The 48,011-nt window shown below is 39.4% G+C and carries 52 protein-coding genes and 1 tRNA gene (1 of these 53 cut by a window edge); 34 read left to right on the forward strand and 19 right to left on the reverse strand.

Going from position 1 to position 48,011, the window contains the following annotated elements; all coding sequences use genetic code 11:
- The 4 genes from NCCP133_RS05475 to NCCP133_RS05490 all read right to left on the reverse strand — a co-directional run.
- Positions 1-34, reverse strand: partial view of a ClpXP adapter SpxH family protein gene (locus tag NCCP133_RS05475; protein WP_264803922.1) — the beginning only. The gene continues 842 nt to the left of window position 1, outside the view; 34 of the gene's 876 nt are visible here — the first part of the coding sequence; the start codon lies at positions 32-34; its stop codon lies off the left edge, out of view.
- Positions 31-435 (reverse strand): globin domain-containing protein, encoded by a 405-nt coding sequence (locus tag NCCP133_RS05480; RefSeq protein ID WP_264803923.1) that lies wholly within the window; start codon positions 433-435, stop codon positions 31-33. The genes NCCP133_RS05475 and NCCP133_RS05480 overlap by 4 nt, the downstream gene beginning before the upstream one ends.
- A gap of 273 nt (positions 436-708) precedes the next feature.
- A complete protein-coding gene (locus NCCP133_RS05485; protein ID WP_264803924.1) occupies positions 709-1,353 on the reverse strand; it encodes a lytic transglycosylase domain-containing protein in 645 nt (214 codons plus the stop codon).
- Positions 1,354-1,384: 31 nt separating this feature from the next.
- Positions 1,385-1,975, reverse strand: a complete 591-nt coding sequence (locus tag NCCP133_RS05490; RefSeq protein ID WP_264803925.1) for a CYTH domain-containing protein — start codon at positions 1,973-1,975, stop codon at positions 1,385-1,387.
- A 647-nt stretch (positions 1,976-2,622) separates the two neighbouring features.
- On the opposite strand from NCCP133_RS05490, the gene NCCP133_RS05495 reads away from it, so the two are divergent.
- From NCCP133_RS05495 to NCCP133_RS05510, 4 genes are all read left to right on the forward strand, one after another.
- Positions 2,623-2,988 (forward strand): hypothetical protein, encoded by a 366-nt coding sequence (locus NCCP133_RS05495; RefSeq protein ID WP_264803926.1) that lies wholly within the window; start codon positions 2,623-2,625, stop codon positions 2,986-2,988.
- Between the two features lie 283 nt (positions 2,989-3,271).
- Entirely contained in the window at positions 3,272-3,910 is a 639-nt protein-coding gene (locus tag NCCP133_RS05500) for a GTP pyrophosphokinase (protein WP_309298036.1), read from the forward strand.
- Positions 3,911-4,032: 122 nt separating this feature from the next.
- Positions 4,033-4,827 (forward strand): NAD kinase, encoded by a 795-nt coding sequence (locus tag NCCP133_RS05505; RefSeq protein WP_264803927.1) that lies wholly within the window; start codon positions 4,033-4,035, stop codon positions 4,825-4,827.
- Between the two features lie 105 nt (positions 4,828-4,932).
- Entirely contained in the window at positions 4,933-5,817 is an 885-nt protein-coding gene (locus NCCP133_RS05510) for an RluA family pseudouridine synthase (RefSeq protein WP_264803928.1), read from the forward strand.
- 178 nt (positions 5,818-5,995) lie between these two features.
- Here the strand turns inward: NCCP133_RS05510 and prpE are convergent, their stop codons facing one another.
- Entirely contained in the window at positions 5,996-6,730 is a 735-nt protein-coding gene (gene prpE / locus NCCP133_RS05515; protein WP_264803929.1) for a bis(5'-nucleosyl)-tetraphosphatase PrpE, read from the reverse strand.
- 446 nt (positions 6,731-7,176) lie between these two features.
- On the opposite strand from prpE, the gene mgtE reads away from it, so the two are divergent.
- The 4 genes from mgtE to NCCP133_RS05535 all read left to right on the forward strand — a co-directional run bounded on the left by mgtE (position 7,177) and on the right by NCCP133_RS05535 (position 12,276).
- Positions 7,177-8,556, forward strand: a complete 1,380-nt coding sequence (gene mgtE, locus NCCP133_RS05520) for a magnesium transporter (protein WP_264803930.1) — start codon at positions 7,177-7,179, stop codon at positions 8,554-8,556.
- Positions 8,557-8,569: 13 nt separating this feature from the next.
- Complete coding sequence (locus tag NCCP133_RS05525) at positions 8,570-10,429, forward strand: monovalent cation:proton antiporter family protein (RefSeq protein ID WP_264803931.1); 1,860 nt, start codon at positions 8,570-8,572, stop codon at positions 10,427-10,429.
- 306 nt (positions 10,430-10,735) lie between these two features.
- Entirely contained in the window at positions 10,736-11,506 is a 771-nt protein-coding gene (fabI, locus tag NCCP133_RS05530; RefSeq protein ID WP_264803932.1) for an enoyl-ACP reductase FabI, read from the forward strand.
- Positions 11,507-11,724: 218 nt separating this feature from the next.
- The gene (locus tag NCCP133_RS05535) at positions 11,725-12,276 is read left to right on the forward strand and encodes a spore coat CotO family protein (RefSeq protein WP_264803933.1); all 552 of its coding nucleotides are present in this window, start codon (positions 11,725-11,727) and stop codon (positions 12,274-12,276) included.
- Positions 12,277-12,439: 163 nt separating this feature from the next.
- On the opposite strand, the gene NCCP133_RS05540 is transcribed toward NCCP133_RS05535, so the two are convergent.
- Positions 12,440-12,943 carry a CotY/CotZ family spore coat protein gene (locus NCCP133_RS05540; RefSeq protein WP_264803934.1) on the reverse strand — a complete coding sequence of 168 codons (504 nt, stop codon included), beginning with the start codon at positions 12,941-12,943 and terminating at the stop codon, positions 12,440-12,442.
- A gap of 132 nt (positions 12,944-13,075) precedes the next feature.
- Here NCCP133_RS05540 and NCCP133_RS05545 point away from each other — a divergent pair, with 132 nt between their 5' ends.
- The 8 genes from NCCP133_RS05545 (at position 13,076) to NCCP133_RS05580 (ending at position 17,785) form a co-directional block, all read left to right on the forward strand.
- Positions 13,076-13,432 (forward strand): DUF1360 domain-containing protein, encoded by a 357-nt coding sequence (locus NCCP133_RS05545; RefSeq protein WP_264803935.1) that lies wholly within the window; start codon positions 13,076-13,078, stop codon positions 13,430-13,432.
- A gap of 331 nt (positions 13,433-13,763) precedes the next feature.
- The gene (locus NCCP133_RS05550; RefSeq protein ID WP_442874238.1) at positions 13,764-14,237 is read left to right on the forward strand and encodes a sporulation protein; all 474 of its coding nucleotides are present in this window, start codon (positions 13,764-13,766) and stop codon (positions 14,235-14,237) included.
- Between the two features lie 15 nt (positions 14,238-14,252).
- Positions 14,253-14,729 carry a stage V sporulation protein AC gene (gene spoVAC, locus NCCP133_RS05555; RefSeq protein WP_264803936.1) on the forward strand — a complete coding sequence of 159 codons (477 nt, stop codon included), beginning with the start codon at positions 14,253-14,255 and terminating at the stop codon, positions 14,727-14,729.
- Positions 14,729-15,742, forward strand: coding sequence for a stage V sporulation protein AD (gene spoVAD / locus NCCP133_RS05560; protein WP_264803937.1), 1,014 nt, complete (start codon positions 14,729-14,731; stop codon positions 15,740-15,742). Before spoVAC ends, spoVAD begins: the two co-directional genes overlap by 1 nt.
- Positions 15,743-15,754: 12 nt before the next feature.
- Positions 15,755-16,111 (forward strand): stage V sporulation protein AE, encoded by a 357-nt coding sequence (spoVAE, locus tag NCCP133_RS05565; RefSeq protein WP_264803938.1) that lies wholly within the window; start codon positions 15,755-15,757, stop codon positions 16,109-16,111.
- A gap of 224 nt (positions 16,112-16,335) precedes the next feature.
- Complete coding sequence (locus NCCP133_RS05570) at positions 16,336-17,205, forward strand: DUF421 domain-containing protein (RefSeq protein WP_264803939.1); 870 nt, start codon at positions 16,336-16,338, stop codon at positions 17,203-17,205.
- Between the two features lie 80 nt (positions 17,206-17,285).
- Positions 17,286-17,402: a YjcZ family sporulation protein gene (locus tag NCCP133_RS05575; RefSeq protein WP_264803983.1), complete on the forward strand. Its 117-nt coding sequence runs from the start codon at positions 17,286-17,288 to the stop codon at positions 17,400-17,402.
- A 128-nt stretch (positions 17,403-17,530) separates the two neighbouring features.
- Complete coding sequence (locus tag NCCP133_RS05580; protein WP_264803940.1) at positions 17,531-17,785, forward strand: stage VI sporulation protein F; 255 nt, start codon at positions 17,531-17,533, stop codon at positions 17,783-17,785.
- Positions 17,786-18,006: 221 nt separating this feature from the next.
- On the opposite strand, the gene NCCP133_RS05585 is transcribed toward NCCP133_RS05580, so the two are convergent.
- Entirely contained in the window at positions 18,007-20,313 is a 2,307-nt protein-coding gene (locus tag NCCP133_RS05585; protein WP_264803941.1) for a UvrD-helicase domain-containing protein, read from the reverse strand.
- A 195-nt stretch (positions 20,314-20,508) separates the two neighbouring features.
- Between NCCP133_RS05585 and NCCP133_RS05590 the strand changes: the two genes are divergently transcribed.
- Positions 20,509-20,793 carry a hypothetical protein gene (locus NCCP133_RS05590; RefSeq protein ID WP_264803942.1) on the forward strand — a complete coding sequence of 95 codons (285 nt, stop codon included), beginning with the start codon at positions 20,509-20,511 and terminating at the stop codon, positions 20,791-20,793.
- 99 nt (positions 20,794-20,892) lie between these two features.
- Here NCCP133_RS05590 and NCCP133_RS05595 read toward each other — a convergent pair whose 3' ends face one another.
- The 4 genes from NCCP133_RS05595 to NCCP133_RS05610 form a co-directional block, all read right to left on the reverse strand.
- A complete protein-coding gene (locus tag NCCP133_RS05595; protein WP_264803943.1) occupies positions 20,893-21,567 on the reverse strand; it encodes a DUF421 domain-containing protein in 675 nt (224 codons plus the stop codon).
- Between the two features lie 178 nt (positions 21,568-21,745).
- The gene (locus NCCP133_RS05600) at positions 21,746-22,168 is read right to left on the reverse strand and encodes a GNAT family N-acetyltransferase (RefSeq protein WP_264803944.1); all 423 of its coding nucleotides are present in this window, start codon (positions 22,166-22,168) and stop codon (positions 21,746-21,748) included.
- Positions 22,169-22,174: 6 nt separating this feature from the next.
- Positions 22,175-22,693 (reverse strand): YjcG family protein, encoded by a 519-nt coding sequence (locus NCCP133_RS05605; protein WP_264803945.1) that lies wholly within the window; start codon positions 22,691-22,693, stop codon positions 22,175-22,177.
- A 221-nt stretch (positions 22,694-22,914) separates the two neighbouring features.
- Entirely contained in the window at positions 22,915-23,637 is a 723-nt protein-coding gene (locus tag NCCP133_RS05610; protein ID WP_264803946.1) for an alpha/beta hydrolase, read from the reverse strand.
- 308 nt (positions 23,638-23,945) lie between these two features.
- Here NCCP133_RS05610 and NCCP133_RS05615 point away from each other — a divergent pair, with 308 nt between their 5' ends.
- The 3 genes from NCCP133_RS05615 to NCCP133_RS05625 all read left to right on the forward strand — a co-directional run bounded on the left by NCCP133_RS05615 (position 23,946) and on the right by NCCP133_RS05625 (position 27,576).
- Positions 23,946-24,950 (forward strand): TAXI family TRAP transporter solute-binding subunit, encoded by a 1,005-nt coding sequence (locus tag NCCP133_RS05615; protein ID WP_264803947.1) that lies wholly within the window; start codon positions 23,946-23,948, stop codon positions 24,948-24,950.
- Positions 24,951-25,097: 147 nt separating this feature from the next.
- A complete protein-coding gene (locus NCCP133_RS05620; RefSeq protein WP_264803948.1) occupies positions 25,098-25,628 on the forward strand; it encodes a DUF1850 domain-containing protein in 531 nt (176 codons plus the stop codon).
- Between the two features lie 7 nt (positions 25,629-25,635).
- Positions 25,636-27,576 carry a TRAP transporter permease gene (locus tag NCCP133_RS05625; protein ID WP_442874241.1) on the forward strand — a complete coding sequence of 647 codons (1,941 nt, stop codon included), beginning with the start codon at positions 25,636-25,638 and terminating at the stop codon, positions 27,574-27,576.
- 181 nt (positions 27,577-27,757) lie between these two features.
- Here NCCP133_RS05625 and NCCP133_RS05630 read toward each other — a convergent pair whose 3' ends face one another.
- From NCCP133_RS05630 to NCCP133_RS05640, 3 genes are all read right to left on the reverse strand, one after another.
- Positions 27,758-27,988 (reverse strand): WYL domain-containing protein, encoded by a 231-nt coding sequence (locus tag NCCP133_RS05630; RefSeq protein WP_264803950.1) that lies wholly within the window; start codon positions 27,986-27,988, stop codon positions 27,758-27,760.
- Between the two features lie 108 nt (positions 27,989-28,096).
- Positions 28,097-28,711 (reverse strand): YczE/YyaS/YitT family protein, encoded by a 615-nt coding sequence (locus NCCP133_RS05635; RefSeq protein ID WP_264803951.1) that lies wholly within the window; start codon positions 28,709-28,711, stop codon positions 28,097-28,099.
- Between the two features lie 128 nt (positions 28,712-28,839).
- On the reverse strand, positions 28,840-29,604 hold the full coding sequence (locus NCCP133_RS05640; RefSeq protein ID WP_264803952.1) for a SurA N-terminal domain-containing protein: 765 nt from the start codon (positions 29,602-29,604) through the stop codon (positions 28,840-28,842).
- 230 nt (positions 29,605-29,834) lie between these two features.
- On the opposite strand from NCCP133_RS05640, the gene NCCP133_RS05645 reads away from it, so the two are divergent.
- Together NCCP133_RS05645 and NCCP133_RS05650 are read left to right on the forward strand one after the other, a co-directional pair.
- Positions 29,835-29,907, forward strand: a tRNA-Val gene (locus NCCP133_RS05645).
- Positions 29,908-30,367: 460 nt separating this feature from the next.
- The gene (locus tag NCCP133_RS05650) at positions 30,368-31,345 is read left to right on the forward strand and encodes a proline dehydrogenase family protein (protein WP_264803953.1); all 978 of its coding nucleotides are present in this window, start codon (positions 30,368-30,370) and stop codon (positions 31,343-31,345) included.
- A gap of 352 nt (positions 31,346-31,697) precedes the next feature.
- On the opposite strand, the gene NCCP133_RS05655 is transcribed toward NCCP133_RS05650, so the two are convergent.
- Positions 31,698-32,180, reverse strand: coding sequence for a hypothetical protein (locus NCCP133_RS05655; RefSeq protein ID WP_264803954.1), 483 nt, complete (start codon positions 32,178-32,180; stop codon positions 31,698-31,700).
- Positions 32,181-32,489: 309 nt separating this feature from the next.
- On the opposite strand from NCCP133_RS05655, the gene NCCP133_RS05660 reads away from it, so the two are divergent.
- The 5 genes from NCCP133_RS05660 to NCCP133_RS05680 all read left to right on the forward strand — a co-directional run bounded on the left by NCCP133_RS05660 (position 32,490) and on the right by NCCP133_RS05680 (position 37,931).
- Entirely contained in the window at positions 32,490-33,350 is an 861-nt protein-coding gene (locus tag NCCP133_RS05660; protein WP_264803955.1) for a MurR/RpiR family transcriptional regulator, read from the forward strand.
- A gap of 51 nt (positions 33,351-33,401) precedes the next feature.
- Positions 33,402-34,790, forward strand: a complete 1,389-nt coding sequence (locus tag NCCP133_RS05665) for a YjiH family protein (RefSeq protein ID WP_264803956.1) — start codon at positions 33,402-33,404, stop codon at positions 34,788-34,790.
- Between the two features lie 49 nt (positions 34,791-34,839).
- Complete coding sequence (locus tag NCCP133_RS05670; protein WP_264803957.1) at positions 34,840-35,649, forward strand: GNAT family N-acetyltransferase; 810 nt, start codon at positions 34,840-34,842, stop codon at positions 35,647-35,649.
- A gap of 23 nt (positions 35,650-35,672) precedes the next feature.
- On the forward strand, positions 35,673-36,785 hold the full coding sequence (gene menC, locus NCCP133_RS05675) for an o-succinylbenzoate synthase (RefSeq protein WP_264803984.1): 1,113 nt from the start codon (positions 35,673-35,675) through the stop codon (positions 36,783-36,785).
- 249 nt (positions 36,786-37,034) lie between these two features.
- Positions 37,035-37,931, forward strand: a complete 897-nt coding sequence (locus NCCP133_RS05680; RefSeq protein WP_264803958.1) for a COX15/CtaA family protein — start codon at positions 37,035-37,037, stop codon at positions 37,929-37,931.
- Between the two features lie 556 nt (positions 37,932-38,487).
- Here the strand turns inward: NCCP133_RS05680 and NCCP133_RS05685 are convergent.
- On the reverse strand, positions 38,488-38,613 hold the full coding sequence (locus tag NCCP133_RS05685) for a hypothetical protein (protein ID WP_264803959.1): 126 nt from the start codon (positions 38,611-38,613) through the stop codon (positions 38,488-38,490).
- A 342-nt stretch (positions 38,614-38,955) separates the two neighbouring features.
- Entirely contained in the window at positions 38,956-39,150 is a 195-nt protein-coding gene (locus NCCP133_RS05690) for an alpha/beta-type small acid-soluble spore protein (RefSeq protein ID WP_264803960.1), read from the reverse strand.
- A gap of 271 nt (positions 39,151-39,421) precedes the next feature.
- Between NCCP133_RS05690 and NCCP133_RS05695 the strand changes: the two genes are divergently transcribed.
- From NCCP133_RS05695 to NCCP133_RS05725, 7 genes are all read left to right on the forward strand, one after another.
- On the forward strand, positions 39,422-40,690 hold the full coding sequence (locus NCCP133_RS05695) for an ammonium transporter (protein ID WP_264803961.1): 1,269 nt from the start codon (positions 39,422-39,424) through the stop codon (positions 40,688-40,690).
- 38 nt (positions 40,691-40,728) lie between these two features.
- A complete protein-coding gene (locus tag NCCP133_RS05700; RefSeq protein WP_264803962.1) occupies positions 40,729-41,712 on the forward strand; it encodes a DUF294 nucleotidyltransferase-like domain-containing protein in 984 nt (327 codons plus the stop codon).
- Complete coding sequence (locus tag NCCP133_RS05705) at positions 41,712-42,443, forward strand: exonuclease domain-containing protein (RefSeq protein ID WP_264803963.1); 732 nt, start codon at positions 41,712-41,714, stop codon at positions 42,441-42,443. Before NCCP133_RS05700 ends, NCCP133_RS05705 begins: the two co-directional genes overlap by 1 nt.
- Positions 42,444-42,611: 168 nt before the next feature.
- Positions 42,612-43,241, forward strand: a complete 630-nt coding sequence (locus tag NCCP133_RS05710) for a TetR/AcrR family transcriptional regulator (protein ID WP_264803964.1) — start codon at positions 42,612-42,614, stop codon at positions 43,239-43,241.
- Positions 43,242-43,525: 284 nt separating this feature from the next.
- The gene (locus NCCP133_RS05715) at positions 43,526-44,410 is read left to right on the forward strand and encodes an ABC transporter ATP-binding protein (protein WP_264803965.1); all 885 of its coding nucleotides are present in this window, start codon (positions 43,526-43,528) and stop codon (positions 44,408-44,410) included.
- Between the two features lie 6 nt (positions 44,411-44,416).
- Positions 44,417-45,211 carry an ABC transporter permease gene (locus NCCP133_RS05720; protein ID WP_264803966.1) on the forward strand — a complete coding sequence of 265 codons (795 nt, stop codon included), beginning with the start codon at positions 44,417-44,419 and terminating at the stop codon, positions 45,209-45,211.
- A gap of 21 nt (positions 45,212-45,232) precedes the next feature.
- Positions 45,233-46,030: an ABC transporter permease gene (locus NCCP133_RS05725; RefSeq protein WP_264803967.1), complete on the forward strand. Its 798-nt coding sequence runs from the start codon at positions 45,233-45,235 to the stop codon at positions 46,028-46,030.
- Between the two features lie 41 nt (positions 46,031-46,071).
- On the opposite strand, the gene NCCP133_RS05730 is transcribed toward NCCP133_RS05725, so the two are convergent.
- Complete coding sequence (locus tag NCCP133_RS05730; RefSeq protein ID WP_264803968.1) at positions 46,072-46,407, reverse strand: hypothetical protein; 336 nt, start codon at positions 46,405-46,407, stop codon at positions 46,072-46,074.
- Positions 46,408-46,522: 115 nt separating this feature from the next.
- Complete coding sequence (locus tag NCCP133_RS05735; protein ID WP_264803969.1) at positions 46,523-47,707, reverse strand: PucR family transcriptional regulator; 1,185 nt, start codon at positions 47,705-47,707, stop codon at positions 46,523-46,525.
- Positions 47,708-48,011 lie beyond the last annotated feature (304 nt).

Genomic DNA, 48,011 nt, shown 5'->3' on the forward strand with positions numbered 1-48,011 from the left:
AAAGTTTAGTTTTAAATGTTTTCCGCTTATTCAAGATCCTTCACCTTTCAAATCATTTTCCGGTGTATTAATCATATGCTGTGCGGTAAGAACAAGCCGGGAAAAAAAATCCTCCCGCAAAGGATCATCAAGTCCGATTTCATCCATTGCACTGTTCATGCAGGATAGCCACGCCCTGGCCCGGGTTTCAGTTATAGGAAAAGGTATATGCCTGGCCCTAAGCATTGGATGGCCATGCTCAGAAGTATATAGTGGCGGTCCCCCTAAATATTGGGTCATGAACTGCTTTTGTTTTCTGGCTGTCTCAGTCAGGTCATCTGGAAAAATAGGAACGAGATCCGGGTGTTGTCCAACGCGCCGGTAAAAAGCGTCTATAAGCTTATGCAGCTTTTCCTCGCCAATAGCGTCGAAGGGAGTGTGCATTTTCTCGGCCATATTTAAAACTCCTTTTATGAGTTAGTTCGTTTAAAAGTAGAAATCTTCCTATTTAATATAGGATATTAACATCTCTTTATATTCTATCAATGAGGGATTTATATCTCAAACAAATAGCTTATAGCGTTCCAGCAAGCCCTTCTGAAATTATCATGAACATTTTCTTTTAGTATGAGTTAACAGCTTTCCATCAATCCGGATGTTAAGCAAAACATCGGTCTTTAACAGGAAAAAACCGCCTGTGAAAATGCAGGCGGCTTGGCTATATTATTTTTAGGCAATAAAAGATGACGTTACTTTTCTTATGTAGTTCAATGTTTCTTTAAAAGGCGGAACACCACCATATTTATCTACATTTCCAGGTCCAGCATTATAGGCGGCAAGTGCTAACTCAATATTATCACCATACCGGTCCATCATTTGTCTCAGGTATTTGGCGCCGCCAAATATGTTTTCAGCGGGATCGAATACATTCTTAACCCCAAGGCTTTTGGCTGTTTCAGGCATAAGCTGCATGAGTCCGGAAGCGCCTGCTGAACTTACGGCGTTGGGATTGAAATTTGATTCTTGTTTAATGACAGACTTAATAAACTGGGCAGGTACATTAAACAGGCCTGAAGCTTTTTGAATTAAGTCATCAAAATTACTTTTCGAATTGTCCGCCATCTTGGTAAGCTTTACTGGTGGCAGGGCTGCAGCATTAAAGTGATTTCTATTCTGCAGATTGAGATATGGCTTTAGTGATGCAACAGTTCCAAGCCCGCCAGTCACATGAAGTTCTTCATTCTGACTGCTTTCAGCCACTAAACCTGTCAAAAGTTCTTGAAACAAAGGGTTTGAGCTAGAACCTTGCTTTGTATTATGAAAGCTTTGGAGTGCCTTCAATTCAAGCATTATTTTTAATTGATTTACACTCATAACAGTGCTCCTTGGCAAAAGGCATGCATTTTTATTTTTCCTTCTCCTGTCTATATTTCTCGTTATAGAGACGTTTAATTTTATTTTCGGTATTTCTTACAGGAATGTTTAGCTGTTCGAGCAAATTAAGAAATGCAGAATGGCCTTCTTCTCTATTGCTTACTTCATATTCCAATTCAAAATCTTCCTTGTTTAAATAGCGGCTGTGATCCAAAACGGCCAGTCCGTTTAAATGTTTTTTTTCAGCGCGCGCTGTGGAGAGTGTGCCGAAATATTGCAGCTTATGTGTGGCTATACTCATTTTCTCTATTAATTTCTGGATCTGTTGACTAGTGATTTTTCCTGTTTTAAGCATTTGTTGAACCTCAGATTGCGTGAGGTATTCATTGGTCTCCAATAGTCCTTCCGGATGGGACTGCTTTAGCGTCAACTCAAATGAACCATTTTTCTCGCGGATCCTTAGTGCACTTCCGCTTGATTTTAATGAAAACTCTGGTGTATCAAAGTAATGGTTTACCTGTTCAGTAAAATCGTGCTCGCCAATTTCAAAGAACTGCATTAATCTCGAAAATTCATCACTTGTAACTATGTTTTTAAATTCAATTTCAATATTTTTAGACAAGCCAAAACACCTCAGTAAATAGTATATATTTTATTATCTCCTTCATTTACCTGGACTGCAATCTTTGAGATGAATTTAAATATTGTGATAAAGTGAAATTTAAATACAGGGGAGGTACTGGGCAGTTAAGCCTTATAATTCTCCTGTGAAAAAGCTAGGAGGGGCTTTTACTGCCCGTTAATCTGCGATAAAGTGAAACTCACCCACAGTGGAAGTGAATTTCTTCCACTGTGGGTGATAGTTGAACCAATCGGGCCTTTACGGGCAGTTAAGCTTTATAATTCTCCTGTGAAAAAGCTAGGAGGGGCTTTTACTGCCCGTTAATCTGCGATAAAGTGAAACTCACCCACAGTGGAAGTGAATTTCTTCCACTGGGATTGATAGTTGAACCAATCGGGCCTTTACGGGCAGTTAAGCTTTATAATTCTCCTGTGAAAAAGCTGGGAGGGGCTTTTACTGCCCGTTAATCTGCGATAAAGTGAAACTCACCCACAGTGGAAGTGAATTTCTTCCACTGGGATTGATAGTTGAACCAATCGGGCCTTTACGGGCAGTTAAGCCTTATAATTCTCCTGTGAAAAAGCTAGGAGGGGCTTTTACTGCCCGTTAATCTGCGATAAAATAGGAATAACTATGGAGGTAGAACAATGAAACAAAAACTAAAAGTTGCAAAAGCAGATATGAAAGAAAATGAATTAATTCTTAGGATAGAGGATGGATCGGTTTTGAATTTGAATGCCATGGGGCAAATATTGGCTGATTCTGACAATCTGTCATTTGTTTACATAGCGGATCATAACGATGAATATATATATATTTCTCTTCCTTATTCTGTGTGGTCTGAATTAAAAAGGGCATATGATCACAAACTTCCTGTTTATGTAGCGGATGCTAAGGGAGAACGTCTTGCATTAGAAGGTTTCCATGAGGAATTAGGAGATTTGATTGAAAATATCAGAGGCAACAGCAATTACGGTGAGGAAATGGTTTCAAAAGTGGAGAGCATATTTTAACAAAAAAGAATAAATTATTAAACTTAAAGAACTGTCTAGCTCCAGGCGCCATCGCCTCTCGAATCTAAGCCAATCCGTCCAAAAGGTTAAAAAATAACCTTTCAGCCGGCTCGTCATGTGCTTGTCGGGGGCGGCAAGGCGCATAGCGCTTTTCTTAGTAAGTATTTGGCTGCTGGAAAACTGGGATGAAAAGGTGAATATATTTTGAAGGAAACGTGTGCCTGAAAAAGTTAGGCACTTTCAGGCACCGCTCTCTTTTACTTCGGATGTGGTGGTGTTGCAGGTGAAGCATTGGGATTTATTTTTGGCGCCTTATAAACAGGCGGTCGAAGAGTTAAAAATAAAGCTAAAAGGCATGAGAAGCCAATTTGATATGGATTCTGCCCATTCCCCGATTGAATTTGTTACAGGGCGGGTAAAGCCTATTGCAAGCATACTGGACAAAGCTAACCAAAAAGGAATCCCTCTCGATAAATTAGAATCTGAGATGCAGGATATTGCCGGTGTCAGAATGATGTGCCAATTCGTTGATGACATTAAAAAAGTTGTTGAGCTATTAAGACAAAGGAACGACTTTGAAATTATAGAAGAAAGAGATTATATCTCTCATAAAAAAGCCAGCGGTTATCGATCTTACCATGTTGTTATTTGTTATCCAGTCCAAACAATAAAAGGGGAGAAAAAAATCCTCGCTGAGATTCAGATTAGGACTCTGGCAATGAATTTCTGGGCAACCGTTGAACATTCTCTGAACTATAAGTATAAGGGCCAGTTCCCTGAAGATATTCAAATGAGACTCCAAAGGGCAGCAGAAGCCGCCTTCAGGCTCGACGAGGAAATGTCCCTAATTCGTGGAGAAATTCAGGATGCCCAGGCGTTTTTTACAAGGAAGAAGGAAAAGCATCAAAAGGAAGAAAACTAATCTGGACGACTAGTTGAAGCTTTGTTAAAAGTCTTTGTTGATTTTTTTTCGCTTGGCTGGCAGGACCGGATATCAACAAGCAATTTTAACAGTGCAATTTTCAAAAGAGGAGCTTGGATAAAATGAAATTTGCCATTACCTCAAAAGGAGATTCCAAATCAAACACTCTCATGCACAAGATGAGAACCTATTTATTGGATTTCGAGCTTACATATGATGAAGAACAGCCTGATATAGTCATTTCAGTGGGCGGGGACGGAACTTTGCTATATGCCTTTCACAGATACAGCAGCCGTCTGGATAAAACAGCATTTGTCGGGATCCATACCGGCCATTTGGGGTTTTATGCAGACTGGGTGCCAGAGGAATTAGAAAAGCTTGTGATCGCCATAGCAAAGACCCCTTATCAAGTAATTGAATACCCGTTATTGGAAGTGATCGTTCGCTACCAGCATGGGGGGAAAGAAACCCGCTATTTGGCACTGAATGAATCAACAGTCAAGGCAGTTGAAGGTACTCTGGTAATGGATGTAGAAATTCGCGGACAGCACTTTGAAAGATTCCGCGGAGATGGCCTCTGTTTATCAACACCGTCTGGCAGTACTGCATACAACAAAGCATTGGGGGGAGCTATCCTTCATCCTTCATTGGCTGCCATTCAGCTTGCTGAAATGGCATCAATCAATAATAAAGTGTTCCGAACAGTCGGTTCTCCCCTCGTCCTGCCTGCCCATCATACCTGTATGCTGAAGCCGGTAAATGAACCTGATTTTCAGCTCACCATCGACCATCTGACTCTTCTTCATAAGGATGTAAAGTCGATTCAATTTAGAGTGGCGGATGAAAAAATACGCTTTGCCAGATTCAGGCCATTTCCATTCTGGAAAAGGGTGCACGATTCATTTGTTGCTGATTAATATGCGTAAATCTGCATAGAATTTTAGGGTCTTTCACCTAATCGCTCTTAAATAAAGCAAAGCTTTTAGCATGAGGTAATACTTATAGAACAGGAGCGCAGCATCATGGCGCATTTTGAATTGCAATGGGAAATTTCCACTCAGCAATCAGGAAGAATCATCAGGGAGTTTCTAAAAGAAAATAATATTTCTAAAATAGCACTAACGGATATTAAATTTGCAGGAGGCTTTATTACTGTCAATGGTGCAGAAGTCAATGTCCGCTATATCTTACAAAAAGGGGATAAGCTTAAAGTTGGTTTCCCTGAGGAAGTTCCAAGCGAGGGAATGAATGGGGAAGATTTACCCCTGGATATCCTTTACGAGGATGATTTTGTCCTTGTTGTGAATAAAACTGCCGGCATGAGCACGATTCCTTCCAGAGAGCATCCGACAGGAAGTTTGGCTAACGGCCTGATCGGTTATTACCAGCGAATAGGCTTAATGTCTACCACACATATAGTGACAAGGCTTGATAGGGATACTTCTGGAATTGTTCTAATTGCCAAACACAGACATGTGCATCATTTATTTTGCCTGCAGCAGCGCTCCCAGGAAATAAAGAGAGTGTATGAAGCGGTAGCAGAGGGGGAAGTTGAACAGGTTAAAGGGACCATCGAGCAGCCAATCGGAAGAAAAGCTGACAGCATAATAGAGCGGGAAGTCAGTGAAAAAGGGCAATATGCCTGTACCCATTTTCAAGTGCTTAGCCGTAAGAATGGACATACACATTTAAAGATGAGTTTGGAGACAGGTAGAACCCATCAAATTAGGGTTCATCTTTCCTGGGTTGGCCACCCTCTAGCAGGGGATGAACTTTATGGAGGAAACAAGGATTTAATTGCCCGCCAGGCGCTTCATTGCGGGAGTCTTTCATTTTATCATCCTTTTTTGCAAAAGAGGCTGTCATTCGAACAGCCTCTTCCAGAAGATATGCAAAGCCTTTTATAGACAAAAGCTGGATTCTTGGCTTTTGTCTATTTATTTTATGGGGGTCATCTTGTGTGTTTTTTCGGGTGATCTGCAGCCTTGTTAACATCTGAATACTGGTGAAATTTGATTCGCTCCTTTCGAGGGACATTGAATGCTTCATTGAATACTGAGTTATTAAGATTTTATACCTTCCATTCTATAAGTTCCGGAACTTATCTTCTAAATAAGGCATGCTTGATGGAACCGATAGAAATTCCATTTCAGGATATCGGAGGGCAGTTAATTTATTGCCAAACACTGCTCCAGTATCGATGTTATAGGTGTTATGCACCTTCCGGACTTCCTTCACCGGGGTATGGCCATATACAATGGCAGCTGTGCCATTGTATTGTTGCGCCCAATCACGCCTGACTGGTGTGCCATCAGAATTCTTTTCGCCGGTTATATCTCCATAAAGGACAAAGGTTTTGACTTTGGAAGAGTGCTTCCCTATATAATCCTCTCTTATTCCCGCATGCGCAATAATAAGTCTTTTATTATCAAGAACATGATATAAAGGAGCTTTCTCATACAGTTCCTTAAATTTTCTCCTGATTTCCGTTTTTTTCTTTATATCTAGTTGATCATATTCAGCAAGCGTTGTCTCCAATCCATGTGTAATTTGAACCTTGTTTCCTAAAAAATAGCGGTATAGTTTATTGCAATGATTGCCGGGAACATAGAAAGCCATATCGTTTGCTGCAAGTTTATAAACCAGGTCAATGACTGCAAGTGATTTAGGTCCACGGTCTGTTAGATCACCTACAAAGGCCAGCTTTCTTCTATGAGGATGGATCGGGAATCCGCTGTCCCATTTATAATTCATTTCTAGCGTGAGATCTTTAAATTCGTCAAAACAGCCGTGGATATCACCAATAATATCAACTTTCATATTTGAAACTCCTTTGCATTATCTATTGTTATGATATCAATATTCAGTTCACTTATCCGATTTTTCGGCTTTTTAGATTGAAGCAGTGCTCAATGTTTTTAAATGTACAGATTGGGAAAATTAAGGTTACCGGACAGGCAATCGATTCATATTTTCTCCTGAAGGATGTTCATAGACGACAAAAATACAAAGATTTGCTAGTATAGTGAAGTACGTTTTCAATATACGGCACTTAAACGTCCTACTAAAAATAATAACATCAGCAGGTATAGGAACAAGTTAGATTGCAAATATATTTCTTCCGAGATATTTTGCTTCAGATTAATGTGATGTATAACTTTTGATGGACTTTTGTCAGCTATAGAAATATTTAAGCGGCTGCCCAATTTTGAAAGCTTGCATTTTAGCGGTTTCCTGCATTACCGCGTTCGAAAGGAGGTAACGATATGGCAGAACTAACAGAAGAAAGATCAGACTCACACATCAACCAAGATCTTTTAATCCAATCTTTACAAAATGATGAAATTGACATTTTCAGGAATGAATTTCTTGATTTGCATCCTTATGATCAAGCTTCATTTTTTAAAGATCTGGATGAAGATTTAAGGACAAAAATCTATCTTTATCTTTCTCCGGAAGAAATGGCTTCGCTTTTTGAAAATCTTGAGATCGATGAAGATGAATATAAAGATGTTCTTGCTGAAATGAACCCTAATTACGCAGCGGATATGCTTTCACAAATGTATGTCGATGATGCAGTGGATGTTCTTAACGAACTAGATAAAGATCAGGTTGTCAGCTATCTGACAATCATGGATGATGAATCGGCCAAGGAAATTAAGGATTTGCTGCATTATGAGGAGTATACTGCAGGAAGTATCATGACAACTGAATTTGTGTCTCTTTCAGCCAATCAGACAGTCCGTTCCGCCATGTATATCTTAAAAAATGAAGCGCCAAGAGCGGAAACCATCTATTATGTATATGTTGTAGATGAGGAGAAGAAGCTCATTGGGGTCATTTCTTTAAGAGATTTGATTGTTAGCGATGATGATACGATGATTTCGGAAATTACAAATGACAGAGTTGTTTCTGTTTCGGTAGGAGAGGACCAGGAAGAGGTAGCGAGAAAGATTAAAGATTATAATTTCCTTGCTGTTCCTGTTGTTGACTTTCAAAATCATCTTCTCGGAATTATTACAGTCGATGACGTCATGGATGTTATGGATGAGGAAGCGTCTGATGACTATTCGAAACTTGCTGCCGTTTCGGATATGGATAATATCGACAGAAACCCTGTGTCGGCTGCACGCAAAAGGCTTCCTTGGCTTATCATATTGCTATTTTTGGGCATGTTAACAGCAAGCTTAATCGGCAGATTTGAAGCCACTTTGGATCAGGTTGCAATTCTGGCTGTTTTCATCCCGCTTATTGCAGGGATGGCTGGAAATACTGGCACACAGGCACTTGCTGTAGCTGTTCGCGGAATAGCTACAGGCGATTTGGAGAAAGAAAATAAAACGAAACTGGTAATTAGAGAAGCAGGTACTGGTTTAATAACCGGTGGTACTTGCGGTCTACTTGTCACATTGGTTGTTTATCTCTGGAAAGGCAATTTTTTTCTCGGCGTTTTAGTCGGTGTTTCCATCTTGTTTACATTAATTGTTGCTACCTTAGCCGGTGCACTTATACCTTTATTTATGCACAGGATGAAAATCGATCCAGCGGTCGCTTCAGGTCCGTTTATTACAACAATTAATGATATTATCAGTATTCTAATTTACTTTGGAATGGCTACTTTATTTATGCGTTATTTGTCAGGTTAAGGGGGCAAAAATTATGGAACATGGAGCATCGGTTACATCACTTGTAATTGTCATTTTGGCTGCTTTTATTACGCCCATACTGCTTCATCGATTGAGGGTTAATTTTATTCCTGTAGTTGTAGCTGAAATTCTGGTTGGACTTGTGATCGGGAAGAGCGGGTTTGATATTGTACATGAAGACATGTGGCTTGAAACACTTTCAACACTGGGCTTTATATTTCTTATGTTTTTAAGTGGATTAGAAATTGACTTTAAAGCCTTTTCATCAAGCAGGAAGAGTGAAAAATTGCCAAATGGTAAGTTGGAGCCCAATTCGTTTATGGTTTCATCTATTGTATTTATTGGGATTTTTCTCGTATCTCTTGGTCTTTCTTATTTATTTGTCTGGGCAGGCTTTATCGATAATGCCTTTTTAATGACCTTAATTATCTCAACCATATCACTTGGGGTTGTCGTACCTACGCTAAAAGAAGCCCATTTGATGAAAACGGGCATTGGCCAAATTATCTTATTGATTGCAGTAATTGCAGACCTTGTTACAATGATCTTGCTTGCAGTTTTTGTATCAATAAATGACGGTGGTGAAGGAAATACTTGGCTCCTTCTTGTTTTATTTGCAGTGGGTATCTTACTGTATTTTATTGGAAGAAGCTTTAAAAACCTAAAATTCCTGGAGGCAATGTCTACGGGCACAGTTCAAATTGGCACAAGAGCTGTGTTTGCACTGATTATTTTCCTCGTAGCACTATCAGAAACTGTAGGAGCTGAAAATATTCTAGGTGCTTTCCTTGCGGGAGTTCTTGTTTCACTTCTGGCACCAAATCAGGAAATGGTCCATAAGCTGGACTCTTTTGGATATGGTTTCTTGATTCCGATTTTCTTTGTGATGGTTGGGGTGGACTTGAATATATGGTCATTGTTCGGAGATCCGAAAATGCTTATGCTAATACCGCTGCTGCTGTTTGCACTTCTGCTTTCGAAACTCCTGCCAATTTATTTTTTAAAAAGATGGTATGATATGAAAACAGTTATTGCTTCCGGATTTCTATTAACATCAACTTTATCTCTTGTAATTGCTGCTGCAACTATTGGGGAACGGATGGGCGTAATCACAGCAGAAATGAGCGGAACACTGATTCTTGTTGCTGTTATTACAAGTGTCTTTACACCAGTGGTTTTTAAAAAGCTATTCCCTCAAGAAGTGGCAGAGGAGAAAAAACTGAAGGTTTCCTTTATTGGTGCCAATCAAATGACAATGCCAATCTATAGTGAGCTTAAGTCCACTTTGTACGACCCTGTTTTATATCATAAAAAACAGGAAAAAGCTGATAAACAAATTGCTGACTCTTTATTTGAAATAATTGAAATAGAAGATTTTGAACTGGGAGCACTCGAAAAAACTGAAGCGTTTAATTCGGATATCGTTGTTATATCTACTGGTGATGAAGAAACGAATGCGACATTATCAATTGGCTTTAAAGAAAAAGGGGTTGAACGGGTTATTTGCCGGATGGAAAGTCCAGATTTGGAAGAAAGCCTTCGAGAGCACGGAATTGAAGTCTTTTCAACTATTCTTTCTTCCAAAACTTTACTTCGGGCACTAATCGAATCACCGAGTGTCGTTAATATTTTACTTGATAAGGAAACAGCCTTATACGAAATCCGACTTTTAAATGAGCAATTTGAAGGAATGATCATAAGGCGGTTCCCGTTTACAGGGGATGTCATATTTGTCCGGATTCTTAGAGGCAAGGACTCCATTGTACCTCACGGGGATACAGAACTGCATATGAATGACCGATTGATTGTCACTGGCTCCAAGGAATATGTTGATGAACTCAAACGAGAACTTGAATTCTGTGAATGGTGTTAAAAGATGCTGTTTTGTGCAATAAGTAAATAAATCTAAATCCTGCTTGATAAAAGCAGGATTTTTTTGCAAAACTAAAAAAGACTATCTAGCTCACAAGGAACGTTCGAGAGCTTCATCAACGCACGACCATAAGCGGCAGCTTTTGGAAGGACGAGGCGTTCTTAGTCTGCGTTCCTTCGTTGGCAAGGTACTTGCGCTTTTCTCATATTTTCAACAGGGCTATAGGCTTTTCTTTTTATAAAATTTAATGTACAATTAGCACTAGGTACTAATAACTTGTTATAAAAATATCAGGAGGCCTATAAAATGACTCTTTCTTTAAAAGGAAAAACATTCGTCGTAATGGGAGTTGCGAATAAAAGAAGTATTGCCTGGGGGATTGCTAAATCTCTTCACGATGCTGGTGCAAGCTTAATTTTTACATACGCGGGTGAAAGACTAGAAAAAAGTGTGCGAGAATTAGCAGAATCGCTTGAAGATGCCAATTCACTTGTACTGCCATGTGATGTGACAAACGATGAAGATATCAGTAAATGCTTCAGTACAATTAAGGAAGAAGCAGAGATCATCCACGGGATTGCCCATTGCATTGCCTTCGCAAATAAAGAGGAACTTCAAGGTGAATATATGAACACAACAAGGGACGGATTCCTTCTTGCACACAATATCAGTTCCTATTCTTTGACCGCTATTGCAAAGGAAGCGAAAGGCCTTATGAAAGATGGCGGAAGCATTGTCACACTCACTTACCTTGGCGGGGAAAAGGTTGTCAAAAATTACAACGTAATGGGAGTGGCTAAAGCTTCTCTTGATGCGAGTGTTAAATACCTGGCAAACGACCTTGGGAAAGACGGCATACGTGTGAATTCCATTTCAGCGGGACCGATTAGGACTCTTTCTGCTAAAGGGATCAGCGAATTTAATACGATCTTAAAAGAAATTGAAGAACGAGCTCCGCTACGGAAAACGACAACGACTGAAGAAGTTGGAGATACTGCTTTATTCTTATTCAGCAGCCTGTCACGCGGCATTACCGGAGAAAACATCCATGTGGATTCCGGTTATCACATTCTTTAATAGAGGCTGTTAGTGCTAAGTTTGTCTTTATTAGAAGGTATCTAAGTTTAAACACAGCAAAATTTTCTAAACTAAAAGAGCGTTCGATGAGAAATGAGCCAAAATGAAAATCCCTACTCAAATTTGAGTGGGCTTTTTGTTGTTTCTGCAGAAACGAAAGCCTATATTCTGCATACATATAATACGACGAAACATTATGATTGCGGAGGTGGGCAAGAATGGCAGAGAAAAAAGAAAAAGAACCCTTATTTTATATACAGCAGCCTAATTTTCAATTTCCAGAATCGAAAATGCAAACTGTTTATTCAAGCAGAAAAGCAGAATTGGAAAGTAAAAAGAAACATCCGGATAGTCTGCAGGAATTAGATGCTGCTGTAGAAAATACGATAAAGAAGCCTGAGGAAAAGGTCGTTGAGGATGTTGCCGAACAGAAGAAAGTGCAGGAAACAATAGAAGAATTTGAAGCGGGCAGGGAAGAGAAAAAAGAAGCGCCTTCATTTGCCTTTACAACAGAAAAAAGAAAACCTTCTTTCCGGCGAGTAAAGAGTTTTAAGGAGATGGACACATCTGAGCGTTTAGATTACTTAATTGATTTTCCAAAGCAGCTTCCTCCAATTCCTTGCATATTTGAAACCGATGAGAAAGCGATAAGAGGTTTTCTGATCTCTAGAGGTGATGAATTTATTGAAATTAAATTGTTTGATGAATCAACTAAACAAATTAGCATCAATTCTATAAAGGAAATAAAAATGATTGGCTTAAGAAGGTAGGAAAAAAAGTGTAAGCGCCTTGCCCACGAAGGAATGCAGACAAAGAACGCCACATCCTCCAAAAAGCTGCAGCTTTCCGTTGTGCGATGATGAAGCAGTCGTAGCATTCCTTGTGGAGCTAGAAAGAAAAAAATAGCCAGCCGAATGGACGGCTGGCTTCCTATTAGTCTTCGCAGATATCAAGGTCTACATCTGCAATACATTGAACTGCGCAGAAGCAGCTTAGGTCGACAGTTACACAGTCATCAGTACTGCGGAAGTAATCAACTTCGCAAACCTTTTTCAAGTCGATGCAGCAATCATCGGCAAGGTTTACTGTTTTGTCTGGGCCAGACTTTCTGTTTACTGGCTCTAGTACACGAAGCACCGCACAGCAGTTATCAAATACTTCTTCTACTCTGAAGAAGATGGATACACAAGCACAGTCATTTCCTGTAAAGAAAGCATGGAATGGTGAACCGTCCGCAGATTTTAATGTGAATACGCGTGTATCCGGACGCTTATGGCGTCTATTGCCTGAAGGAGAGATAGCTCCCAGCGGCTCCAGGAAACAGTTTGAAGGGCATTCGCACACATCTTCTGCATTATCTTGAATATCTTTTATAGCACGAACTACTTCACATACACAGCTTTTGCCTTTGAAGTCGTCTTTTTTTCCACAACCCATTTTTGTTTTCCTCCTTGTTTGTTTCTTGTGGTCTACACTAATAACATATTGCCGGGGAGCCCTATGGGTTACGGACAAACGCCTTGTTTTTCAAAAAAATAGGCTATTTTTTTATAAGTTGGAGGTAAAAAAATGGATATAACACCTATGGAACTGGTCATTCTTTCTCTTGCAAGCTTCCGGCTGACGAGGCTGATTGTATTTGATAAAATTTCTGAATTTATCCGGAGTCCATTCATTGAAGAAGTAGAGGAAAAAAATGAAGAAGGGGAAGCTGAAATATACTTAGTTGTAAAAGAGGGCAGAATCCGAAGTTTCTTTGGGGAGCTATTGAGCTGTTACTGGTGTACGGGGGTATGGAGTGCCGTACTATTATGTTCTCTATATTTTTTACTCAAAGAATGGGCCGTCCCTGTATTGCTGGTTTTAGCGGTAGCTGGTTTTGCTGCAATCATTGAAACAATCGTGCAAAAATGGCTCGATGGATGAAGAAATTACAAGAAATAGATAGGCATTTGATTTAAGCAAGCATTGAGAAACAGCATAAATTATAGAAAGGGATTCTTTCATAAATGGAGGGCCTATCATGATGAAGAACAATAACGAGCAGTCAGCCACTAAGCCCCAGTCCTCAAAAAAGAAAAAGAAAAAAGGCTGTGGATGCGGAAAAAAATCAAAGAAGAGCTAATCTAGAAGCCGGCAATTACCGGCTTTTATTTTTTTATATAATATGGAAATATTAGGATGTTGCTTATTTTTCATAAATCCGAAGCAATCCGAGGACAATATAACTAAAGATTCTACATAGAAAGGGACTATTATGAAGAAAAGACATTTGTGGTTGATGGCATGTATATTGGTTACCGTTTCTGGATGCAGTAGGGATGGTGAGTTGAACGAAAGCGATCTGGCGCTCCTCAAAACAACTAATCCGCCACCTGCTTTAATTGAAAAAAATACGAAGGAAAATTTGGATCTGATTGCAGACATCGAGCATGATATCGAATCCATGGAAGAATTGTACGATGTAGCTGTCGTAAAAGGGAAAGAAAAAACTTTGGTTGCTTACAAAGTAAAGCACATTCAGCGATTTCATATGAAAAAAATCGAAAAGAAAATGACGAAGCTGCTGGAAAAAAAATATCCTGAAGAACACTTCATTGTTTCGAGTGACTACAAAATTTTTATTGAAGCGGTAGAGCTTCAGGAAAAAATGAAAGATCCGGATTTTTCGGATAAAAAAGCAAAAAAGAAACTTGATAAGATTATAAAATTAAAAAAAGAAATGACGTAGAAAGGGGTATGAATCATGAGCAAAAAAAATTCAACTAAGACACCCCAGCAACAGCAATATGAACAGCTTGAGCAAAAGCATGAATTGCAGCGCCCCGTTCTAAAGAACTGTATCAGGGCTTTCTGGGTAGGAGGGCTCATTTGCGTAATCGGACAAGCTATTACGTATTTTTACATCTATTTCTTCAACTTTACGGAACAGACTGCCGGGAACCCTACTGTAGCAACAATGATTTTTCTTTCCATGCTGCTGACAGGCTTTGGGGTCTATGACCGTCTCGGACAGTTTGCTGGAGCAGGAAGTGCGGTCCCTGTAACTGGTTTCGGAAATGCAGTTATTTCGGCAGCAATTGAGCACCGGACTGAAGGCTTTGTGCTCGGGGTAGGCGGCAATATGTTCAAGCTTGCCGGCTCTGTTATCCTTTTTGGCGTGTTTGCTGCATTTGTAGTGGCTTTGATCAAAACGCTTCTAGTGATATGGGGGGTTATTTAATGCTAAAAGGAAAGCAATCCTGGATTTTTCAAAACCGTCCTGTCATTGCTTCTACTGGCGTTTCTGGCGGGCCATTTGAGGCAAATGGCAACCTGGCAGACGACTTTGATGTATTGCATGATGATTTGTGGATGGGCGAAGACTCCTATGAAAAAGCCCATCGTGTCCTTCTTGAAGAAGCAGGGCAAACGGCATTGCAAAAATCCAACTTACAAAAGGAAGACATACAGTTTTATATCGCGGGTGATTTAATCAATCAAATAACTCCTACAAGTTTGACGGCAAGAACTAATCAAATCCCTTACTTTGGGATTTTTGGCGCTTGCTCAACTTCAATGGAAGGTCTTGCATTAGCCTCTTTTATTGTGAACTATCAAGGTGCTGATTATATTTTAACAGGGGCTTCAAGCCATAATGCAGCTGTTGAGAAACAATTCAGGTATCCGACTGAATATGGCGGCCAAAAGCCCCCGACAGCTCAATGGACAGTGACAGGAGCGGGTGCAGCCGTAATAGCCTCGAAAGCTTCGAAGCAAAACATGCCAGTTACAACATCAGCTACGATTGGAAAAGTAATTGATATGGGTCTCACAGACCCTTTTAATATGGGAGGTGCAATGGCTCCTGCAGCTGCTGATACTATTACAGCCCACTTTAAGGATATGCAGCTGGATCCGTCTTATTATGATTTGATTGTAACAGGAGACCTTGGAAGAATTGGCCAGGAAACCACTTTTGAATTGCTTGGGAATAACGGCCTGAATATAGAAAGAGAAAAACTCAAGGATTGCGGCTTAATGATTTATAAGGAAGGCCAGCCTGTACAGTCAGGCGGAAGCGGGGCAGGCTGCTCTGCTGCAGTCTTATACGGCCATTTAATAAATCAGATGAAACAGGGAGAATATAAGCGGATACTAGTGGTGGCTACAGGAGCATTATTGTCTCCGCTTACGTTTCAGCAAAATGAAAGTATTCCTTGTATTGCGCATGCTGTTTCAATCGAAATGAATTAAGGAGGTGTATCTATGCTGCCAATGTTTTTTTGGGCTTTTGTTATTGGAGGGCTTATTTGCGTATTTGGCCAAATCTTGTTCGATATATTTAAATTAACTCCTGGCCATACGTTGAGTCTTTTAGTTGTATTGGGAGCCGTGCTCGATGGGGTTGGGCTTTATGAACCACTGGTAGATTTTGCCGGAGCGGGGGCGACCATACCAATTACCAGCTTCGGCAACTCCCTGGTCCATGGTGCTCTTCAAGAAGCCGATCAGCACGGACTTGTAGGTGTTTTAACAGGGATGTTCGAGGTAACCAGCTCGGGTATATCTGCAGCTATCATTTTCGGTTTTATTGGCGCACTTATATTTAAACCAAAAGGATAAAAAGGAAGTAGGAACGTATGGCTGAAAACAGGAAAAATTTAATGGCGCTTCAAGAAATGGTTAAAGAACTGGAAAGGGCTCTGACCGAAAAGGCAAAAGCTTCAGCTGATGTATAGGCACAGGCTGTGTTTCATCAAGGAGTCGTTGAAGCCAAAGATATAAATGGTTTTTTGTCCAGACGCATAAATAAACTTAAACAATCCTTTCTGTTATAGGGGTACTGTATGAATGGGATAATGGCGACCGTTGTTCGATCAATCTTCATTATAATGGGACTGTTTCTCATCACCAAGTTATTAGGCAAGAAACAGCTCTCCAAACTCTCCTTTTTTGAATATATTGTTGGCATCACTGTAGGCGATATCGCAGGAACACTTTCCATGGATCCGGAGCTTAGCTTAAGGGATGGATTAACTGCTTTTTTGATATGGGCATTCGTGCCGCTCGTTATTAGCCTTTTATCATTAAAAAGCAAGGCATTCCGGGATTTTGTAGAAGGGAAGCCAACAACGTTTATTGAAAAAGGAAAAATACTTGAGGACAATTTAAAGAAAGAAAAATACAGTGCTGATGAGCTGATGGAACAGCTGCGAAAAAAGGATATTTTTCGAGTTGCTGATGTGGAATTCGCATCTCTTGATTCGAATGGAGAATTAAATATTATATTGAAAAGAGCAAAACAGCCGCTAACTGCAGGAGAACTTTTTAACAACTTGCCAGAGGCTGGCGTTCCTCATGCAGTCATAATGGATGGGACCGTTTATTATGATGCGCTGAAAAATGCAGGAGTAAACTGGAAATGGCTGAAGGAGGAATTAGCAAAAAGGCATTTGACGGCAGAACAGGTTTTTTTTGCCCAAATTGATGAACAAGGCCAGATTAAGCTTGATCTATTTAATGACCTTTTGGAAATTCCGGAAATGAATAAGGATGGGCATTTATTAATATTAATGAAGAAAATCCAAGGAGAGCTGGAATGGAATTCATTGACTGCAGAAGAACCTGCCCTAAAAGCAGCTTATAAAGAATACTCCAGCAGAATGCAGAACTTAATTAAAAAAACCAAGCCTTATTTTTCGCTTGACAGTGAATAGCTAGACTTGCCTGCTTGCCTATGCACTTGCTGGTTATATTTCATATGTAGTATGGAATAAATAAAAGCGAGGTGTCAGGTATAGGCTTCGGTTTCTGCGGCTACGGCTATGACGGTGGATACGGCGGAAACACATTTGTTCTCATAGTCGTGCTATTCATCTTGTTGATTTTTATTGGTGCATGTTGTTACAGCTAAGGCCTTTATTTATGCGTACGGCTGGGCCGTGGTTTAGGGTCAGCTTTTCTTAAACCAAACGAATAAATCACCTTTTTCTACCGCCTTCATACTATATAAAGTAGTTAATGAAGGAGCGTGAAAAAGCAATGGATAATAATTTTTTTAAAAACCTTGAAAAGAAAACAGGCGTTAATATGAAAGATGTATTTGATTTGGCCGGTTCTTTGCAAAACGCTAACTTTAAGGACGAGAAAACCGTTCGGAATGTAATAAAAAAAGTTTCTAAAATTGCGAATAAGCCCGTATCCAAAGATATGGAAGATAAAATTGTAAAATCGATTGTGGCTGATGGAAAACAGCTTGATTTTAACACCATTTCTCAGATGATGAATAAAAAGTAAGGTGTATCTTCTGATGTAGAAATCCACCAGGTGCCGTTCAGCTGTGAAGCATCCATATTGCGGGGAACTTTGACGGTGACGCAGGGAGGGGGCCCCATCTAAGTTCTAATATTATAGCTTTAACGGTCAGCGGATTACAAATAAAATTTGAGGTGAACTCAAATTAATGAGGGATAATGACAAAGGGACCTGGCAAATGTGCGGCCAGGTCCAATCTGCTTTTAACGTCTGAGGCTGCGGGAAATAGGGGCAAGGAAACGGGAAGGGGCGGCTTTTCGTCCGCGTTTCCTTTCAGGTACAGATATATATAAGTCTTTTCTTGCCCGTGTAACAGCTACATACATAAGCCTGCGCTCTTCCTCCAAAGGAGCAGAATCACCTGTTCGAAATGCTTCAAGAGCATGGTCATGTGGCAGGCTTCCCTCAACAGCTCCTGCCACATATACCACATTATACTCCAGCCCCTTTGAACGGTGGATTGTACTTAAGGTAATGGCGTTTTTATAGCTTTTACTAAAATGTTTAATTTCTTTGTTCATCGCTTTCATATGCTCTGCATGCTCGATTAGCTCGACTATGGAGTTAAAGTTACGGGCAGCAACCTTCAAGTCTTTTAAATCATCAGACCCTTTTTCCATTTTATTGCCTTCGCTGCCTCGTTTTTTGAGGAAGTTTTGAAAGCCTAATTCCTTTTCAACCTTTTCAATGGCAGTTAAAGGAGTAAGCCCTGTAAGTGATCTGATAACAGGGATGGCTCTCCTTAATTTACTTTCCTGAAAAGCAAAGCCTGTTTTAATGTGGCATAGGCACTCGAGAAGGGAACAATCCTTCAAAATACTCTCCGCTTTAATATCCTGCAAAGCAGATTGTTTAACAAAAAGAGATGGCAATATATCTTTAATGGCATGTTGGTCGTCTTCATTAGCAGAAAGTTTCAAAAATGCAAGCATACTTCTGATTATGAAACGGTCATAGAAAGATTCTGCATCCTGATCAAGCTTGAAAGGGAGGCTGGAATTTGCCAGCCTTTCAAATACAGCCCTGCTTCCAGTATGTGTTCGAAACAAAATAGCAAAGTCACTTGGTTCAAATCCTTTTGCTATTTTGTTCTGGATATCTGTCAAAATCATGGTTGCTTCTTCTTCCTCATCATAAGGAAAAAATAAGAAAGGATAACGTTCACTTGTATACTGGGCATTCATGCTTTTAGTGCGTCTCTGTTTATTCAGAGAAATGATTTGATTGGCTGCAGAAACGATTTCATGCGCAGAGCGATAGTTTTGGTCTAGAGTTATCACTTTTGCATTAGGAAAATCTTCCTCAAAATCTAACAAGTATTGAGGATCACTTCCCCTGAAAGCATAAATGGACTGGTCATCATCCCCCACAGCACAGACATTACTTGTTTTATTGGAGAGCATTTTCATCAGTTCATATTGAACTTTATTAATGTCCTGAAACTCATCAATCAGAAAGTATCGAAATCGGCTCTGATATTGTTCGAGAATAAGAGGGTTTTCCCGGAAAAGGGTGTAGCATTCTGTTAGCATATCGTCAAAATCAAATATACCTTTTCGCCCCTTTGCTAGTTCATACCGTTTATATAATGCCGCTGCCTGCTCTTCCCAGTCGTTTTCAGGTTTAACTTTTTCAGGCATGATCAGTGAGTTTTTCCAATAACTGATTTGCTGAAGAGCAAGGTCAAAAGCAAATTCTCTTTCATCAAGCTTCAAGTCTTTGCATGCTTCCTTAATGATCTGTTCACGCTGCCAATCCCTATTAAGCAGTTTGCCTGAAGCCCATTTCTCTGGAGAGTGAAAGGAAAGAATCCGATAAAACAAACTATGAAATGTACCGGAAACCACCTTTTTAACTTTTCTATGATCCATTCCAGGATAGTAAAGGAGACGGTCCTTCATTTCAGCTGCAGCCTTTGCCGTAAAGGTGACAAGCATGATGGATTTGGGATCGATATTTTTTTCACGCAGCATGAAAGCAGTCCTTGTCGTTAGTACTCGCGTTTTTCCACTCCCAGCTCCTGCAAGGACAAGCAGTGGCCCATCTATATAGGAAACAGCAGCTGCCTGCTGCGTATCCAGAAAAATTCCCGATCGGAAAAGTGCCTGCAGGTATTCATTAGGAAAACTATGGTCTGGTGTATTTTCTTTAATATATATAGGAATATTTTTAACAGGCTGCGCTTTTTTAAAAACTGATTCGGCAATGTTTACTGCTGAAGCAGCAATGGATCGGGAAACTGGGATTTTAAAACCATCCTTTTCTATATATTCCCTTGTCACAGTATGAGCAGGTTCCACATTTAATTTCATCTCCTTGCACGTTCTGCTGCTCTGCTGAATATGATAAAAATGAGGTTCCTTCTCGATTCCTAAATACAAGCGTACAGAAGCTCCGCAATCAGAACAATATAGCTTTCCTTTTTTGCCTTCTTCATATATATGCTGAAAATTTTCTCTATTTAATTGTTCAAGGTTAACTGGTTTATTATGTAAAATTGCTGTTTTCATATCGAATACCCCATTTAAAGCAAACTAATAATGATTGCTGGTTAGTCCAAATAAACAAGACAAACCTAATCATAACAAAACAGAAAAGGTTTCTAAAGTCCTTAAATGTTTGAAATTTAAATAAAAAGGGTACATAAAAAGGAGAGTGTTTTCGTATTTCTTTAATAAGGATATGAATGGAGAGGGGGAGCAGCTGTGGGTTATATCCTTCCTGTAAGGAATTACCAAAATAATCAATATGCAGAAAGGGAAATTGGCAACAAGTATGATCCTTTTTGTTTTGTGCCCGTGAACAGAATAGCTGCATCAGCAAATGGGAAAGAATTCCGTCAAGAACTTCCTCTTGGCACTCAGAAAAATTTAGTGAAAACTACTTCAAATCAGCGTCAAGATTACACCAAGCATATAAATAGATTGAAAGCAGACAAGACCTACGGCGAAATGACTGGTAAGGGCCGCTATTTTAGTGAATGTATATAAGTTAATGCAGAGTTTGTTTTTTTTATGGTTAAGATAGCTTATTATCGCTAAGAATTAATGCGGATTATGGGGAAGAATTGAAGTAATAAAGGGAGAGTCTTAGTACGTTTGCACGTGCAAAGCCTCTCCTTTTTTCCATTCTGCGTATAACACATCTTTCACGTTATGGGCACCATTCGATTTTATTTCATTATTCAGCCTTAACTCATCCCATCCAATGGTTTTGAGGTTATCCCAAATAACTTCTCCATCTAAAATGATCGTAACCGGAAGTTCAACGTTAATAAGAGGTAAGTTTAAATCCTGTAAAGTTGGGGAAGCATACACTGGTTTTTTTAGTGCACTGACAGTCCCATCAGTCTCCAGTATTGCATACTCGCATTCCTGAATGGAGAACACATCTTTAGAACGGAGAAGATGCTGGAGCTGATTTAAATCCAGGTGATTTTTTTTCAGTTCTTTATACACTATTTTTCCTTTTTTAATGACGATAGAAGGTTCACCTTCAAGAAGTTTTCTGGTACTCTTAAACTTTTGGGTGAGCATTTCCGTGACATAAATCAATATGCCCCATACTGCAACGGCAAAGAAAATTTCAATTATTTCTATATCTTCTTCATATATTGCATTTCCCACCAGCTCTCCCAAAACGATCGCAGAAATAAAGTCAAATGGAGTAATCTGTGTGATTTGTGTTTTTCCCAAAATTTTTGCCATTACAAATAAAAATAAGTAGCCAATTACCAGCACATTGACTATATGCAGATATTCCATCCCAACCACCCCTTTAAGCTGCATCTGGAATAGTTTTTGCAGAAACCTGAAAAATTATTGCAGTAAGAAGAGCAGTAGAAAAATAAGAGGATATAAGCCAGTCGAGTTGAATAATGCAGATGATTGGAAAACCTAAGCAAAAAAAGAACTCCTGCCAAACCTGGCAGGAGTTCGTCCGTTAAATTGGTTTTTTCATCGTGCGGTGTGGGATCCCAGCGTCTAAGAATTCTTCCGAAACCACTTCATAGCCCAATTTTCCGTAAAAAGGTATAGCCTGTGTTTGGGCATTTAATTTCAATGCTTTCAAACCTTTTTCTTTTGCATATTCTTCAATTTTCTTCATAATTGCTTTTCCGGAGCCGCCTTTGCGATTCTCTTTCAGGACGCAAATTCTTTCCACTTTCCCCACTCCATCAACAATGCGGAATCGGCCGGCACCTGCAGGTTTTCCAGAGTCATAAAGCACAAAGTGGGAGGCTTCATCTTCGTACTTATCAATTTCTTCTTCTTCAGGGACGTTTTGTTCATGGATAAATACCTGTTTGCGAACGGAAAACGCATCCTGTAATTCTTGTTCGGTAGAGACTATTTTAACTTCCACTTCTGTTTATTCCTTTCCTAATCGAAATGTTTCAAATACAGTCCAAGAGCCATTATCAAGCTGGTAGAGAAGATGGAACCGGTCTACTACTTCTTCATGGTTAACCCGCTGCATTCTTAATGAGCCATAGACATCTGAATGCTCATCATTTGATAGTTTTTGCCCAATTGTAATATGAGGGACAAAATTATATTCTGGTGACTCTCCTGCAGTATTATCATTCAGTTCACGATGCAGTTCTTCCAGCTGGGTGGTAGGCTCTATTTTAAAGTAGATTACATTATTGACCGGCTGGAAAGAGCTGATTTTTGTAGCGTTAATTTGGAAAGGCTGATGTTTCTTGGCAATCCCATGCAGGGTGTGGGTAAGTTCTGAAATTTCGTCTTCAGAAGCATCAAAGCCCTCTCTTAAAGTGACGTGCGGAGGAATTAAAGCATAATGCGGATCATACCGCTTTCGATAAGAATTAGCCAAATCTTGCAGTTTTTTTGAAGGAAAAATAACGATACCGTATTTCGTGCTCATAAAACAACCTCCATGTTGATTTTTTTTAATAACTGGCAGGCTTAGATGAATGGATTTAAATCTTTAGATTGAACCATTATAGAAAATTTTCTAAATTCATTATATAATTATACCTTTTTTTAGAATAAAAAACAGTGAAATCAATGTATTCTTTTTGTTGATGTAAAAGAATGATTCTTTTCTCATCCTATAAAAGTTCTGCAATGAATTAGATCAGATCCTTAAAACATCATTTTAAGCGCCCTTTTTAAATCCGGCTGCCAGTATGTCCAGGTATGGTCTCCATCAAACTCATCATAAAAGTATGGAAAGCGTTTTTCTTCAAACACCTTGGAGAGCTCCCTGTTTGGAGCCAGGAAATCTTTCTCTTCGCCGCCGGTTGTTTTGACAGCTGTTTCACCTTTTCCGATGACGTGGTAGATATTCAGAAGGTGAGGCTCGTAAAATTCTTTAACAGTCTCCAGAACTGTTTTATCAACAAAAGGAGACTGAAGGACCAGCCTTCCAAATGTATTCGGATAATGGATCGCTGCCATTAATGATACTGTGGCAGCGAGGGAATCTCCCATCAGAGCCCGCCCCATCCCCATTTGATACGTAGGGAATTCTCTGTCAAGGAAAGGGACCAGCTCATGTGCCAAAAAGCGGATATAGGCATTATGCTGCTCGCCATTTGGATGATATTTATTCCATCTATCTTTGACATCTTTATAAGGAACGCCTACAATGATCAGGTTTTCAATTTCCTTTTCGGCTATAAGTTCATCTGCGATTCTTCCCACTCTGCCAAGCTGAAAATAGTCTTTTCCATCCTGGGCTATAACAACTGTATATTTGTATAAAGGGGAATAAGAAGCCGGCAAATATACTAGGAGGTCCATTTCATCTCCAAGCTCCTTGCTTTTAATCTTTATATCCTTAATTGTTCCTCTAGGAAAGTCCATGTCTATCTATTCCTCCGTTTGTTTGTATGTAAGGCTTTTCATGAAAATTTTATCATATATATTTAGGAATTGCTCTTTACGTGTTTGGGCAGTTTCCATTCTGTAATAATATGGTTGATAATACTCGAAATGATGCTGGCTAAATTAAAAATATTAGCAGCTGTAACATAAACTATGGATTACTGCATAAAAGAGGTAGTGATTATATATTGCTTGTTTAAATTATAAAGGTATCATTTGACAATCGGGCTATCCTTTATGGTAGTATATAGTACGACAAACTGTAATTTTATAAAGGGGGAAATATAATGAAAAAGAAAAGTTTTCTTCTCGCAGCAGTTTTGCTGTTAGCGCTTTCGATGATCCTTGCTGCTTGCGGCGGCGGAACGGATGAAGGCAATGGCGGCGGTGGCGAAGGCGATGGCGATGGCGCTGAAAAGCCGAAGTTTATGAGCATCGTAACGGGTGGAACGGGCGGTACATATTATCCGCTAGGCGGATCGTTCGCTGAGATTATTTCTGATGCTACTGGCATTGATACAAATGCTGAAGTATCAGGTGCATCTGCAGAGAACATGAATACACTGAAAGACGGCAATGCAGAAATTGCTTTCTCACAAACAGATATTGCTTCATATGCTAAAGAAGGAAAGCTAATGTTTGAAGGATCAGCTGTTGATAATGTAAGTGCAATTGGCACACTTTATCCAGAAACAATTCAAATTGTCACAACTGCAAAGTCAGGCATTAAAACAATTGAGGACTTAAAAGGCAAAAAGGTTTCAATTGGGGCTCCAGGTTCAGGAACTGCTGCAAATGCAGAACAAATCCTTGAAATACATGGGATTACATTAGATGACATCAAAAAACAGGATTTATCTTTCGATGAATCCACTGCAGGCATCCAGGATGGCGCAATTGATGCTGCCTTCGTTACAGCAGGAACACCAACAGGTGCTGTTGAAGGCCTTTCCGCAACTGAAGATGTTGTGATTGTTCCAATCGAGCAGGATAAAATTGACGCCCTGATCGAAAAGTATCCTTACTATGTACAGGATGAGGTCCCATCAGGAACATATAAGCTTGCAGATGCTGTTCCAACAGTAGCTGTACAGGCGATGCTTGTTGTTTCAAATGATCTTTCTGAAGATGTCGTCTACGATGTTACAAAGGCAATTTTTGAAAACCTTGATAAAGTAACACATGCAAAAGGCAAAATGATCAAAGCAGAGAGTGCAGTCAAAGGTACAGGAATAGATCTGCATCCAGGTGCTAAAAAATACTTTGACGAACAAGGCTTTAAAGCTGAGTAATCTGCAAAACATAATTTAAGCGCTTAAAAACTTGGCCGGCTGTAAAACCTAAATAAGGTTCTTACGCCGGTCAATTAACTTTTAAGAAGATTTTCCATTCAAATGTAAAGAATGGTTATAATAACAATTATTTTAGGTGGGGTGTATATGAAAGATAAGAAGCCAGGAAAGACAAAATTGATCCTGGTATTCCTCAGCCTCACATCCATCGTAATCATGCTTTTCATTCCCATGAAGCAAGCAGTTGTTTTTGAATACCAGAACAAAGGAGAAGTGCTTGCTTATCTCCCTATTAAAGAGAACGGATTTTTTAAAATCAAATATACTCATTCCATTCATCTTTCGGATGTTGTAGAAAGCTACAAGGTAACGGAAAAGAGCTACATAAAGCTGTACGAGCTTACGTATGAGGATTTTGCGATTGGAATGCCGGAAAATGCTTCAAACGGGGAAATATTTGAACAGAAGGACGGCAAATATTATATTAAAAATATGAATCGGATTTTTCCTTTTTTTGATCTACGGCTGGGAGAGGTTAGGGCTAACCACAGAATAATTAGCGAGGGAGAGGAATATCCTCTCTCATACTATATAGAACCCGGTACTTGGGTGAGAATTAAAGCAAAAAAAATAAACTTAATTGAGGCTTTGAAAGGAGTGAATATCCTTGGACAATAAAGGGGAAATGTTATCTCTTGAGGAACAGCAGAAACTGCTTGAAAAGTATGATCCAGAGGCCGGCACAAGGAAACTGGGAGGCATCATGGGCTGGATTGTCTTTTTTGGCCTTTTATCTTTTTCGCTATTCCATTTATATACAGGGATTTTTGGGATGCTCACGGCCCAGCTCCAGCGTTCGATCCACCTGGGGTTTGCATTAGCCCTTATTTTTCTTTTGTTTCCTGCAAGGAAAAAAGATAGGGGGAGAAAACATAAAGTTGCCTGGTATGATATCATTCTGGCAATTCTCGGTATCGCAGTGGGTTCCTATTGGCCTTTATTTATTGATGAAATTGTTATGAGAGCCGGGCGCCTGACAGAAATTGATTTTTATGTGGGACTGCTTGCTGTATTATTAGTGCTTGAAGCAACAAGGCGTGCAGTCGGAATGCCAATCACGATTATTGCTGTGATATTTTTGGCATATGCCATGTACGGGCCGTATATGCCAGCATTTTTGGCGCACCGCGGCTTGGATTTGGAACGGCTTGTCCAGACGATGTTCTTTACAACCGAAGGGATTCTTGGTACTCCATTAGGTGTGTCGGCAACCTTCATATTCCTATTCCTGTTATTTGGTTCTTTCCTTGTTAAAACAGGGGTAGGACAATACTTTAATGATTTGGCCGTTACACTGGCAGGGAAGCGAACAGGCGGACCTGCAAAGGTTGCGATATTTTCCAGCGCCCTCCAGGGAACAATCAGCGGAAGCTCTGTTGCTAACGTTGTAACTTCAGGATCTTTTACCATTCCAATGATGAAAAAGCTTGGCTATAAGAAGGAATTTGCTGGTGCGGTAGAAGCGACAGCGTCCACAGGAGGACAAATCATGCCCCCTATTATGGGTGCTGCGGCGTTCCTTATGGTGGAATTCATTGGCGGAGGCATAACTTATTGGGATATTGCCAAAGCTGCGGCAATTCCTGCACTTCTTTATTTTGCAGGTGTATGGATCATGACTGACTTTGAAGCGAAAAGAGTTGGTTTAAGAGGGCTCAATGATGATGAAATGCCGAACCGGAAAGAAGTGCTGAAGAAGATTTATTTGCTTCTGCCGATACTGGCGGTAATTGTATTGCTAATGAGCGGAATGAGCGTAATCCGTGCTGCTCTATGGTCTATTGTTATTACAATTGCGGTTAGTATGATACGGAAGGATACACGCATTAACTTCCGGGATGCTATTGATGCATTGGTTGATGGTGCTCGTACTGCGTTGGGCGTTGCAGCTGCGACTGCTGCTGCGGGTATCATTGTAGGTGTTGTTGTGAAGACAGGACTTGGTTTAAAAATGGCCAATGGACTTCTTGATCTTTCAGGGGGATTATTAATCCCAACACTTATGCTTACAATGGTTGCAGCGATCATCCTGGGAATGGGATCACCAACGACTGCAAACTATGTCATCACATCAACAATTGCGGCTCCGGCCATTATATTGCTGGGGATCCCAGATTTATCTGCCCACCTGTTCGTATTTTACTTCGGTATTGTGGCAGATATTACCCCTCCAGTTGCGCTTGCTGCATTCGCTGCTGCAGGGGTTTCGGGCGGTGATCCGATTAAAACCGGTGTGAATGCCTCTAAGCTTGCAATCGGAGCATTCATTATTCCTTATATGTTTGTTTTATCACCAGAGCTTTTAATGATTGATACAACCTGGTATTACTTAATCTGGGTAGTATTTACGGCGTTGGCCGGCATGATGGCTATAGGAGCCGGCGTTATTGGGTACTGGCTGCGGAAATTAAATGCAATTGAAAGGATCTTAGGGCTTATAGGTGGATTAATGCTGATCTATCCTGAGGGAATAACGGATATTTTGGGCCTAGGGATTTTTATTTTACTGATTGTTCTGCAGGTCGTCATTAAGCGAAAAGATAAAACTAAGCCTCAGACAGCTTAACGAAACAGGAAGGTTCTCTAAAGGAGTTCCTTCCTTTTTGTTTACTTCATTTGATTTTAGGCTTCTTCCTTTTTTTAGAGAACATATACGTATAAGTGACAGTTAATCTGGGTATGGGTCAAAGAACGAAGGCATAAAAAAGCTGTATTCCAGCTGGGACATACAGGCTTCTTTATCTAAATTATGGAAAGCTTTTAGCTGATTTGATGTATTTTTTTTCTGGCAAGACCGACATAATATGATTTAAATTAAAGATGCGCATTTGCTTTCTATATAAGCAGTAGGCTAAAATGGTGCTTCCGCGCAGTTCTTTAATTAAAATTTTCCTTTGTGTAAATGAGTTCCGTTTGGAGAGATAAATGATTTCCACTGGTTTTCTCTCTTCCATAGCTCGATAAAGAATTCCTTTCATAGAGAAATCCCTCCTGCCTTTTATTTACATTATAAACGAACGAATGTTCTGAATCAAAGAAAAGCGAAAATTTATTCGTATAAAAAAAGACTTCATTAACGAAGTCTTTTAAATGATTTTTAACCCCTTATCCTTTAAGAGGTTAAGCAAGAGGGTTCCATATTGGATAGTATAGCCTAAAAAGATAGCGACGAACAAAGTGCCCAGTCCCACTGGACCGCCTAAAGCGAAGCCCATGGTCAAAGCCAAAAATTCATTTAGGATCCTTGCATTTTTTATGCTGATGTTCAGCCTTTTTGCTGTTGCAATCATTAATCCGTCAATTGGTCCACTGAAAAGTTTTGGCCGGATATAAATAGCTACGCCCAAGCCAAGCAAGATAATACCTATAAAGAAGGCAAGAATTTGAATAGAGAAATAGTTGATAACAATCCCGTCAAAAATAAGTTCCATCCAAAAGTCGATTCCCAGGCTTGCCAATATCGTACCTATAAAAGATTTTAACTGGGGCTTTTCCCAAGTAAGCAGAGCATTGAAAAAAATCAGGGATGTCGTGACCAGGAAAGACCATGTTCCGATTGTAAGACCAAATTTATTAAAAAGTCCTACATATACGGTATCCCATGCACCCGCTCCAAGACCTGATAAAATAATGAGAGAAATCCCCAGAGTGAGTATTAAATATCCTGAAATTATTTGAATAAATGTTATACGTTTGATCATGATGTATCCTCCCCAATACATCTTACCGTAATTAGATAATTTCTCAAGAGGTAAGATAGTAAAAAAATGAGGTAAATTTATCATATAAAAAACAGCAGCCACCCAAATGGGAGGCTGCTGGATCAGGATTAAACCTTTATATCAATTTTCGCGTTTTTCTTTAATTCTTCAACATGCTTAACGAGCATCTCCTGCTGCTTTTGCTGTTCAAGCTGCTTTTTAATCTGCGGCTTTACTTCTTCCAGCTTAGGAGGCTCCTGGCCTTCAGCATTACCTTGGCTCGCGTACTCGTCATAGTATTTTTTGATTTCTGCATCCGTAACCTCTTCAGGTTTAATTTCACTCTCAATATACTTCGTGTACTTAATATTATTGGCAATTTCATCCTCTAATGAGCCCTTATCAAGTCCCGCTTGCTGCATAGCTGTTTCAAATTCTTTATCATCATTGAATTGCCCTTTTGTTTCTTCAAGCTGTTTTTTTACTTCTTCATCTGAAGCTTTATAGCCTTTTTTATCTGCTTCCTGGAGAAGCAGCGTTTGGCCGACTAAACTATCAAGTGTTTGCTTTTTGATTTGCACTGCAGCTTCTTCACTAGTAGGATCTTGTCCCATTTGCTGGTACATCGTTTGTGAAGATGTAAGTACGCTATTATATTCACGGCCAAGAATTTCCTGGTCATTAACAATTGCAACTGTTTTATCCTCATCAAGCTTTTGCTCTTCCATTTTCTTTTGCATTTCTTCCATTTTCTTTTGCTGCTCCTGCTGATCAGTTTCAGCCGTTTTACCCTTATCCTCTTTATCAGCCGTTTTGCTTTCATCATCAGCACCGCATGCTGCTAATACAGCAGATAATAATACTAGTAAAAAGGGGTACATTAGTTTTTTCAATTAAATTTGCTCCTTCCGTAACCCTGAAATGTTTGATTCATCTAACAAAAGAATCATATAGTGGGCATTATAAAGCATATTTTCTTAAAAAGATACCATGCAAGCCTAAATGGGGAAATTGTAACGCGAATGTAATCTATTTTCAGGCTATTAAACTTCTATTAATGGAATGAAAATTACTATTGACTTTTAAGTGAAACAATATTATATTTTATATTATCCTCAATAACGATTCCGTAGCTCAGCTGGGAGAGCGCTACCTTGACAGGGTAGAGGTCGCTGGTTCGAACCCAGTCGGAATCATTCATTTAAAAAGGTTCAGCTTCATAGAAGCTGAGCCTTTTTGTATTTCCGTATAAATTTATATACCTTCATACATCCACCCATTAATAAACTTCCAGCATTAAAACAGGTTGAAGCAGCTTCTCTTAAACTTCTTCTATACTCTGCCACTTAAATTTTTCTTAAAAACCATTTATCAAAGAATGTAAAAACGGAGGGGAAGTGGTAGTGCTAGTTGGCTGTGTGTCATTACCTTTTTATAGAAACGCTGAAAAAGCAATTTGAGAATATTGGCACTTTGCTGTTCGGAAGCGGGAATGGATGTTATGGGTAATATAATCTTTATTTATTTACTCCAACTTGTAAATGTTTTACCTTCTATCCTGCAGGGAAACTTTAAAATAGGAAAATTCGCAAAATAAATTTTATTAAAAAACTATGCTATAATTTTAGTGAAATTACAGAGTTAGGGGATATTTCTATGTTGAAAGATCTATTTATTGGCCTTTCCCAGAACGAATTTTTGAATACTGCCGCAAAGAAATATGGCTTGAAATTAGGAGCGCAGAATGTCGTTGCGGGAACAAATTTAGATGAAGCAATTCAAAGCATTAAAGAACTTAACGCACATGGAATCTCTTGTACTGTCGATAATCTCGGAGAGTTTGTATACAAGAAAGAAGAGGCGGCAGAAGCGAAAAAGCAAATAATTGAAGTAATTGAGGCCATTCATACAAATCAGGTTGATGCCCATATTTCATTAAAACCTTCACAATTGGGCTTAGATATTGATTACGTATTCTGTCTTGAAAATGTGAAAGAAATTGTTGATAGAGCCAGCAAGTACGATATTTTTGTGAACATGGATATGGAAGACTCTAAGCGCCTGCAGCCTTCCTTTGATATACTTGATGAACTGTCAGGCATGTATGATAACCTCGGAACGGTAATTCAGGCCTATTTCTTTGATGCAAAAGATGATCTTAAAAAATATAAAGACTGCCGTCTCCGTATTGTAAAAGGTGCATACAAAGAACCTGAAGAAATCGCTTATCAGGATAAGATCGATATTGACCGAAACTTTATAAAATTAATAGAATGGCATTTGTTGAATGGGAAATTTACATCCATTGCAACACATGACCATAAAGTGATTAATTATGTAAAGGATTTTGTAAGCGTTAATAATATCTCTAAAGAGAAATTTGAGTTTCAAATGTTATACGGTTTCAGGAAAGATATGCAGTTAAGGCTTGCAAAGGAAGGGTACAATTTTTGCACGTATGTGCCATTCGGAAATGACTGGTACGGCTACTTTATGCGCCGCCTTGCAGAAAGGCCGCAAAATCTGAATCTGGTTGCTAAACAAGTATTCAATAAGAAAACAAATACAATGCTGGGTGTGGCAGCTGGAGCGTTTCTTCTAGGAAGATTAACCAAGCAGCACAAAAATAAATAAAGGGTGAGCCTCCTATAATGGAGGTTTTTTTGTAATATCAGAATTTATATTCCTTTGAACTTAAAGAACTGTCTAGCTCCAGGCGCCTACCCCCTCGAGGTCATAAGCCGATCCTCCCAAAAAGCAAAGAACGCCTTTCCGAGAGGCTCATCTTGTGCTTGAAGTCCCCAGGATGGGGGTCATGCAGACGTTGCCACAGGACGTGGCATTCTTAGTCTGCGTTCCTTCGTGGGCAAGGCGCCTTGCGCTTTTTCTTAGGTAACTTTTTCCTGCAAAAAGTCCCCGCTGATTGTTAGTTGAACCAATCTGGCCTATATGGTCAGTTTGACTCCCGATTTCTAGAACTTACTTTTTATACAAACACATGCAAAAACACAAACACAAAAAACAAAAAAGCCAACATGTAGTGGAATTTTCTCCTTTTACCCGTCGACTTCCTCCTCCGCAGCATGCCGCTGAATATGAGAACGGAAAGAACGATTAATGTGGCAATTCCGCTTACGGCTTTTGCCTGCCACAGATCTTCTAATCGTACAGATATCATAATCACAGCATGTATGAGAATAAGCATGGAAGCTGGTATAGCAATTGCGATATGGTATTTCATCATTCTTTTGGAAGTTTTCGCTAATGTCACTTTTACTTTCCGTATCTTACTTTTCCGAATTAGAAGGAATAAGAAATACATATTCAGGTTAATTAAGAATAAAATAAATGCAGCCTGCGCTAGAACCTTACCCAATAAAATTTGGTTTGAATCGCAACCCTGGTGCCAGCTCCATAGGAGAATCAAAAGAACCGTTAAAATATTTAATCCCAGCCACCTGGCTATCATGTAATTTCCCCCAGCTTTTTTAACTTCCTATATCATGTCTTAATATGAAGGTTTAGTGAAATCTGTTTTTGAATATGATGCATAAAAATAAGTTATTTCTATTAAAAATACATTTTTCTCTTGCTTAAGAAGTATTTCATCCGTTAATATTTTTATATAGAAGAATATCCTTCTAAGAATAGAGACATTAAAAACTAATAGGAATTAAAATATTATTTAGAATAGTAGAAAATCTTCTTGTGAGAGAAGTATATCATGCTTTATACTTTGCTTATGAAGTTTTTCCTGCACTATTCAAGAGGAGTTAGCATGAAGAAGAAAACAGTAAGCCAACTAATAAAAACAAGCTATTCCTCACTCTCTCCAGGACAGAAAAAAGCAGCTGGATTTTTTATGGATTATGTGGATGAAGCAGTGCTGTTATCAGCCTATCAAGTTGGAAGAAAAGTGGGGGTCAGTGAAACGACTGTCATTCGACTTGCATATACCCTTGGGTTCAGCGGCTACTCCCAAATGCAGGATCTGATCAGAAGGGACTGGCTTGCCGGCAAGCAGCAGGAGCAGGCAGCGGCTGAAGAGTTTCATTCATCAGAGAATGCAGGCGAAGTGAATTTGTTTAAGAGAATCATTGATCAAGAGAGGAAAATACTTCGGCAATTGCTTGACCAGGTCAATGAAGCAGAGATCTGGAAAGCAGTTGATATGTTAATTCAGGCAGACAGAGTTTATATTGTCGGGTTTGGCAGCTCGTTTGCTGCTGCATACTGGTTTTATTTCACGCTAAAGCAATTAAGGGGAAATGTGTTCATTTCAGGTCCAAATGGTTTTTCTCCTGAGGATGTGTGTGATTTAACAGAGCAATCCGCAGCTGTCATTTTTTCATTTCCGCGTTATCGGAAGGAAAGTTTTAAACTTGCCTCCTATGCTGAAGACCAAGGCTCTCGGGTGATTGCCATTACTGACCGGCAGCTATCGTCTATCGGGCAAATGGCATCCGTAACACTTACAACGGACAAGCAAATGGATTCTGGTCATCATTCCATAGCTTCGGTAGTAAGCTTGCTGGAAGTCTTAATTGCGGGAATGCTAGAACGTGACAACGAGGAAATTGCAAAAAGGCAGCAAATGCTTGAACTTCTGTATGCTGAACAGAAAATCTTTATGGAGTAAATGATTACAACAGGGGAGACAATTAGAAAAAATACAAGGGGGTCCATGCGAATGAGCAGTCTTTCAAAGAAAATGCCTGAGATTGAACAGGTGCAGCTAAAGTCGTATGCAGCAGGAGATTATTTGAAATTTTTAATCCCATCTTTAGTGGGAATTCTCTTATTCATGGTGCCGATCAGCGAAGGTGAGGGCATTACTATACCGGTAGCTTATCTGGCTGGACAAATAGGAAGTTTATTGGGTGATTCTGTTTATGCAATCACAGTTATTGTTATAACTTTATCCGTTATTGGGTCACTTACTGCAACTATATTTAAACCTGGGTTCATTTTGAATAGCCCGTTTTTAAATAAACTTTTTAATGTGAGCAAGTTTTGGCTTGCGGCGCGGATTCTTGGAATGGTTTTTGCTATTATCACTATTTTTGAGTTGGGTGTTGAGCCAATCTATTCGGAAAATACCGGCGGGCTATTAATCTATGATTTAATTCCAATCCTATTTACCACTTTCCTTCTGGCAGGTTTGTTTTTGCCATTGCTATTAAATTTTGGTTTGCTTGAATTCTTTGGCGCCTTGCTTATTAAAGTGATGAGGCCGATCTTTACGCTTCCGGGCCGCTCCTCCCTTGATTGCCTGGCTTCATGGGTGGGAGACGGAACAATTGGTGTTCTTCTGACAACGAAGCAATACGAAGACGGCTATTATACGAAACGTGAAGCTGCAGTGGTAGCTACGACTTTTTCGGTGGTATCCATCACTTTCACAATTGTGATCATTCAATATCTAAATCTTGAGCAATACTTCCTTCATTATTATTTTACAATTATCCTTGCAGGTCTTGCGGCTGCGATTATCATGCCGCGCATTCCTCCTTTATCTAGAAAATCAGATAGTGGATATGAAGGCACTGAACTTAAAGAGGAAACCTCCATTCCAGCAAATGTCTCTGCAGTAAATTGGGGAATCAATAATGCAGTAAAAAAAGCTCAGGCAAATAAAGGTCCTGGCGGAGTTGTTAAAGAAGGCTTCCAGAATGTACTTGATATGTGGCTGGGTGTATTGCCGATCGTTATGGCTATTGGAACGGTAGCTTTGGTAATTGCAGAATATACACCGGCATTCATGATTCTAGGAAAACCATTTGAGCCAATCCTTGCACTTATGCAAATCCCTGAAGCAGCTGAAGCAGCTCAGACAATGGTTGTCGGTTTTGCTGATATGTTTCTTCCTGCAGTAATTGGGAGCGGAATTGAGAGCGAAATGACAAGATTTGTAATAGCTTGTGTGTCTGTTACACAGCTTGTGTATATGTCTGAAATGGGCGGACTTCTGCTTGGTTCAAAGCTTCCGGTCAGCATTAAAGATTTAATCCTGATTTTCCTGCTTCGCACAATTATCACATTGCCGATCGTAGTTGCTATTGCACATATTATATTTTAATGGAAGTAAGTAAGCGGATTTTCGCAGGTAAGTGTGAGGAGAGGATTTAATGAAGCAGGAAACACGATCATCACTATCTATAAGAAGCCTTGATCATGTTGAGGAGCTCGGAGCGGTTTATCAATTGGAAACACGAATATGGAGCGTGGAAGATGCTGTACCTGTTAACCATACGGCTGCGGCAGTTAAAAACGGAGGATTTGTCCTTGGTGCCTTTATTAGGAACGAGCTAATCGGATTTCAGTACAGCTTTCCCGGGTTTGATGGCAATAAGGTTTATTTATGTTCCCATAGCCTGGGAATTGATTCAAAATATCGTGCATTTGGAGTGGGGGAAATGCTGAAAAATGCACAAAAAGTGAAAGCGTTGGAAAAAGGATACGATCTTATTTCCTGGACATATGATCCGCTGGAAACCGTTAATGCCAATTTAAATCTTCATAAGCTTGGAGCGGTATGCACCCGTTATATTGAAAATGCTTATGGGGAAATGTCGGATCATATGAATGCGGGTATTCCGACTGACCGATTTTTAGTAGAGTGGCGTATAAAAAATGAAAAGCCGCGCTGCAGTCAATCTGCTTACCCTCAGATGCCTTGCGTTATAGAGACGGATGTAGAGAATGGTTTTTCTATTCCTTATAAAACTAATCTAAACTATAGCAATGATAAGCTTCTTGTTCCAGTACCAGGAAACTATCAGGATATCAAAAAACAAAATTTTTCACTAGCATTGAAGTGGAGAGAAGCGACAAAAAATGTCTTTATACACTTTTTACGTGATGGCTGGACTGTGACTGATTTAATCAAAGATCGAATGAAGGAAAATCAATACCTATATCTTTTGGAAAAAGAATAGGCATAGAGCGAGGAGAAGATATGATGGAATTTAAAAGCATCCTTTTAAGGCATGTGAAGATGGAGCTGCTGAATCCTTTCACTACAAGTGTAGGAACGGAAGCAGATAAAGATTTCATACTTGTCGAAGTCAAGTCGAAAAGCGGGCTTTCTGGGTGGGCAGAATCTGTATCCATAATGGAGCCTATCTATAATGAAGAAACAGTACAAACGAATTGGCATATCATGAGTGATCATTTGATCCCCATCCTGTTTGAAGCAGATATCCGCCATCCTGATGATGTTTCAGAAGCTTTCAGGAAGATTAGAGGGAACTTCAATGCTAAAGCAGCCTTAGAGGGTGCAGTATGGGATTTATATGCCAGGGAAAATGGAATTTCGCTGGCAAAGGCTTTGGGAGGAGTGAAGGACAGAATTGAAGTAGGCGTTAGTGTCGGGATCCAAGAATCAGAAGCTTCGATGCTCAAGCAGATCGAAGGATATATCAAGGAAGGCTATAAACGGATTAAGGTGAAAATCAAGCCGGGCTGGGATGTGCATATTCTAAAAGCCATCCGAACTCAATTTCCGGATATACAGCTCATGGCGGATGCCAATTGTGCATACACCCTTAAGGATGTTGAGCATTTAAAAAAGCTGGAGGAGTTTAATCTGACCATGATTGAACAGCCCCTTGACCATGATGATATTATTGATCACGCGAAACTTCAGTCACAGCTTGAGATACCCATCTGCCTCGATGAGAGTATACATACTTTTGAGGATGCCAGAAAAGCGATTGAGCTCGAAAGCTGCAAAATTATTAATCTTAAAATCGGGAGGGTTGGCGGGTTGACTGAATCCAGGAAAATCCACGACCTTTGCGAAGCGAACAATATTCCAATGTGGTGTGGAGGAATGCTTGAAGCTGGAATTGGCCGGGCCCATAATATTGCCATAACAGCACTCTCAAACTTCACGATTCCTGGCGACACTGCACCATCCTCACATTATTGGAAACAGGATATTATTGATCCAGAGGTGAGTATGGAAGATGGGTACATTATTATTCCTGAAGAAGCCGGAATTGGCTTTGAACCGAATCGCAGTAAGATAGAGGAAGTCACTCTATATAGCAAAAACTTTTTCAATCAATAAAGTTTCTTCAATGATAGTAAAGGCAGCTCATCATGGTGATGGACTGCCTTTTTTAAATTTTATTGCGAAAAAACTCCAGAAATTTTATATAGGGGAGTTCTGATTTTTTTATAACATGTCTGACTTCTAAATGAGCAGCTCTTTGTGACCCATGTCACCGAAGATTTGTCCAATCTTTGATAATATTGTGACAAAATTCAAAAAACTGCAAAAGGGGTGCATGGGTTGAGGATAGAAGGATTGGCATTCATGACAATTATTTTGACATACCTCTTAATTGTATTTGGCGGTTATGTGGCATCATCTGAATCGGGGATGGGCTGCGGGCCTGAGTGGCCATTGTGCAATGGACAGGTAATTCCTATTCTGGAAGGCGATACGTTAATTGAGTTTGCTCATCGGGTAATTGGGGCAATTCTCGGGATTATTACTGTTGCGCTTTTTCTTAAAATTAAAAAATCAAGACCAGAACAGGATTTAAAATCGGCTTCCTGGGGATTAATGATTTTTCTTGTCCTTCAGATTTTGTTGGGGGCAGTTGTAGTTTTACTGGATTTACCGGCTATTATTGTTTCCATTCACTTGATGATTGCTATGCTTTTCCTGGCAAACCTTATATGGATTTGGAGAAGAGTTGCTGTCAGGAATGGGAATCAGCCTTCACTGCATAAAAACAGTATAGCAGTTTTATCTAATCTAAATGTAGTTTTAATGCTATTGATGCTGACCTTATTTCTGGGTGCTTACATAAAGCATCAAGCATATGGATTGGCATGCGGCTGGCTGGATTGCGGAAATGGATTTATACCTGCATCCATACCGGGGATGTTCCAAACTGGCCACAGGCTTCTAGCTGGTGCTTTAGCATTTTACATATTTTTTCTTACATATATCTCCATTAAGAAAAAATGGAATGCTGGGTTACAAAATAGGCTAATGGCAGCTTCCTTGGTTGTGATGGGCCAAATACTCATCGGCATACTCACCATCATCAGTTACATTGAAATTTCTTGGGCTGTCCTTCACCTGGCGTTGGGAACTGCACTTTTTGCATTCGTGTTTGAAGCGAGGGTATTCGCGTCTTCTGTAAAAAGCATGGAAACAACCTTGAAAGTAGTAAAAAGCAAGCCGCAATACTTAGATTAATTAAGTGTCCCTCTGATTCGGGATTTTCTTAATATATCAGAATTTATATTCCTTTGAACTTTGAGAACTATCTAGCTCCAGGCGCCTTGCGCTTTTTTTATAGGAAATAGATAAGGAGAGGCGGAGAATAAAATCAGTTAATTGGGAAGTGAAGCAGGCAGACTTTCTGAAAAATTGCCACCTAAAGAGAAAGAAGAGTTATTCAGCTTTGTAAGGAAATATAAATAGCTGTGAAAAGGCTGGCAAAAAAAGAGTTAAACCTTTACATTATACCTATACAGGTATAAAATAGAGTGTAAACTGAGCCTTTAACATAACTCTTTTATAGGGGGAAAGAACATGCTTAAAGAAAAAAAACAGAATGCTGAAGATTGTAATACAGGATCTTGAGGCATTCATAAACCATCCTCTCAGGTCGAGGGAAAAAAAGTAAAATTACTGCCTCCAATATGACCAGGCACCTACGTGTGGCTCCTGGTAGGAGCTATTTATTTATTATATAAGCTTTTTACTTAAAAAGGCCGTCGAATGACGAGCCTTTTTTTGTTGCTTAAAGTTACTTTTGCACATCCCTTTTTGTTATTTCACTGCGAATATCTGTGTCCTTAGAGAATTCAGTATCCTGCTTTTTCTTATTGGGATATTTGTTTTTTCTTTCGCGATTGTCATTTTTGTTCGTCATGGACAAAACCTCCTTTTAATTTCTCTAATTTATTTTGCAGCATGGAGGAACCGTTTATTCGCAGCTTTTAAACGGTTTGGAAAAAGTTACAAAATTATGAACTTAGCGAATAAGTCATTTAAACCAGCGAATAAATCACAAAAACTTACGAATAAAACAGGGGAATCAGCGAACAAACTTGTAAATTAGCGAATAAACCAACTGATTTGGGCGAATAAATTGATTGTTTCAACGGAATCACTTGCTTAAGGAGACCTAGCAAGAAAAACTTTATCCGAAAAAACTGCGCGATTCTAATAACCGGCCCCAGTATAGGGCCGGCCGAGCTAAAGAAGCCGTCTTTTAAAGATTTTGCTGGTTTCTTAGCTGCTGTTCTGCCATGGCGACAAGACGTTTTGTCATTTCTCCCCCGACAGAACCGTTTGCTCGTGCGGTCGTCTCAGCACCAAGCTGAACACCAAACTCATTGGCAATCTCTTGCTTCATTTGCTCCAATACATTTTCTGCACCGGGCACCAAAAGTTTGTTTCTTGCCATGATACATCACTCCCGACGATTTATTGAGCAGTAAATGCTCGTTTTTAACTTAACCGATTAATGAAAAGCGGATACCACTTTAAATTTGCCAATAATTTTGCACCAAAGATAATCTCTATGTAATGTTTTATAACATGAAATTTAGAAAATTATAAAAAGAACATTGACATATTGTGAATTTAGGATAAAATAAAGTTAAATTTAATGATGTAAGGAAATATAACATATATTAATTAAATTATCTTACATTGAACTAAGGGAGGAAATAGAATTGGATGCCACATTTTTAATGAACAGTTTGTGGGTAATGTTAGGAGCCATTTTAGTTATCTTCATGTTAGGCGGATTTATTATGCTGGAGGCTGGTTCGACTAGAATGAAGAATGCTGGCCATATTGCAGGCAAAACCATATTTACTTTCGGGCTTGCATCACTTGTGTTTTGGGCTGTAGGTTTTGGATTCATATTTGGTGATAAAGCCAACTTTTTAGTCGGACTTTCAAACTTCTTCTACTCGGGTGCCGAGCTTGAAGGGATGAGCTTATCTTCTCCTGTATTCTTCGTTTTTCAGCTGGCATTTGCCGGCATTGCCATCACGATCGCGCTAGGCGGTTTTGCTGAACGGGCAAAATTATCCATATACCTCATTTTTACTATATTGTTTTCCGCCATTGTTTACCCGGTTGTTGCACACTGGATCTGGGGCGGCGGCTGGCTTGCAGAGCATGGCAAGCAGGATTTCGCCGGTTCTACAGTTGTTCACTTAACAGGTGCTATGGCAGCACTCGCTGCTACGATTTTGCTAAAACCGCGTATTGGAAAATTTAATAAAGATGGTTCAGCAAACAACATATATGGACATAACCAAGTTTATACTGCACTTGGCGTACTGATTCTATGGGTCGGCTGGTTTGGATTTAACGCCGGCAGCACATTATCAGTTGAAGATGGATTCTTTGGGTTTGTAGCATTGAACACAAACCTGGCTGCCGGAGCTGGAGCTGTAGCTGCATTGATTATTTCCTGGATGGTAATGGGCAAATCGGATGTACCGACCATGCTGAATGGTGCTTTGGCAGGCTTGGTTGCCATTACTGCTTCTTGTGCTTTTGTTGATACTTGGGCATCCGTTGTAATTGGGCTTGTAGCTGGTATCCAAGTGTTCTATAGTGTCAGGTTCTTTGAAAGGAAAAAAATAGATGATCCTATTTATGCTTTGTCAGTCCATGGTGCAGCAGGGATTTGGGGAACCTTATCCACAGGATTCTTTGCAACACCAGAGCTTGCAACAGTTGGGAAGCCGGGGTTATTTTACGGAGGCGGCTTTGAACAGCTGGGTGTACAATTCATGGGTGTAGCAGTTTCTGGTCTTTATGCATTTGCCGTATCTTTCATTATTCTGGCAATTGCCAAGAAGTTAATGGGAGGACTTCGTGTAACAGAGGAAGAAGAAATTATGGGCTTGGATTTAAGTGAACATGGCAGCTACGGGTACCCGGAAATATTTATGGCTGAAGAAAACAAAAGGATTAGCTCGTAAACCTCCAGAATACGGGCTGCCTTAAAGGAAGTGTCCGATTGAATTGCGGAATTAACTCTTATCAATCCCTGAAAAAGTGGAAAGATGAACAAATATTGAATCTTCGGTTGGATGCTTATGCATTGAATGAGCTTCATGATTGTGTAATGAAAACTGTTTTTAAGATAGCCTTGGAACGAATGAATGGAGAAAAATTGCCCTCATGGAAGTTTGTCTGGTTTTTGACGGGAAGTGGGGGGAGAATGGAACAAGGTTTTTTAAGCGATCAGGACCATGGGCTGGTATATGAAACGGAAGATCCTGAGGCAGCAACATACTTTTTGAAGCTGGGCAAGGAAATAGCAGACGGACTTGAGACAGTTGGATATCCCTATTGCGAAGGAAATGTAATGAGTTCTAATCCGATATGGTGCCAGCCTTTAGGGAAGTGGAAGGAGCAAATTTCAGATTGGATGAAAGAAGAAAGCTGGCAAACATTGAGAAATCTGCATATTTTCTACGATAGCAGAGTGCTGGCTGGCGAAAAAGAATATATCGGTGAATTAAAATCACTCATTCATAATCGTATTAAAAATAATTCCAATCTGCTGAGCCGGCTGATGGAAACGAGTATGCATATAAAAAATGCTATTGGTCCGGTAGGCCAGCTTCTTCCGGAAGAAAAAGGAACCCATCAAGGGGAGCTGGATCTCAAATATACGGCATTTATCCCTTATGTAAATGCGGTTCGGCTTCTCGCGATTAAAGAAGGGATATTCGAAACTTCAACGATTGCCAGGCTGGAAAAGCTTCAAGATATTAAAGGTTATGATGCCGGAATGGACAGATGCAAAAACAATTTTGCCACTCTATTAAAATGGCGTCTTCTGTCATACAAACAAACCGATACCTACAATGATACCCACTTTCTCCAAATAAAAAGCTTAACAAAAAGGGAAAGAAATGAATTAAAAAGAATTTTAAAGGATGGAAAAAATCTTCATCAATTTGTGATAAGGACCATTGAAAAGGGTGCAGTGTAATGGGATTTGATCCTTTTGTACAATTTGTCAGAGGAATTCAAGGGAAGCTTCATTCAAATATGTTTGGGGGGTTGAATGGACAGAACGCCCAGCATATGGCGTTTATCAGGCAAATGCAAAGGGAACTGGAAAATGCCGATTCAATGGCCATACCCATCAGAAAGTTAAATGTTGTTGTGTTTGATATCGAAACAACAGGGTTTTATCCGGATAAAGGTGATCAAATCATTTCCATTGGAGCAGTTAAAATAATCGGAGGGGAAACTTGCGACAAAGATTGTTTTTATTCCCTCGTGCAATATGATAAATCGCTTCCTCCGAAAATAAAGGAACTAACCGGGTTATCTGAGGGTCAGTTAGTTGAAGCGCCTTCCCTCGCAGATGTTATGATCAGATTCTTTGAATTTGTTAAGGATATGCCGCTTGTTGCCCATCATGCGAATCATGAAAAAAGCTTTATGCGTCATAGCTGCTGGAAGTTGTTCCGCACTCCTTTTAAGCATAAAATATTGGATACTTCATTCCTTTACAAGGTCACAGAACCTGATAAAGCTCTTTTTAGATTAGAAGAGCTGTGCGAACATAATGGCATTCCCGTGATTGGCCGCCATCATGCGCTTGGGGATGCGAAGCTTACCGCCCAGCTATGGTGTACATTGAGTGAAAAAGCACAAAATTTAGGCTGTGCAAATCTAAAGGACGTTTATGAACGTCTGGCAAAACTTAGTTGAATCTTTTAAGGTCAGTTCTGAGCTTACACGTCCAGACTGATCTTTTTTTATGGGCATAAAAAGCTGAAAATATTTTAAAACTATATTGACCGTATTGGTCAACGTTTATATAATGAAATTGTAATTGACCGATATGGTCAAAATCATTCATTAAGAAGGAGACGAAAAATGTTTTCTAAGTTTTTAAGTTTGGATCCTGAAAGACAGGATCGCATCATAAATGCGGCAACAAAAGTATTCGCACGAAAAGGCTACCGTAATGCCTCTACAAATGAAATTGTTAAAGAAGCTGATATATCCAAGGGATTGCTTTTTCATTACTTTAATAATAAAAAAGATTTGTATTTATTTTTGTATGATCACTTGATGGTGGTGTTTTCTGAAAAAATAGCCGAAAAACTGGATTGGTCAGAAAAAGATATTTTCATTAAGATGCGTCAAATCACATTAATTAAATTTGAGCTATTTGGTATCTATCCGGAAATACTTAAATTTTTTAAAGCGGCCTATACGGAAGAGGCTGAGGAAGTGAAAAGCGAACTTGAACGCAGAAATAAAGAAATATTGTCCAAAAGCTATGAGAAGTTTTTTTCGGATATCGATACTTCGTATTTTAAAGAAGGTATCGATATTAAAAGAGCAGTAAATATCATTTACTGGACGATTGAAGGTTTTGGAAATCAGCAGCAGGATCAAGTGATTACTGCGAACTTGGAGCAAATTGATATTGATAAAATAAGGGCCGAGATGGATCTGTATCTTGAGATTTTAAGAACATCTCTTTACAAAGAAAAGTAGCTGTTACTTGAATTTTTGCTCTGGTAAAATTGCCTGTTGATTTCCGCTCCAGAGCTCTGCGAACCGAGGGAGGCCCGACCCGACGCTCCTTGGGCAAACGTGCCTGCGGGGTCTCCCTTTGACACGGTCTTACCGCTGGACGTTGATTAAGCATCCCCGAATTAGAACCGCACGAAGGAAATGCGAGCATTTTTGAGAATCTCGCGGCTTCCTCTCCAATTAACAGGGTGCCAAAATCAACCATGAGCTTTAACCCCGAATTTTTATAATGAGGAGGCTGTATAATGAGTGTAATTGAAATCAGCAATCTGACTAAAACCTACGGAAAAGCAAGGGGAATCAATAATATTAGTTTTACAGTGGAAGAAGGGGAAATTTTTGGCTTCATCGGTCCAAATGGGGCGGGAAAATCGACCACTATACGTACGCTGCTGGGACTCATTTACCCTACTGGCGGCAGTGCAAAGATCTTTGGAAAAGATTGTATTAAATATGGATCTGAGATAAAAAAAGAGATTGGATATTTGCCGTCTGAGGTTTTTTACTACGAAAATATGAAAGTTCTTGATTTGCTGAAATACTCTGCGAGCTTTTATAAAAAGGATTGCAGCAAACGAATGCACGAACTTGCAGACATTTTGGATCTTGACCTTTCTAAAAAGATTGATGATTTGTCTCTGGGCAACCGGAAAAAGGTAGGGATCATCCAAGGGCTCCTTCATGAACCAAAACTGATTATCCTGGATGAACCGACGAGCGGATTGGATCCCCTTATGCAGCAAAAATTCTTTGATTTGTTAACAGAAGAAAATAAAAAAGGTGCAACCATTCTTTTTTCATCCCACATTTTAAGTGAGGTGCAAAAATTGTGTGACCGGGTAGCCATTATTAAAGAAGGTGAAATCGTTACGCTGGAGAAGATCAGCACCTTGAAAGAGAGTACCTACAAAAAATTTAAAATCGAAACAGCTGTCTCCCTTGACAAGGAATATTTTCAAATAAAAGGTGTTAATGACCTGGAGGAGGATAGGGGGACGGCAACCTTTTTGTTTAAGGGGAATGTGAATTCCATAATGAAGAAAATTGCTGCAATTGATATCGTGAATATTTGGATTGATGAGCCTGACCTGGAGGAAATTTTTATGCATTATTATGAAAAAGAGGACTAATTGGCTATGAATATATTTATATATGAATGGAAGTCCTACAGAAAATCAACGCTAATCTGGTCACTTTCATTGGCTGGCTTAACCATTCTTCTCTTTTCAATGTTTCCTGCTATCGCAAAAGATGCCGAGGAATTTAAGAGGGTGCTTCAAGGTTTTCCGGAACCTGTCCGAAAAGCAATTGGACTGGAAATAGACAGTATTGCTACTATACTGGGATTCTATTCCTATGTGTTTTTGTATGTATCCCTTTGTGGGTCTATACAGGCTATGAATCTTGGATCCTCTCTATTGACAAAAGAAATTCGTGAAAAAACAGCTGATTTTTTATTAACCAAACCTGTAACGCGGAAACAAGTTCTAACATCCAAACTGTTGGCTGCAGTTGTCTCATTAATCTTAACAAATATCATCTTTGTAACGGCTGCCAACATGATGGCTTCGATAGTTAAGACAGAAAGTTACAGTATATCTGCCTTTATTCTGATTTCTGTTTCTTTATTTTTGCTGCAGCTTATTTTCCTGGCTATTGGGGTGCTTGTTTCGGTTATTGTTCCGCGTATTAAATCGGTTCTTTCCGTTTCGCTGGGCACGGTTTTTGGCTTTTTCATGGTTGGAATCTTCGGTTCGGCCGCAGGTGATGAAGCAATGCGCTATATTACGCCTTTTAAATATTTTGATCCAGCCTATATCACGAATAATTCAGCCTATGAACCGGCATTTTTTACTTTGGGGGCGGGAATCATTTTGGCATCAATTTCAGTTGTTTATTATGTTTATTCGAAAAGGGATATTTCAATCTAATGGCAACTGGAGGTGCTTGCTATGAATTTATTTTTCAGAGAACTAAAAGCCAGCCGTAAATCTTTGATCCTTTGGTGTATCGGCATTTTGTTGATGGTTGCAGGCGGTATGAGTAAATTTGGCGGAATTTCTTCGTCCGGTCAGTCGATGAATGAATTAATGGGAGCTATGCCCAAGGCACTGCAGGCGATTATGGGGACTGGGTCGCTTGATATCTCTACTGCAGGAGGATATTACGGTGTGCTTTTTTTGTATTTGATGGTGATGGCGGCAATACACGCCAGTATGCTGGGGTCGACTATTGTCTCAAAGGAGGAACTTGAAAAAACAGCTGAATTTTTACTTGTGAAACCAATTTCAAGAAACAAGGTAATTACATGGAAGTTGATAGCTGCGCTAGTAAACGTTTTACTATTCAATATCGTCACTTTCGTTTCTTCTGCAGCAGCGGTAGAATATTATAACGATGGGAAAAACTTGAATGGAGATATTGCCATTTTGCTGGCAGGAATGTTTATCCTCCAGTTGATTTTCCTCTTTCTGGGGTCGGCAATTGCATCTGCCACCAGGAAACCAAAATCAGCTGCATCGCTATCAACTGCGGTTCTAATGGGCACCTTTCTGTTATCCATTATGATTGACATGAGTACGTCGATTGATTTTCTGAAATACCTGACACCTTTTAAATACTTTGAAGCAAAACAGGTAATGTTCGGCGGAGGATTGGAAGCGGTTTTCCTGATTTTATCTGCAGCATTCATTTTAATTTTTTTATTCGCAACCTATAAATTTTATAAAGATAAGGATATGGCAGTTTAAAAAAAGAAGCATGGATTCGGATCCAGGCTTCTTTTTTAGCATTAAAACTCTCCTTCAAATGGGGTGAAAGGAATATTAAGCCTATTTTCTACAGCTCTTAGTCTTTGATTTAATCTGTTGAGCCTTCGTGTGTGCCGGTCAACAGTCTGATTTAGCATTCGTACTTGATCGGTTAAGTTAGTTAGCTGCCTGTTTAAACGTGTAATTTCTCTCGATTGGTCCTGATTTTGCCTCTCCAGAGCCGTTACCCTTCTTTCAAGCTGAGTCGGCTGTCTGTCAGAATCATATTGTTCAAATTGTTCAAATTGCTGAAACTCCGGTGTGAAGTGGCCTGAAGGCTGAGGAAGATAACCTTGATAATAGCCATATGGATACATTGGGCATTCTCCTTTTTTTACAAAATGCTAAAGCTCCATATAAACTATGCAAAAATGGGCGGAGAGGCACGGCAAAAGCCCATTCTGAATTTTGCTGCCCATTTATTTTTAAATATTAAAAAATGTGCAGAATATCTGTAGTATCTTGTTCACCTTTGGCTAATTTTGTAAAATAACCGGCTAATGAAACCTCTAGCATTAATCTTTTATTATTATCTTTAATAAAGTCTCTGCCTAGAAACTCTTCTAGTTTCTCAAGACGATGGTATAACGTTTGCCGAACAATAAATAATCGGCTAGCTGCTTCTTTCTTATTCCCTAAACATTGTAAATAGATATATAAAGTGAAAAGCAAGTTACTGTCATTTTTTCGGTCATACTCAATGAGGGGCATTAGATACTCGTAAATCCAATTTAGTAAATCGTTTTCCTCGATTGAGGTCAGGAGTTTTTCAGAATGAAGTTCTTCGTAAATTACAGAGTCACTGCTCTTAAAATTGCGAGTATAGTCAAGAGCTTTTTTTAATGTAGTGATACTTGATTGGATTAATGCCATACTTCGGACCTGTGCGCCTAAAATAAATTTATAATTATTAGATGGTGTCTGTATAGTACTGACAACCCGGTTTTTGAAGGTTAATATGTTTGGTGATTCATCAAACCAGAGAATTAATTTACCTGGGATATCACTTAAATAACTATGAATAAACGATAACTGATTTTTCTTTGCTTTTGAGTATAAATAAGCCATATCCATTTTAAAATTACCCAAAACAAGTGCGGAGTAAACAGGTGAATCTGCATGGTGTTTGAACAACTCTTTCTTTGTTTCTTCCAATTGTTCATAATCTGATCCATTCCATAAACTTTGCAGGCAAAAAAGGAATTGCTTTTCAGGAGTTGGGAAGTGCAGTAAATCATACACTTTCATGGTTATATCTATAAATCGGACTTGTCTTTCAAACACGATAATTGGAAAACCAGCATCTTCTGCCATATGGATAATCGCCTCAGGTAAGTTATCTATGTATGTGTGCAGTTCGATGCAAATACCGGCTGCTTGCCTAAGAATCAATTCTTTTACGAATTTTACCCCTGTTTCAGGATGCTGTGACCAGCCGATGCCGGTTGTCAAAATCAATTCTCCTCCATTTATCAACGTTCCAACTTCAGTTACTTCCAAAATATGTGCCCATTTCACCTTGCGGTTTATTCCTTTTTTTCCTGCAAGAACTTTATAACCATTAAAACAAGTAAAGTTAAATAATTCTGAAATAGTCAAGGTGTGATTTGATGGCAAGACGTTTTCCTCCTTTGGACACTTTGTAAAATCAATTAACTTAATTATATATAAGTTGTCTAATGAGTCAGAATGGATTTCATATTAAAATTAATATTATAAATATTCTGTATTTAATTTTAGCAAAATTTTAGGTAAGAGTGAGAGAAAAGTAGTTAAGGAAGGACAATTCATGAAGTGAATTTCTGTAAAAAGATATTACGGTAAAAGGGAAAGAAGTAGCTATGATTATAAAGGAGCATTCCTGTTAGAAGGATTTTCGGGGACTTGAACAAAAAAGAGCCCTCTTGGTATGATACGGGGT

Origin of the sequence: Cytobacillus sp. NCCP-133, from assembly GCF_026011715.1 — a bacterium.
Classification (GTDB): domain Bacteria; phylum Bacillota; class Bacilli; order Bacillales; family Cytobacillaceae; genus Cytobacillus.

Bases quoted from the DNA above. Each gene is read 5' to 3' on its own strand.
- NCCP133_RS05480 (WP_264803923.1), bottom strand. From the start codon at position 435: ATGGCCGAGAAAATGCACACTCCCTTCGACGCTATTGGCGAGGAAAAG.
- NCCP133_RS05485 (WP_264803924.1), bottom strand. From the start codon at position 1,353: ATGAGTGTAAATCAATTAAAAATAATGCTTGAATTGAAGGCACTCCAA.
- NCCP133_RS05495 (WP_264803926.1), top strand. From the start codon at position 2,623: ATGAAACAAAAACTAAAAGTTGCAAAAGCAGATATGAAAGAAAATGAA.
- NCCP133_RS05505 (WP_264803927.1), top strand. From the start codon at position 4,033: ATGAAATTTGCCATTACCTCAAAAGGAGATTCCAAATCAAACACTCTC.
- NCCP133_RS05510 (WP_264803928.1), top strand. From the start codon at position 4,933: ATGGCGCATTTTGAATTGCAATGGGAAATTTCCACTCAGCAATCAGGA.
- prpE (WP_264803929.1), bottom strand. From the start codon at position 6,730: ATGAAAGTTGATATTATTGGTGATATCCACGGCTGTTTTGACGAATTT.
- mgtE (WP_264803930.1), top strand. From the start codon at position 7,177: ATGGCAGAACTAACAGAAGAAAGATCAGACTCACACATCAACCAAGAT.
- NCCP133_RS05525 (WP_264803931.1), top strand. From the start codon at position 8,570: ATGGAACATGGAGCATCGGTTACATCACTTGTAATTGTCATTTTGGCT.
- fabI (WP_264803932.1), top strand. From the start codon at position 10,736: ATGACTCTTTCTTTAAAAGGAAAAACATTCGTCGTAATGGGAGTTGCG.
- NCCP133_RS05535 (WP_264803933.1), top strand. From the start codon at position 11,725: ATGGCAGAGAAAAAAGAAAAAGAACCCTTATTTTATATACAGCAGCCT.
- NCCP133_RS05540 (WP_264803934.1), bottom strand. From the start codon at position 12,943: ATGGGTTGTGGAAAAAAAGACGACTTCAAAGGCAAAAGCTGTGTATGT.
- NCCP133_RS05545 (WP_264803935.1), top strand. From the start codon at position 13,076: ATGGATATAACACCTATGGAACTGGTCATTCTTTCTCTTGCAAGCTTC.
- NCCP133_RS05550 (WP_442874238.1), top strand. From the start codon at position 13,764: ATGAAGAAAAGACATTTGTGGTTGATGGCATGTATATTGGTTACCGTT.
- spoVAC (WP_264803936.1), top strand. From the start codon at position 14,253: ATGAGCAAAAAAAATTCAACTAAGACACCCCAGCAACAGCAATATGAA.
- spoVAD (WP_264803937.1), top strand. From the start codon at position 14,729: ATGCTAAAAGGAAAGCAATCCTGGATTTTTCAAAACCGTCCTGTCATT.
- spoVAE (WP_264803938.1), top strand. From the start codon at position 15,755: ATGCTGCCAATGTTTTTTTGGGCTTTTGTTATTGGAGGGCTTATTTGC.
- NCCP133_RS05570 (WP_264803939.1), top strand. From the start codon at position 16,336: ATGAATGGGATAATGGCGACCGTTGTTCGATCAATCTTCATTATAATG.
- NCCP133_RS05580 (WP_264803940.1), top strand. From the start codon at position 17,531: ATGGATAATAATTTTTTTAAAAACCTTGAAAAGAAAACAGGCGTTAAT.
- NCCP133_RS05585 (WP_264803941.1), bottom strand. From the start codon at position 20,313: ATGAAAACAGCAATTTTACATAATAAACCAGTTAACCTTGAACAATTA.
- NCCP133_RS05595 (WP_264803943.1), bottom strand. From the start codon at position 21,567: ATGGAATATCTGCATATAGTCAATGTGCTGGTAATTGGCTACTTATTT.
- NCCP133_RS05605 (WP_264803945.1), bottom strand. From the start codon at position 22,693: ATGAGCACGAAATACGGTATCGTTATTTTTCCTTCAAAAAAACTGCAA.
- NCCP133_RS05610 (WP_264803946.1), bottom strand. From the start codon at position 23,637: ATGGACTTTCCTAGAGGAACAATTAAGGATATAAAGATTAAAAGCAAG.
- NCCP133_RS05615 (WP_264803947.1), top strand. From the start codon at position 23,946: ATGAAAAAGAAAAGTTTTCTTCTCGCAGCAGTTTTGCTGTTAGCGCTT.
- NCCP133_RS05620 (WP_264803948.1), top strand. From the start codon at position 25,098: ATGAAAGATAAGAAGCCAGGAAAGACAAAATTGATCCTGGTATTCCTC.
- NCCP133_RS05625 (WP_442874241.1), top strand. From the start codon at position 25,636: ATGTTATCTCTTGAGGAACAGCAGAAACTGCTTGAAAAGTATGATCCA.
- NCCP133_RS05630 (WP_264803950.1), bottom strand. From the start codon at position 27,988: ATGAAAGGAATTCTTTATCGAGCTATGGAAGAGAGAAAACCAGTGGAA.
- NCCP133_RS05635 (WP_264803951.1), bottom strand. From the start codon at position 28,711: ATGATCAAACGTATAACATTTATTCAAATAATTTCAGGATATTTAATA.
- NCCP133_RS05650 (WP_264803953.1), top strand. From the start codon at position 30,368: ATGTTGAAAGATCTATTTATTGGCCTTTCCCAGAACGAATTTTTGAAT.
- NCCP133_RS05655 (WP_264803954.1), bottom strand. From the start codon at position 32,180: ATGATAGCCAGGTGGCTGGGATTAAATATTTTAACGGTTCTTTTGATT.
- NCCP133_RS05660 (WP_264803955.1), top strand. From the start codon at position 32,490: ATGAAGAAGAAAACAGTAAGCCAACTAATAAAAACAAGCTATTCCTCA.
- NCCP133_RS05665 (WP_264803956.1), top strand. From the start codon at position 33,402: ATGAGCAGTCTTTCAAAGAAAATGCCTGAGATTGAACAGGTGCAGCTA.
- NCCP133_RS05670 (WP_264803957.1), top strand. From the start codon at position 34,840: ATGAAGCAGGAAACACGATCATCACTATCTATAAGAAGCCTTGATCAT.
- menC (WP_264803984.1), top strand. From the start codon at position 35,673: ATGGAATTTAAAAGCATCCTTTTAAGGCATGTGAAGATGGAGCTGCTG.
- NCCP133_RS05680 (WP_264803958.1), top strand. From the start codon at position 37,035: ATGACAATTATTTTGACATACCTCTTAATTGTATTTGGCGGTTATGTG.
- NCCP133_RS05685 (WP_264803959.1), bottom strand. From the start codon at position 38,613: ATGACGAACAAAAATGACAATCGCGAAAGAAAAAACAAATATCCCAAT.
- NCCP133_RS05690 (WP_264803960.1), bottom strand. From the start codon at position 39,150: ATGGCAAGAAACAAACTTTTGGTGCCCGGTGCAGAAAATGTATTGGAG.
- NCCP133_RS05705 (WP_264803963.1), top strand. From the start codon at position 41,712: ATGGGATTTGATCCTTTTGTACAATTTGTCAGAGGAATTCAAGGGAAG.
- NCCP133_RS05710 (WP_264803964.1), top strand. From the start codon at position 42,612: ATGTTTTCTAAGTTTTTAAGTTTGGATCCTGAAAGACAGGATCGCATC.
- NCCP133_RS05715 (WP_264803965.1), top strand. From the start codon at position 43,526: ATGAGTGTAATTGAAATCAGCAATCTGACTAAAACCTACGGAAAAGCA.
- NCCP133_RS05720 (WP_264803966.1), top strand. From the start codon at position 44,417: ATGAATATATTTATATATGAATGGAAGTCCTACAGAAAATCAACGCTA.
- NCCP133_RS05725 (WP_264803967.1), top strand. From the start codon at position 45,233: ATGAATTTATTTTTCAGAGAACTAAAAGCCAGCCGTAAATCTTTGATC.
- NCCP133_RS05730 (WP_264803968.1), bottom strand. From the start codon at position 46,407: ATGTATCCATATGGCTATTATCAAGGTTATCTTCCTCAGCCTTCAGGC.